Raw genomic sequence first — 43,779 nt, 5'->3', positions numbered from 1 at the left:
TGGCAGGCCGGGCACCATACCCGGCTCACCCCTCAGCGACCACCAACTCAGTACTGGTAGAAACCCGCCCCCGTCTTCTTACCGAGCAAACCAGCCTCCACCATGCGCATCAGCAGCGGCGGCGCCGAATACAGCGGCTCCTTGAACTCGGCGTACATCGAGTCCGCGATCGACTTCACCGTGTCGAGGCCGACGAGGTCGGTCAGCGCCAGCGGGCCCATCGGGTGCGCACAGCCGAGCACCATGGCCTTGTCCACGTCTTCCTTGGTGGCGAAACCCGACTCCACCATGCGAATGGCCGAGAGCAGGTACGGAACCAGCAGCGCGTTCACCACGAACCCGGAGCGGTCGGCCGACCGGACGACCTGCTTGCCCAGGATGTCGGCGGCGAACGCCTCGGCCCGCCGGGCCACCGGCTCGCTGGTCTTGAGCGTGGTGACCAGCTCGACCAACGGCAGCACCGGCACCGGGTTGAAGAAGTGCAGACCGACCACGCGCTCCGGATTGGCCGTGGCGACGGCGATCTTCATGATCGGGATGGAGGAGGTATTGGAGGCGAGCACGGCGTCGGGGTCGGTGACCACCTTGTCCAGCTCGCTGAAGATGGCCGTCTTGACCTCTTCGTTCTCGACAACGGCCTCGACGACCAGCTGACGGTCGGCGAAGTCACTGAGGTCGGAGGTGAAGCGCAGTCGCCAGGCGGCCTGTTCCCGCTCGCGCTCGGTGATCTTGCCGCTGCTGACGCCACGATCGAGCGAGCGCAGGATGCGCGCACGCCCGGCGGCGGCCAGTTCACGGGTGGTTTCGTAGACGAGGACGTCGACGTGCGCGCGTGCGCACACTTCCGCGATACCCGCGCCCATCTGTCCGGCGCCGATGATCCCGACGCGCTGAATCTTGTCGCTGCTCACGTCCCACTCCTGTGTCTAATTGCGGCTGGCGCCGCGGGTCTTGGCCCTAAACCCCGCCTCTTCCCTCCCTACGGGCACTCCTTCGTCGCACCCTTCGGTCAGTCCAGAGGCGGGGACGGGCCAAGACCGAACCGGTGGTCTCGGCCCCACAATATAGGGATGCCCTCCCCTGCCGGGGCTGATCGGCAGGGGAGGGCGTACACCCCTACTGGTGTAGAGGAAATCCGTTGCTACTCAAAGCAACTCAGTGGAACTGACCCTCTTCGGTCGAGCCCTTGAGGGCCGCGGTCGAGGTGTTGGGGTCAACGGTGGTGGCGATGGTGTCGAAGTAACCGGCACCGACCTCACGCTGGTGCTTGATGGCGGTGAAGCCACGCTCGGCGGCGGCCTTGAACTCGCGCTCCTGCAGGTCGACGAACGCGGTCATGCCCTCGCGGGCGTAGCCGTGCGCCAGGTCGAACATGCCGTAGTTGAGCGAGTGGAAGCCGGCCAGGGTGATGAACTGGAACTTGAAGCCCATCGCGCCGAGTTCACGCTGGAACTTCGCGATGGTCGCGTCGTCCAGGTGCGCCTTCCAGTTGAACGAAGGCGAGCAGTTGTAGGCCAGCAGCTGGTCCGGGAACTCGCCGCGGACGGCCTCGGCGAACTTGCGCGCGACCTCGAGGTCCGGCACACCGGTCTCCATCCAGATGAGGTCGGAGTACGGGGCGTAGGCCTTGGCACGCGCGATGCAGGGCTCGATGCCGTTCTTCACACCGAAGAAGCCCTCGGCGGTGCGGGTGCCGTCCAGGAACTCACGGTCGCGCTCGTCCACGTCGGTGGTGAGCAGGGTGGCGGCCTCGGCGTCGGTGCGGGCGATGATCACCGACGGCACACCGGCGACGTCGGCGGCCAGACGCGCGGAGGTCAGGGTGCGGATGTGCTGCTGGGTGGGGATCAGCACCTTGCCACCGAGGTGGCCACACTTCTTCTCCGAGGCGAGCTGGTCCTCCCAGTGGACACCGGCGGCACCAGCGGCGATCATCGCCTTCTGCAGCTCGTAGGCGTTCAGCGCGCCACCGAAGCCCGCCTCGGCGTCGGCCACGATCGGGGCCAGCCAGTTCTTGACCGAGGTGTCGCCCTCGACCTTGGAGATCTCGTCGGCGCGCAGCAGCGCGTTGTTGATGCGACGGACCACCGACGGGACCGAGTTCGCCGGGTACAGCGACTGGTCGGGGTAGGTGTGGCCGGACAGGTTCGCGTCACCGGCGACCTGCCAACCCGACAGGTAGATGGCCTTCAGGCCGGCGCGGACCTGCTGCACGGCCTGGTTACCGGTGAGGGCACCGAGGGAGTTGATGTAGTCCTCGTTGTTGACGAGGTCCCAGAGGATCTCGGCACCACGACGGGCGAGGGTGTGCTCCTCGACGACGTTGCCCTGCAGGGCGACGACCTGCTCGGCGGTGTAGTTGCGGGTGATGCCCTTCCAACGGGGGTTGGTGTCCCAGTCGTTCTGGATCTCCGCAGCGGTCTTCGGGGTGCCGACAGTCGACATCTCTGACTCCACTTCCTCGGTGTGGTCGGTGCTCCGCGCCGTCCGGCCACTGAAACAACCGGCGGCGGAAGGCTTTCGGTTGCACGGGTCGTACTGCTGAAGCAATTTGCAGGCTTGCTAGGACTAACTAGGGCCTGAGGGGTGTACTTCCAAACAATGGCACACCCGGAAATAGCCGTCTACCTGTTGGTTGTGTGAATCTCAGCTAGGTTTGTCGCCGCTGTTGCTAACTTTGCGAAATTTGCCCTGTGATTGCAAGCACTGCGGCTACCGATGGGTAGTGCTGACCAGGAGTTTTAGCATAACGCTCGTACTGTTAGCGATCCGCGGCCGGGTGGGCAACCGCGTCCCCGAGCTCGCCCGCCTGTGAGTCGTTTCACACTCCACGCCGGGTGTCGATCCTGTGCGTGTCGTCACTCGGCACTGCCCGGGCGGCGTGTCCGGCTCGACGGGCAGGGTGCAGAATCGGGCTGTCCGACGAAGGGAATGAGGGACTGTGCGCAAGTCGAGGATGCTGATGATCGCGGCGACGGCCGCGCTGACCGTGCTGCCCGCCGTCCCGGCGACCGCCGCGCCCACCGGCGGTGCGGTCGTCTCGGTGGAATCACTGTCCGCCGCCGCGACGCTGCCGGGTTCCGCGCGCGCCGAGCGGTTGATCTATCGCTCGACCACCGCGGGCGACCAGCCAACCACGACGAGCGCCGCTGTGTACTTCCCGGCGGGCGAAGCACCCGAGGGCGGCTGGCCCGTGATCGCCTGGGCCCACGGCACCGTCGGCCTCGGCGACGATTGCGCCTACAGCGTGGCGGGCCCGGCCGCCGTCGAGCGTGACTGGGCCTACCTCGGCACCTGGCTGAAGCAGGGCTACGCGGTCGTCGCGGCCGACTACGCCGGTCTCGGCGGGCCGGGTGAGCACCCGTATCTGAACGGTGTGGTCGAGGCACGCAATGTGGTCGACTCCGTGCGCGCGGCGACCGCGCAGTACCCGTCGCTGTCGAACAAGTGGGCCGTGGTCGGCCAGTCGCAGGGCGGCGGCGCGGCCGTGTTCACCGCCCGCTACGCCACCGAGTTCGGCGGTCCCGAACTCGACTATCGCGGCGCGGTCGGTACGGGTGTGCCCGCCTACATCGAGGATGTCATCGGTCTCGTCGGCCCGGGCGTGCCCCCGATCGCCCTGAGCTCACACCTCACCGCCTACGTCCTGTACATCCTCAGCGGCCTGCGAACCACCTACCCCGATCTCGGCATCGACGGCTTGCTCACCGACACCGGCCGCACCTGGCTCGAGCGCGCCCAGACGGCCTGCATCGGCCCGCTCGGCGACGAACTCGCCTCGGTCAAGCCGTCCGTCGGCAGCATGTTCGCCCGCCCGCTGTCCTCGATCCCGAACCTGCGTGGCCTGCTCGGCGGCTACATGGGCCTGCCCGAGTCCGGTTACGACCGCCCGCTGCTGCTGGCCCAGGGCCTGCGCGACACCGACGTGGTCACTCCCGCGACGCTGCGCTACTTCGCGGTGCTCGAGGCCAACGGCCAGCCGGTGACCGCCCGCACCTACCCCACCGACCACGACGGCACCGTCAACGCCTCCCTGGTCGACTCGCTCCCGTTCGTCCGGGACCTGTTCGCCTAGGCCTCGGTCACGGTGCTGGCGGGTGCGTGGCTCGCCAGTGCTCGGCGATGTCGATCCGACGGGTGATCCACACGTCTTCGTGGCATCGCACGTGGTCGAGAAAGCGTTCCAGGGCGGCGGTGCGGGCGGGGCGGCCCGCGATCCGGCAGTGCAGGCCGATCGAGAGCATCTTCGGGCTGCCCTCGGTCCCTTCGCGGTACAGCACGTCGAAGGCGTCGCGCAGGTGGGCGTAGAACTCCTCGCCGGTGGCGAAGCCCGCGGGCGAGCAGTAGCGCATGTCGTTGGTGTCGAGGGTGTACGGGACGACCAGGTGCTGTTGCCCGTGCACCGAGGTCCAGTAGGGCAGGTCGTCGGCGTAGGAGTCGGCGTCGTAGGCGAAACCACCGTGCTCGACCACCAGTTCGCGGGTGTTGGGTGAGTCGCGACCGGTGTACCAGCCGCGCGGCGGCGCACCGGTGAGTTCGGTGAGGATGCGCACCGCCTCGGCCATGTCGGCGCGTTCGGTTTCCACATCCACGAGCTGATACGACTGCCAGCGCAGACCGTGACAGGCGATTTCGTGGCCGAGTTCCCGAAAGGCCGCGACCGCTTCGGGATTGCGTTGCATCGCGCGCGCGACCGCGAAAATGGTGAGCGGGATATCGCGCCGTTCGAAAGCGCGCAGAATCCGCCACAGGCCCGCGCGCGAACCGTATTCGTAGAGCGATTCCATGCTCATGTGCCGATTGGGGAAGGCTTCGGCGGGTGTCATCTCGGACAGGAAGGTTTCCGAATGCGGTGATCCGTCGAGGACGTTGTTCTCCCCGCCCTCTTCGTAATTCAGGACGAATTGCACCGCGATCCGCGCGCCGCCGGGCCACCTCGGGTCCGGCGGCGTGCGGCCGTAGCCGAGGAAGTCACGTGGCCCGGTCATGCGGTGAGCTCGCCGTAGAGCCGCAGGCGGGCCAGGCCGCCGTCGGGATAGATGTCGAGGCGCACTTCCTGCACCGCGTCCGTCGGCGGTGTGAGCGCGAAGCGGTGGCGGGTGTCGGGCAGCAGATCGGTGCGCGCCAGCAGCTCGACTTCCGTTCCGTCGCGCGTGAATCCGGTGAGGGAGGCGGCGCCGGGACTGTTGCCGAGGAAGCAGGACGTGTCGATCTCGGCGAGGCGGATGGTGCCCGGTCCGGCGAGGGCGATGCGCACCCAGTCGTTCCCGTCGTCACGGCGGCGCGCGGTTTCCCAGCCCTCGCCCATCACTCGCGCCTGGCCGGGATAGAGCAGCTGGTTGGGGGAACTGTAGAAGCGGTTGGAACAGTCGAGGACAAGCGCGCCGTTCTCGAGGGCGGCCAGGTCGAGCGGGCCGAGGCCGAGCAGTGCCGGATCGGGTCGGCCCTCGCCGTGCACCCGCAACCGGGCGACACCACCGTCGGGGTGCATAGTGAGTTTCACATGGGTCCACCGGTTTTCGTCGTCCGCGGCGAACGGGGTGCGACAGTCACCGCCGACCTTCACCCGATCGAGCAGCGGCACCCAGTCGCCACGTGCGGCGATGTCCTCGGCGGGCGGATAGCCGTCGACGGCCAGCGCCGAGACCGACACCTCGGGCGGGTAGTTGCCCGTGAACCAGGCGGTGTCGATCACGATCCCCCGGATCACGCCGGGGATGCCGAGGCGAACGATCGCCGCGTCGTCGCCCGGTTTCCCGCGATGACGACGCGTTTCCCACCCGTCGTAGATCTGCCCCTTGTGCCCGAAGGTCGAGGGTCGGTACTCGGCCGGACCGGGATTGACGAGGTTCTCCTTTTCGGCGAAGAACTCGTCGTTCGCCCAGATCACGGATCCGCCGAGCGGCCGGACGGCCAGGTCGGGTAGGAAGGTGAAATCGTCCCGGTAGTCGGTCATCGTGTCTCCCGTAAGTCAGGGTGTCGCCGGAACGGCGCTGGTCTGCGGTGCCGCATTACGGAGCCGGGCGCCCGACCCCTCAGCCGCCCTCGGTCGGCAAGCGGCGCGACATCAGACCGGTGAGCGTCTGCTCGGTGAGTTCCGGTGCCAGGGTGCGCAATTCGTCCACTCTCACCGCGCCACACCGAAGGGCGCGGAGGACCGTGGTCGACAGGGCCTCGGCGGTGGCGGGCTCGTCGACCACCCCTTCGTCGCGGCGGCCGAGATAAGCCCGCAGACGCGGGACGGCGACGTCGGTGGCGGTGCGGAAGAAATTGTGGGTGGCCAGCCAGCGGGTGACGAGGTGGCCGGGGTGCATGTCCCAGCCCTGGTAGTAGCCACGGCGCAGGGCACGTTCGACCAGGCGGTAGTGGTTGGCGAAGGCGAATTCGGGATCGGCGCCCGGCACGATCTGGGTGGACCCGTCACAGATCCACACCCCGGTCTGGGCGGCAGCCACCTGCATCACCGCCTTGGCGTGGTCGGCGGCCGGGTGATCGAGTGCCTGATCAGTCGCGGCGATGCCGCAAGCGGCGGTGTAGTCGTAGGTGCCGAAATGCAGTGCACTACACCGGTTGTCGGCGAGCGCGAGCATGCGTGCGATGGGCGCGGTGCCGTCGGGGGCGATGATCGCCTGCGGGCTTTCGATCTGCAGTTCGAAGCGCAGCGTGTGGTCGGGCAGGCCGTGGGCACGTTCGATACCGGAGCAGATATCGACGACGGCCGAGACCTGTTCGGCTGCCCGGATTTTCGGGACGGTGAAGACGAACCCGGGCAGCACGTCGGCGACACCGTCGAGGACCAACTCCAGGGTCCGCAAGGCCCGCCTGCGTTCTTCTTTCGCGAGACCCTTGATCCGGACGCCGAACGACCTTGGCGCGTGCGGCTTTTCGGCCATGAGCGCGAGCGATTTGCCCGCCGCTGTCGCGGCGGCGTCTTCCACGTCGTCGGCGCGGAAACCGTAACCGTCCTCGAAATCTATCCGCAGATCCTGTACCGGCTGTTCGGCCAATACCGTGCGAACCGTCGGCAGCGCGGCGGTGGTGTCGAGTTCGGCGAGGAACTCGGCGTGCCGGTCGAGCAGTTCCAGCGCGACGGCACCCCATTCCGCAGGGGTGTCGGCGGTGGCGCGGTCGGCGGGGACATACACCGTGTGCACCGGTTGAATCCGTGCGCCCTGCCCCGGGTATCGCAGCCGCAGCTCCGCGTCGACGGAATCGAGCACGGCATCGACTCGGGCCCGGATATGTTCGGGCAGACGGGTGTTCACGCGGCCGCTCCTTTCTGGACCAGCCGCCAGATCCGGTCGGCGGTCATCGGCAATCGGTCGGGTCTGACGTCGACGGCGTCGCGGATCGCGTTCGCCAGGGCGGGAGCCACCGGGTTGTACGGCGACTCACTCATCGATTTGGCACCGAGCGGGCCCAGCGCGTCACGGGTTTCGGCGAAATACACCTCCGTGCGCGGCAGATCCGCGAACTGCGGGACGTGATAGTGCCGCAGCGTGCGGGTGGTCACCACACCACGCTCGGTCCGCATGTCCTCGTACAGCGCGGTGCCGATGGCCTGGGCGACGCCGCCCTCGACCTGTCCGCGCAGCTGCACCGGGTTCAGTACGGTGCCCGCGTCGGCAACCTGGATCGACTGCAGGATCCGCACCTCCCCCGTCGCCGGACGCACGGCCACCCGGAACGCGTGCACATTGAAGCTCACCGACCGTGGTGTCCCCGAATGGCTTCCGTGCGCGACGAGGTGCCCGTCGGCGAGCAGTCGTGCCGCGGTGACGAGTTCGGCGCCGCAGCGCACGCCGTCCGCCTCCAGCACGCAGTCGCGTTCGGGATGTCCGGTTACCTTGGCGGCCCTGGCCAGCAGCATGGCGTGCAGCTCCAGCGCCGCGGCGTAGGACGCCTTGCCCGCCACCATCGTTCCGGTGGAACCGAAGGCGCCGGTGTCGTGCCCGACGAGGTCGGTGTCGGACTGGCGGATCACGATGCGGTCGGCGGTCGTCGCCAGCGCGGTCGCCGCGAGTTGGGCGTGCACGGTGGTGGTGCCGTTGCCGAATTCGGCGGTGCCGACGCGAATTTCATAACGGCCGTCGGTCAGCAGCTCGGCCGTCGCGTCGGCATGGTGACCGCGCGGCGGGACCGTCGCGATCATCGCAACGGCCATCCCCTCCCCGACCCGCCAGTCCGGTCCGGGAGCGGGCACGCCGTTGCCACGCCGCAGCGCCCGCTGCGCGGTGTCGAGGCACTGATCGAGGCCGTAACTGCCGAAGGTGAGGTCGCTTTCGTCGACCTCGGCGCCGGTGAACCGGTCACCGGGGACCACGACATTGCGCCTGCGGAATTCGAACGGGTCGATGCCGAGGTCGCGAGCGAGTTCATCGATGGCCGACTCGACCCCGAAGATCACCTGGCCGAGTCCGTAGCCACGGAAGGCGCCGGAGGGAATGTTGTTGGTGTACACCGCTCGCGCGTCGACCCTCTTGTTCGGGCAGCGGTAGACGGCCACCGACTCACCCACGGAGTGGAACAGCACCCCCGCGCTGTGGTTGCCGTAGGCGCCCGCGTCGGCGAGCACGTCGACCGCCAGCGCGGTGAGCAGACCGTTCGCGTCGGCTGCGGCGGTGACTTCCACGCGCATCGGGTGACGACAGGTGGCGGAGGTGAATTCGTCTGTGCGGGTGAATTCGTACTGCACCGGGTGCCCGGTACGCAGCACCGCGAGAGCGATGAGGTCTTCGACCAGCATTTCCTGTTTGGCGCCGAATCCGCCGCCGACGCGGGCCGCGAACACGCGGACCCGGTCGCGGTCGAGGCCGAACAGGTGACAGAGCTCGTCGCGCACCAGGAACGGGACCTGGGTACTCGTGCGAAGGACGAGTCTGCCGTCGTCGTCGAGCCAGCCGATGCCGCCGTGGGTTTCCAGGTGCACGTGCTGCACGCGCGGCGAATGCCAGACTCCGGTGACAACGTGCGCGGCCTGTTCGATACCTCGATCGAAATCGCCTACACCGCCGTGTATCTCAGCGATGAGGTTGCGCTGCGCGTCCGCGATGCGTGACGTGTCCGGCTTGTCACCGTGCAATGTCGGCGCGCAGTCCGCGAGCGCTTGCGCCGGATCGAACACAGCCGGAAGGACCTCGTATTCCACGCGCAGCGCACGCACTCCCGCCCGCGCCGCATCCAGGGTCTCCCCCACCACCGCCGCCACCCGCTGCCCGACGAACCGCACGGTGCGATCCAGCACGAAGGTGTCGTCGGGATCGTCCTCCCGGAATTCGTGCCGGGCCGTGGAAAACGCCACCCCAGGCGCCTCCGCCGCTGTCAGCACCGCCCGCACCCCGGGCACGGCCTCCGCACCCGTGACATCGATCGAGGTCACCCGGGCATGCGCGTGCGGACTGCTCAACACCGCGATATGCCAGGGCGCCACCCCCGGCCCCCGTTCCTCCCCCGCCGCGACATCGAAGGTGAACGCTTCCCCACCCCGAACGACCCGCTCGCCCGCAGGCGCCCCCACACCCTTCCCGACCTGCCCCGGCCCGAATTCCTCTCCCCGAACCCTCTCCGCGACTGCTTCGACCATGCCGTCGGCCACTACCGGCCCCTCCCCCACCGACGCCGCCGTCACCCCTCCGCGAAGTTGCTCCCCATCCTCCGCCCTCCCACCGTGGGTGACCGAGTCTGTGCCGCTCTCTCCCGGGTCGCCTTCGTCCCCCGATGTCGCGCCGCCGACGTGGCGGTCCGAACTCGCCGCACCCCCCAGCCCATCGGCAGCCCCGGCACCCTCGGCAACTCCCAGCCCTCCCGCAACCCCCGACCCTTCGGGCACGTCCAGCCCATCGGCAACTTCCGTGCCCCCGGCTACGTCCACCGGCACAATCTCGCGCACGCCGAGTTCAGCATCGGGAGCCTGGTCGAGGTTGATATCGCGGGTTGTGCACAGCGGTGCACAGGCGGTGAGGGCGTCGGTGATGGCTCGGTACCCGGTGCAGCGGCACAGGTTTCCTTTCATGAGCTCGGCGCGCTCGGCGTCGGTGATCTCCGGGTCGTCGGCGGTACGGGCCTGACGGAGGCCGGTCGCGGTGACCACCATTCCCGCTGTGCAGAATCCGCATTGGAACGCGGCATGGTCGACGAAGCTGCGCTGCACCGTATTCGGCCCGGAGGCACCCGACAAACCGGCGGCAGTGGTGACGCTCCGGTCGGCGGCACGGTGGGCGGGAATCAGGCAGGAGTGCACGGGTGCACCGTCGAGCAGCACCGAACACGCACCGCAATCCCCGGAATCGCACCCCTTCTTCACCGCGAGAGTGCCCTGCTCTCGAAGCACGGTCCGCAAACACTGCCCCGGCCTGGGTGTCACCTCGACAATTCGTCCGTCAACTTCCAGCCGCACGGCTCACCTCCCTCGCCGCGAGTCGCCCGATCCACTCAGCCCGACCTGCCCCGCTCATCAGCGCGTTCACGGCTCGCTCGCCATCAAGTCGGCGACGACCTCGGTGGCCAGCAGATACGTCACGTGCCTGCGCCAATCCGGGGTGCCGTGTGGATCGTCGAACCACACATTCGGCGCGATCCCGGCGAGCGCGGAAGTGAGCTCGTCGTCGCCCGGTGCGCGGTCGAAATCGAGCACGATCGGTCGGGTCGTCGCCGCGGTGACGGTGAGTACACAGCCCTCGGCGGTGCGCCTTCCCATCACGACCGAGCCGGAGCGCCCCAGGGGTGTCAGCGCTGTCTTGCGAAAGCTGGTGCGCGCCCGCAGATTCGGCTTCGGGACGACGAAGGAGCGCACCACCGACCCGGGGCCGAGGACATTCGTTCCGGGACCGGTCACGAAGTCCCGCAACGCTGTTCGCCGCTCCCCACCACCCTGCGGCCACACCACCGCCACGGCGTCGAGCGCGACCAGCGCACCGAGCACGGCGCCCGCGGGCAGGGAGAGGCACACGTTCCCGCCGACCGTCGCCGTGCGCCAGATCTTGTGCGAGGCGAGCAGGGCCCGACACGCCTGCGCGAACAACGCGGTGGCGGGCCAGTCCGGTCGCAGGGTCGGCGAGCCGAGCTCACGGCCGGGACGCGCACCGGCGAATTCGGCGAGGGTGCAGGTCGCGGCGATTTCCAGGCCCTCGGCTGTCTCGACCAGTGCGGGCCAGCCGAGGGTGGTGATGTCGATCAGTCGGTCGAGGTGGTCGTGCGGCTCGGAGTAGAGGAAGGTCCCACCGGCCAGCACCGCGCTTCCCGCCCGGAGCTGCGCCAGATCGGCGCGTTCGCGAGCGAGCACCACCTCCCGCACGGTATCCAGATCCACATCCACCTCGCTTACCTCACCAGCCACACTAGGTCCGGCGAGTTGCCACGATGTTGCACGACACCCACTCGAGATTGCGCCACGGTAAACCCGATATCCACCCTCCAGTGTGCCCCTCCCCCAGCCACCCGCACCTGATCACCCGCTCACCACGCCCTGATGGCGGCATCGGCCGAGAACCAGAGTGAGAGCTTTCGGGTCGGTGGGTCAGGAGCTCGCGAGGAGGGTGGCCTGGGCCTGGGCGACATCGGCGCCGACCGACGCCTCGTCGACCGTGGTGACCACGCCGTCGCGTACCACCTCGCGGCCGTTCACGAGGAGGGCGGCGAGTGGGGGCGGGGAACCGAGGATCAGGGCGACGACAGGGTCTTCGATGCCCGCGTGGGCGGGGGTGTCGAGACGCCAGAGAGCGAGGTCCGCGAGTTTTCCCGGTTCGATCGAGCCGATGTCGTCGGCCCGGCCGAGCACGCGGGCGCCGCCCATGGTGGCGAGTTCGAGCGCGCCGCGCACGGTCATGGTCTGGGGGCCGCCGACCGCTCGGGCGTAGAGCAGGGCGTTGCGTGGCTCCTCGATCAGGGAACTCGACTCGTTGCTGGCCGCACCGTCGACGCCGAGACCGACCGGGATACCTGCCGCGACCAGGTCGGCGGTCCTGGCGATGCCGGCGCCGAGGCGTCCGTTGGAGGTCGGGCAGTGCGCGACGCCGGTGCCGGTGCGGGCCATCGCCGCGATCGCGTGGTCGTCGAGATGCACGCCGTGGGCGTACCAGACGTCGTCACCGAGCCAACCGAGTCGTTCCATGTACTCGGCGGGCGTGCAGTCGAAGTTCTCCCGGCAGAAGTCCAGCTCGTCGACGGTTTCGGCGAGATGGGTGTGCAACCGCACCCCGGCCGACCTGGCGAGCACGGCCGACTCGCGCAGCAGGTCGGCGGTCACCGAGAACGGCGAACAGGGGGCGAGCGCGATGCGCACCATCGCGTCGGGCGAGGGGTCGTGCCACAGCTCGATCGCGGCGGTACTCGCGGCGAGGATGTCGTCGATGGTCTCGACGACGTCGTCGGGCGGCAGCCCACCATCGCTCTGCCCGAGGTCCATCGACCCGCGCGCGGGATGAAATCGCAGCCCCACCTCCGCGGCGGCCGCGATCTCGGCACCCAGCAGGTCGCCGCCACCGTGCGGGAACAGGTAGTGGTGGTCGGACGAGGTGGTGCAGCCGGTGCGGGCCAGCGACACCAGCGCGCCGGTGGCGGCCACCCGCACCGACTTCTCATCGATCCGCGCCCACACCGGGTACAGGGTCTTCAGCCACTCGAACAGCGTGCTGTCGGCCGCGAGCCCCCGGGTGATCCACTGGTAGAGGTGATGGTGGGTGTTCACCAACCCCGGGGTGAGCAGGCAACCCTGCCCATCGATCCGCGCGGTCTCCGCCCCGAACGCTGGTGGCCTGCCTTCCCCGAGCGCTTCGATTCTGTTGCCACGCACCGACACCCACCCACGCCGGTACTCGGTTCCCGACGCATCGACAGTGACCACCGCACACCCGTCGATGACGAGATCCGGCGCGCTCACAGCGACCACCTCGTCCCGCTGCCCGACGCCGACCACACCCGACCCGCTCATGCCGACCACGCGGTCCCGGCATCGGGTGCGTCCGCGCGCTGCAGTGTCGCGTGGATCGATCCGTACGGACGGTCGGCGGCCCAGAACACCTCACCCTTGTTCTCGATCTCGAATCGGTCGAGGTCGTAGTCGAAGTGGTGTTTGTTCGGAGCCGACAGACGGATTTCGGCGAGCATCGGGAACCGTTCCAGCACAGCGGTTCCCATCGCGTAGAGGGTCTGTTGCAGCGCGCGGGAATAGGTGGTGGCGAACAGTTCGAGCAGGGTGGCGCGAATTCCGGCGTACACCTCGTCCCAGTCGACACCGTCGAGCTCGGCGAAGCGCCAGCGCACGTCGAGGGAAGTGGCAAGGACACGATCGTCGGTCGGCGCCAAGGTGGTGTACTCGTCGACGAGGAAGTCGGCGAATTCCGAACCGGTCGACTTGAGCAGCACCAGATCGGTGATCCCACCGATGAGCCAGGTGCCGGCACCGGTGGCCGTCACCGCGACCGTGCGCACCTCGGGTCCCTGCCGAACCCAGGTGTGGTCGTGTTCGGCGCCGTTGATCGAAACGCGTTGCCAGCCATACGATTCGACATCTACACGAGCACTGGCGACCGGCTCGACGGTATCGAGGAAATGCTTCGCCACCGCGATCGCGTAATCCTCGACGGTGTCGATTCCCACCTTCTTCGCGAAGGCGAACGCCGTGTTCTTCTGCGTATCGGTCGGCAGGACCTGCCGCTGGTCACCCTCGGTATAGGCCGCCTCGAAATCACCGCGCAGTGTGGTGGTGACGTTCACATCCCGGATCTCGTGGCGTGCGTTCTCCTTGTAGAAACGCACCACCCGGTTCTCGGCTTTGCCGTATCGGTTGTCGGTCAACATGATCGGGCCGGTCAGTGCCACAGCTCAACTCCCTCGGTAGGTCGAATAGGCGAACGGCGACAGCAGCAGCGGCACATGCAGATGCGCTTGGTCGCCGACGGTGAACGCGATACCGACCTCCGGGTAGAACGTCTCGACGCCCTGGGCCGCGAAGTAACTGCCGGTATCGAAAAACAACTGGTAGTCACCCGGATTGAGCCCGGCGGCAAGCTCTTTCACTCGCCCGTCGGCATCGGTCAGCGCCTCGGTGAGCCGTAGCTCGCCCCGCACCAACCACACGGCGACCCCCTCGGCGGGGACCCCGCGCACGGCATCGAGCACATGCGTGCTGAGGCCGGTCATGACGCCACCAGCTGTGTCAGGCGCAGACGATTGATCTTCGCCAATTCGTTTCGCATAACCTGCCTTTCGGTCGTCACATCGTTGTCCAGACGCGACTGCAACACCGCGAGTAATTCCTCGCCGTCGCGTCCGGCCGCGCACACCAGGTAGATGTGCCCGAATTTCTCCTCGTAGGTCCGATTGCCCTCGGCCAGCCGCGCGCGCACGTCGTCGCCGGTGACACCGGCCTGTTCGTGCGCGGCGGTGCCGGTGGCACGCTCACCGATGCGCGGATGCCCCGCGAGCGCGGCATCGATCTCGACCTCGTCGAGGGCATCGGCGGCCGCGTCGGCGGCATCGAGCAGGGACACCACGGTGACGTAGGGACGCGCGGCGGCAAGGGCCGCCGCCCAGCGCGGCGACGAGCAACAGGCAAGCAATAGCTGCTCAGCGGCGTCGTCGGGCAACGCGTTGAACTCCGCGAGGCCCATCGCTTCCCTAGTCATCGGTCCAGCATCTCCCCATTGCCGCCGGGCCGCCACTCGAGCCGACCGGCGACGTACCCGTGTCGTCGCCCGCGCGCTCCCCGGCCGTAATCGACCGGCAACATTGCGCAACTACTTTCACCTGCATGCCCCGGATCGAAGCGCTCACGCACGGCTCGTGCGCGGGTGTGGTGCTGGCGGCCGGTGCCGGAACCCGCTTCGGCAAACCCAAGGCACTCGCCGAGGACGGCGCCTGGCTCACCGCCGCGATCACCGCGCTGCGCGACGGCGGCTGCGACCCGGTGATCGTGCTGCTCGGTGCCACCGGCCCCGACCCGACAGCGCTGCACCTGCCGACCGGCACCCGCTGGCGTTGGGTCGCCGACTGGGCCACCGGGCTCTCGGCCACGGTGCGCGCCGGGCTGGCCGAGGCCGCCCGCGCGGGTTCTCGATATGTGGCGTTCCGTCCCGTCGATACACCCGATATCGGCGCCGAAGTCGTAGCTCGGGTACTCGCCGCGGCCCGTTCGAATGAGAGCGGTTTGGCTCGTAGTGTGTTCCACGACACTCCAGGTCATCCCGTTGTGATAGAGAACAAGCACTGGAAAGCCATTTACGCTGCGGCCGTTGGGGATGCCGGGGCGGGTTCCTATTTGGGCACCCGACAGGATATGGTGTGCGTCACGTGCGACGACTTGGCGACAGGGGCCGATCGCGATTTCCCGGAAGTCGGCGCACGGTGATCGGAGATTTGAGATATGCGCGATATCGTCGATGACCTTCTGCGAGTGTGGCATTCGGGTGCGACCGGTGGCCTGGCAACGGTAGTCCGCACCATCGGCACCAATGCCCTGCCGATCGGTTCGGCAATGCTCGTCACGCCCGGTGGCGGCGTCTTCGGATCGATCGCATCGGGCAGGCTGGAAGAAACCGTGTACGAGGCGGCGATGGAAGCCGCGCGCACCGGCATCCGGCAACTCCGCCGCTACAGCATGCTCACCGGGCTGGAATCGTCCTCCGACGACGGCACCCTCGTCGACATCTTCGTCGAACCGTTCTCCTGCCGCGATTTCCCCGAATTCCCCACCGTCGCCGCCGACATCCAGGCCCACCGCCGGGTCACCGTGTTCACCGTGGTGTGGAACCAGGATCCCGACGTCATCGGTCAGCACTTGATCACCGACCGCAAACACGCCACCGAGCTGGTCGCCCTGCCCGAATCGGACCTGTTCGTGGCCTCCTACTGCCCGCCGCCACGCCTGCTCATCTTCGGCGCCAACGCCTACGCGGCCACCCTCGCCGCGCAGGCGCGGATGATCGGCTACCGGGTGAGCATCTGCGATTCGCGCCCCGAGTTCGCCGACCCGGCCTCGTTCCCCGGCGCCGAGGTGGTCGTCGACTGGCCGCACCGCTACCTCAACACCCTCTCCGCCGCGGGCGAGATCGACAGCACCACCGGCATCGTCGTGCTGGCCAACGAACCGCGCTTCGAGATTCCGCTGCTCACGGTTGCCCTTCGCCTGCCGGAACTGGGCTACCTCGCCGCCCTCGGCACCCCCGCCGACCAGGCCCGTCGCCTCGACGACCTACGCGCGGGCGGCTTCGACGAGCCGACCCTGGCCCGGCTACACGTCCCCGCCGGACTGGAAGCGGGCCCACGCACCCCCGCCGAAACCGCCGTCTTCATCACCGCCGACTTCCTCGCCTCACGGGCGGGCCTGCGCCTGGCCGCCCACCGAGATTTCGGCACCTCCACCTCGGTGGGCATGGCCATATAGTTTGGCGGCTGGCGCCGCGGGTTTGCGGCCTCAGCGTTCTACTTGAGTGACGGGTTCTCTGCGTAGATCTCGCGCAGGATCGACAGGTCGAAGAGTTGGTCGGCCGTGATGTCGATCTTGGCGGTACGTAGGGCGGCGATGTTCTGTTCGATCAGGGCGTCGGACATGGTGAGCAGGCCGTCGGTACGAGTGGCGGCGGAGACGACCAGGTCGTTCTGGGCGGTGGCTTCCTTGATCTGCTCATCGAGGGAGAGTTTCAGGTCCTTGCCGTAGACCTCCACGGCCAGGCGCGCCGACTCGGCCGGGTCGGCGACGGCGTCCTTCCAACCCTTGATCTGGGCGGTGAGGAAGGCTTTGAGCTTGTCACGTTCGTTGTCGATGGTCGACTGGGCGACGGTCAGGGTCTCGGCGACCAGCGGCAGGCCGAAGTCGGCGAAGAGGAAATGGTCGTTGGCGAAACCCTTGGCGGCCAAGGTGATCGGTTCGTTGGTCACGTAACTCACCCAGCCGTCCACCTCGCCGTTGGCCAGCGGCGTCGGGTCGAACTGGGCGGGCACAACGGTCACCTCGCCGGGCGCGATGCCGTTGGCGGCCAGCAGCGCGCTGAAGATCAGCTGGTTGGTGTCCTGCACCCCGATCTTGCGGCCCTTCATCTCGGCCGGTGACTTGATCGGTCTACCCGCCGCGCTGACGATCGCGAAAGGATTCTTCTGATACGTGGCGCCGACGATCTTGGCGGGCAGCCCCTCCAACACGGCGGGGGCGGTTGTCTGCGGGGCGGACAGCCCGATCCACACCTTCCCGGTGTCGAGGCCCGCTTCCACCGACGTACTCGCCGCACCACCCGCGATGAGGTCTACCGTTCCGAATCCCGCTTCCTTGAAATAGCCGCGCGAATCGGCGAAATACTCACCGGCGAATTCGATGTTCTTGATCCACGACAACTGCACCGCGACTCTGCCGTATTTCGAACCGTCGTCGCTGGAACCGGAAGTCGCCGAACTACCCCCGCACGCGGCGAGCAACCCGGCACCACCCACCGCGGCGCCGGTGAGCGCGGAGAAACGAAGAAAACTGCGACGATCGATGCTGTTCATACGCAGACGCTAGATTCGCCGCGTTTCGTTTTCTTTGCCGCTACGTTCCGCGACTATTCTTTCCGTCCCACCCCGAATCGGGCGAGCACCAGGTTCTCGATCACCCCGACCAGTGCGTACAACACCACCGACACCAGGGTGACGACCACGATCGAAGCCCACAGCCGGTTGTACTGGAACATCGGAATCGCGCGAACCAGTGCGGCACCCAAACCTGTTCCGCTGCCGAGCCATTCACCCAGCAGAGCACCGATCAACGCCCCGGGCACGGAGACCCGGGCCGCGGCGAAGATCGACGGCAGGGCGGCGGGCACCGCGACCATCCGCAACCCGGTCCAGCGTGAGCCGCCGTACACCGCGACCACCTCCATGGCCTGCCTCGGCGCTTCCCGCAGACCGGTCATGATCATCACCAGCGCGGGGAAGAACACGACGATCGCGGCCAGCACCGTCACCCCGGTGGTGCCACGACCGAACACCAGCACCACGATCGGACTCAGGGCCACCAGCGGCACCGACCGCAGCAGCATCGCCACCGGCATAAAGGTCTGTCGCACCGCCGAATACAGCACGAACAGGGCCGCGACTCCCATCGCGCCGACCATGCCGACGGTGAACCCGACAGCGGCATCGGCCAGGGTGATCGCGAGGTCGTCGAAGATCGCTTGCCGGGCCGTCGGCGCGCCCGGCGAGGTGACCAGATAGGTCCAGATGTCGGCGGGCGTCTTGCCGACGCGCGGTCCGATCTGCGGAAACGCGCGAAGGAACAACGTCCAGATCACGAGCAGCAGAAGCAGCGAGGTGACCAGCGGGAACAGGAACCGGCCGAGGCCGCGCAGCAGGGTCATCGCTTCGCCTCCGCACTCGTCCACGGGGCGACCACCCGGGCCAGCATCGCGATCAGCAGATATCCGAGCCCGGCCAGCGCCGCCGCGGCCAAGGCCATTCCCCAGGTGCGCGGCACGTTGTAGGCGGTCTGCGCCGCGGTGAGCGCCACCCCGATTCCGCTGTCCACCCCGCCGAGGTACTCGCCGATGATCGCGCCGAGCACCGCCGACGGCGCCGCGATCTTCAACGCGGCGAACGTATTCGGCAGGGCCGCCACCGCGCGCACGCGATACAGCTGCTGCCAGCGACCGCCACCGTAGACGCGCACCAGATCCAGACTCGCCGGGTCGGCCGACCGCAGCCCGCTCACCGCGCCGACCATGGTGGTGAAGAAGCAGTACATCGCGGCAAGGAAGACCGTCGGCGTGCGCCCGCCGAACACCACGAGGATGATCGGTCCGAGCGCGACCAGCGGCGTGCAGTAACTCAGGATGGCGAGCTGGGTGGCCAGCGGCTCGATCCGCGGCACCAACATGATCGCCACCGCGATGCCGATCGCGAGCGCGTTGCCCCAGAGGAATCCGCGCAGCGCGCCACCGGCGGTGACCTGGAAGTTCGGCCCGTACAGCGCCCACCCGTCCGACCACATGGTCGCGAGCACTCGCCACGGCGTCGGCACCGTTCCCCCCGCGACTCCCGCGGCGGCGAGCACCCACCAGCACACGATCAACGCCCCAACACCCAGCGCCCCGGCGAACCGCGCGCCGACCCACAGGTGCCGACCCGGCGCCGGGCGCGCGGTGGTAGCCGCGGCCGTCATGCCACGCCCGCCCGCCCGAACAGCAGCTCCGAGAGGTGATCGTGCAGCTTGTGAAATTCCGGTGTGCGCATCATCTCCGGCGTGCGCGGTCGCGGCAGGTCGACCTCCACCACCTCGAGCACCCGCCCGGGTCGCGGGCTCATCACCGCGACCACGTCCGACAGGAACACCGCCTCGCTGATGCCGTGGGTCACCATCAGCGTCGTCGCGGGCTTCTCGGTCCAGATCCGCAGCAGTTCCAGGTTCAGCCGCTGCCGGGTCATGTCGTCCAGGGCGCCGAACGGTTCGTCGAGCAGCAGCACCGACGGCTCGACCACCAGCGCCCGCGCGATCGACACCCGCTGCCGCATCCCACCCGACAACTGCGCGGGCTTGGCCTGCTCGAACCCGTCGAGCCCGACCAGCGTCACCAGTTCGGCGATCCGTGCCCGATCGACGGGCAGCCCCGCCACCTGCAACGGCAATGCGATATTGGACACCACACTGCGCCACGGCAGCAGTGCCGAGTCCTGGAACGCGATCCCCAGCTCGTGTGAGGCACGCAACTGCGCGGGCGTGTGCCCGTTGATCCGCGCGGTGCCCGCGCTCGGTTCGTCGAGACCCGCCAGAATCCGCAGCACGGTGGACTTGCCGCAACCGGACGGGCCGAGCAACGACAGGAACGCGCCGTCGGCGGTGTGCAGGTCGACCGAATCCACGGCACGGACAGTGTCACGCCCCACCCGGAACGACTTGGATAATCCGCTGACCTCGATACCCATGGCGTCACCCTAGAAGCGCCCGGTTTCCCCGATATTTCCGATTCACCGGCGGTTATTGCGCGACCGTTAAGTCCACAGATTGGGACTCGTAACAGTTTCACTCTCGGGGAGGACATAGGATATCGGAGGATCTGACAGCCTCGTCGCCACCGGGGAGAAAACCCGGTGCGCGGGGACCGACTGCGATGACGGCGCCGACACGGCCCGTGGACTGGAACCGACTGTTCGATGAAACTTTCCGCACTACGAAATGTCGCCGCGCTGCGCACGACGGCCGTGGCCCTGACCGCCGCCATGTCGGTGGCGGCCCTCGCCGGTGGCGCCTCGGCCCAGCCGGAGAAGGCGTCCTCGGTGACCTCGGTGGTCAAGGAAGGGCGCACCTGGCATCTGAAGGTGTACTCGGCGGCGATGAAGAAAGACATCACCATCGACGTGCAACGCCCCGTCGACGAGTCGCAGCCCGCGCCCAACTTCTACATGCTCAACGGCCTCGACGCCGGTGAGGGCACCGCGAGCTGGGCCGCCCAGACCAACGCGCTCGGCTTCCTGGCCGACAAGCAGGTCAATGTCATCCAGCCCATCGGTGGTCGCGGCAGCTACTACACCGACTGGAAGCAGGAAGACCCCAAGCTGGGTCTGAACAAGTGGAAGACCTTCTTCACCGAGGAACTCCCGCCGCTGCTGGACAGCACCCTCAACTCCACCGGCCTGAACGCGCTGGCCGGCCTGTCCACCTCCGGCACCTCGGTGCTGCAGCTGGCCGAGGCCAAGCCGGGCCTGTTCAAGTCGGTGGCCGCCTACAGCGGTTGCGCGCAGATCGCCGACCCGCTGGGCAAGCAGGCCGTCAAGTTCTCGGTGGAGACGTGGGCGGGCGGCAAGACCGCCAACATGTACGGCGCCGACAACGACCCGGCCTGGGTGGAGAACGACCCGGTCATCAATGCCGAGAAGCTGCGCGGCACCAACCTCTACATCTCCAGCGGTAGCGGCATGCCGTCCAACGCCGATGTCGAGTACTACCTCAGCAACGCTCCCGGCCCGATGGGTGCGATCAACCTCGGCCTCGGTGTCGGCATCGAGGCGGCGACCAACGCCTGCAGCCAGAACCTGAAGGCCAAGCTGGACTCGCTCAACATCCCGGCGACCTACCAGTTCACCCCGATGGGCACCCACTACTGGCCCTACTGGGAGCAGGCGCTGCACGATTCGTGGCCGCTGCTCGCCCAGGGTATGGGTATCTGATTCGCGGTAAACGGTGACGGGAGGCGTCCTTCGGGCGCCTCCCGTTGTCGTTTCTCAGGCCGTACGCGCGGGCAGGCCGGAACGGATGAAGTAGGCGATCTGATCGCAGATCTCGTCGACCGAGATCGCATCACCCGGAACGGTGGCGTGCACCATTTCCTGAGCCAGCGAAGTCACCGCGCCGATCAAGGCGAGAGTGAACAGATGGAAACTGCGCGAGGGCGCCTCACCGCGTTCGGCCGCGCGCTGCGCCTCGCGGGTGAGCAGCGCCGAAATCGCCCGCCGCTGCGCCCGCCGCCATTCCTCCACCGCCGGACTCACCCCCACGATCTCCACATAGAACACCCGCGCGGCGCGCCGATCCCGGCAGGTCACCGAGAGGAACGCGCGGAAACTCTCCACCACCCGCACCACGAGCGGCTGTTCGCGGGTGCGGTCGAGGGCTTCGTCGAGGCGTTGCAGCGCGGCGGAATTGAGCCGGTCGACCAGGGCGATCAGCAGCGCTTCGCGGCTACCGATGTCTTCGTAGAAACTGCGCGTCGACACATTCGCAGTGGCACACAATCGTTCGATCGAGGTCGACGAATAACCGCGGGTTCCGAACAATTCCAGCGCCGCGTCGGTCAATCGGCTCCGGCGTAGGGCAATTCGCTGCTCGCGCGACAATCCACCATAACTTCGACCACTCTCGACTTCTGCCGCACGCCGTACCACCCGTGCATGCTAGCGCGACAACGGCACGAATCCGGTGGAATCGTCAGCCACCAATTCTATTGGCACACCGTGAATTACTCGGAGTCGTCGATCGGTTCGGCCAGCGGCCAGCCACCGGCCGCCAGATGCGAGGCCACCCGCGACACGTCCTCGGCGGCGGGCTGCTGTTTCGCGAAATCGGCGACGGCGGCCGCGATCTCGGCATGACTGATGGATTCCCGGTTCGGATTGGCCGCGATCAACTGTTCCCCGATGGCCACCACCTCGTAGTCGGTGAGGTTGCGATGCAACACCGCGAACAGCGCGACGTAATCCGATTGCGGAATGCCTTGCGGATATCCGGCGCGCAGCCAGCCGAGCACCCGCGACATCAGGCCGGGCCGTACCGGTGGGGTGGATGACGAGTCGGTCATTGGTCCTCGCTCAGGATTGTCCGAACAGATGGATGCCGAACTGGTGTGCGATGAATGCCTTGGCCGTGAACAGGATTCCGCAGATCACCAGCACGACGATGAGGACGACGCAGATGAGCGCGCCCGACAGGGCGAGGTAGTCGCGCCGCACGCGGCCGTCGGCGTCGACCGTTTCGGCGTTGGCCCACCAGCGCACCGCGAACGCGAAGACGGCGGGCACGCCCGCGCCGAGGACGAGGGCGGCGACCAGCACGTCCCACAGTTCCCGCAGATTCAGCCAGAGTGTGTGCATCCCGGTGTCCTCCTATTCCGGCCGAGGGTGTTCGGGTTCGGCCGAGGCCCATTCCTCGTTGACGTTGTGGTGGTCGACCGGGTCGCGGCGCGAGCGCACATAGATCGCCAGCGCTCCGAAGACCAGTATCGCGAACACCACGAGCACTCCGGCCAGCCCGCCGATCAGATGCGCCACCAGCCAGCAGATCGCGCCGACCACACCCGCCGCGGGCAGCGTGAGCATCCATGCGACAACCATGCGGCCCATCACGCCCCAGCGCACCTCGGCGCCCTTACCGATGCCGGTGCCGAGGATGGCGCCGGTCGCGGTCTGCGTGGTCGACAGCGGCAGCCCGAAGTGCGCGGAGGTGAGGATGATCGCCGCCGACGTGGATTCGGCCGCGAGACCCTGCGGCGACTCGATCTCGACCAGCCCCTTGCCGAGGGTCCGGATGATGCGCCACCCGCCGAGGTAGGTACCGAGGGCGATGGCGAAGGCACAGGAGGCCATCACCCACAGCGGCATGTGGTCGTCGGCGTCGATCGAGCCGTAGGCGACCAGCGCCAGGAAGATCACGCCCATCGTCTTCTGCGCGTCGTTGGTTCCGTGGGCGAGCGAGACCAGTGAGGCCGACCCGATCTGTCCCCAGCGGAAACCCTCGTCGGTCTTGTCCTGGCTCACGCCACGGGTGATGCGGTACACGAGGTAGGTGCCGATCGCGGCGACCAACGCGGCGACGACCGGCGCCAGCACCGCGGGCAGGACGATCTTCACCAGCACGCCCTCGGTGCCCGACACCCAGATCACACCGTTCCAGCCGAGTGCGGCGAGCGTGGCGCCGATCAGGCCGCCGAACAGGGCGTGCGAGGAACTCGACGGCAAGCCGAGCAACCAGGTGAACAAATTCCACAGAATGCCGCCGACGAGCCCCGCGAACACGATCACCAGCAGGTCCTGGCCGTGCACTTCGTCGAGTCGCACGATCCCCTTCGCGACGGTCGCGGCGACGGCCACCGAGAGGAAGGCACCGATCAGGTTCAGCGCGCCCGAGATCGCCACGGCCGTCTTCGGCTTCAACGCACCGGTGGCGATGGAGGTCGCCATGGCGTTGGCCGTGTCGTGGAAGCCGTTGGTGAAGTCGAAGACGAGAGCTGTGACGATGACGATCAACAGGACGACAAGTTCGGCGCTCACCCGAACAGTGTGTCGTATGGCGGTGTCATCGGCGGCTGGCGCCGCGGCGTTTCGGCCCTGAACCCTGACTCTTCCCTCCCTACGGGCACTCCTTCGTCGCACCCTCCGGTCAGTCCATCGCCAGGGACGGGCCGAAACCGCGGCGAGGCATTCCTACCCGAAAGGCGCTGCGCTCAGTGTCCGCCCAGCGCACGCACGGTATCGATGGTGTCGGCCTGGGTGGGCTCCTTGTCCGGGCGGTACCGCAGCACCCGGGCGAACCGCAGGGCGACGCCGCCGGGGTAGCGGGTGCTGGTCTGCACGCCGTCGAGCGCGATCTCGACCACCAGCTCCGGGCGCAGGTACACCGTCTGGGCGTCGCGATGGGTGGCGTGGCGGGGGAATTCCTCGGTCTGCCAGCGCAGCAGTTCGTCGGTGAGGCCCTTGAAGGTCTTGCCGACCATCACCGGTTCGCCGGTGTCGGGGTCGAGCGCGGCCAGGTGCAGGTTTGACAGGAAACCGGTGCGGCGGCCGTAACCCCATTCGGCGCCGATGACCAGCAGGTCGAGGGTGTGCGCGGGTTTGACCTTCTGCCAGGCCTTACCGCGCCTGCCCGCGGCGTACGGCGCCTCGAGCGATTTAACCATCACGCCCTCGTTGCCGACGGCGAGCGCGTCGTCGTAGCACTGCGCGGCCGCCTCGGCGTCGGGCGCGACCAGGGCCGGGATGACATGCGGTCCGGCTACCCGGTCGAGCGCGGTGCGGCGCACCCGCAGGGGTTCGTCGAGCAGGTCTTCGCCGTCCAGGTGCAGGCAGTCGAAGAAATACGGGTGCAGCAGCAGTTCGCGCGTGTCGCTCACGGTGGCGAAGCGACTCATCGTCTCCTGGAACGGGCGCGGGCGCCCGGCGTCGGTGAGCGCGAGGGTCTCCCCGTCGAGCACCACGCTCGTGCAGTCCAGACCACGGACCAGCTCGACCAGTTCGGGCACGCCCGCGGTGATGTCGCGCAAGGTGCGGGTGAACACCCACACCTGCTCGCCCGCGCGATGCACCTGGATACGGGCACCGTCGAGTTTGTGCTCGACACTCACCTGCGGGCCGAGTTCGGCCAGCGCCTCGTCCAGCGATCCCCCCGGAGCGGCGAGCATCGGCGCGACCGGACGGCCGACCTCGAGGCGGAACGACCGCAGCGCGTCCTCGCCGCCGGTGACGGCGACGACGGCGGTGGCGGGCAGGTTCCCCGAGAGCATGTGCGCGCGGCGGATCACGTCGACGCCGATCCCGGTGGACCTGGCCAGGCCCTCGACCACCTGCGCGGTGAGCGCGCCCTGGCGCAGTTCCCCGGTGAGCAGCCGGATCAGGAACGACTGCTCCTCCTCGGTCGCGGCGGTGAACAACTCGGTGAGGATCTCGCGGCGGCTGTTGGTCGAACTCAGACCTTTGAGCCGGGTGAAGCAGTCGTCCACCTCGGCGACCGTGAGTCGGGTTTCCTCGCTCGCGGCGGCACCGAGTCCGGTGACCGTGCGCCAGCCGACGCCGATCCGGCCCTGCGTGAGCTCGCCCGACAACCAGGCGACGACAGTGCCGATCTCCGTCGGCCGCGCGGCCGCGAGCAGCGCGGCGAGGGCGGCGGTCTTCTCCTTGCGCGACCTGGTTGCCCGCACCCGCTCCGAGGCCGCGACGACATCGCTGAACAGCACCGTCCGACCGTAGCGCGCGGGTGTGACACATCGCTCAGCACACGCTGCTAAGAACTGGTTGGCAAGGCTGCGAAAGCGCTCATAAACTGGACATATGGCCAAGACTTATGTCGGTGCGCGGCTGCGCCAGCTGCGCACCGAACGTGGGCTGAGCCAGGTGACGCTCGCCCAGAAACTGGAGATCTCGGCCAGCTATCTGAACCAGATCGAGCACGATGTGCGCCCGCTGACCGTGCCGGTCCTCACCCGCATCAACGAGGTCTTCGGCGTCGACCCCACCTTCTTCTCCGCGCAGGACGACACCCGGCTCATCGCCGAACTGCAGGAAGTGGTGATGGACGCCGAACTCGGCATCGAGGCCGACACCAAGGAGATCGCCGACATGGTCTCGGCGCACCCGTCGATGGCGCGAGCCCTGGTCGCCATGCACAATCGGTACCGCAACACCAGCGCCCAGCTGGCCGCCGCCACCGAGGACCGTTTCTCCGACGGCTCCGGCAGCGCCGCGATCAGCAAGCCGCACGAGGAAGTGCGCGACTACTTCTATCAGCGCCAGAACTACATCCACGAGTTGGACACCGCCGCCGAGGATCTCACCGCGCGCATCCGTTTCCACGGTGGCGAGGTGAGCACCGAGATCGCGCGGCTGCTGCGCTCGCACGGCGTGCGGATCAGCGAGCGCATCGACCTGGGCGAGGGCGTGCTGCACACCTACGACCCGCGGACCAAGCAGCTCGAGATCTCCCCGCATCTGTCCGGTGGTCAGCGCACCTTCAAACTGGCCGCGGAGCTGGCGTACCTGGAATGCGGCGACCTGCTCGAAAAGCTGGTCGACGAGGGCAATTTCGCCTCCGACGCGTCACGCAAGCTGGCCATGCTCGGCCTCGCCAACTACTTCGCCGCCGCGACGGTGTTGCCCTACACCCATTTTCACGAAGTAGCCGAGGACTTCCGGTACGACATCGAGCGACTCTCGGCATTCTTCTCGCAGAGCTACGAGACCATCTGCCACCGCCTGTCCACCCTGCAACGTCCGTCGCTGCGCGGTGTGCCGTTCTCCTTCGTCCGCGTCGACCGCGCGGGCAACATGTCGAAACGCCAGTCCGCCACGGGTTTCCACTTCTCCGCCAGCGGCGGCACCTGCCCGCTGTGGAACGTCTACGAGACCTTCGCCTACCCCGGCAAGATCATGACCCAGATCGCCCAGATGCCCGACGGCCGCAAATACCTCTGGGTCGCACGCACCGTGGAACGCCGCGCCACCCGCTACGGCCAGCCGAGCAAGACCTTCGCCATCGGCCTCGGCTGCGAACTACGCCACGCCTCCCGCGTCGTCTACGCCGACGGCATCGACCTCGGCGAAGCCACCGCCACCCCCATCGGCGCGGGCTGCCGAGTCTGCGTCCGCTCCAACTGCCCCCAACGCGCCTTCCCCCCACTCGGCAAGTCCCTCGACATCAGCGAACACCGCAGCTCAGTCTCCCCCTACCTCATCAAATGAGGTCGCTCTCCAGACCGCTGCTCCGATATCATTGGACCATGGAAACCGTCCGCGACCTGCGTATTGCCGCTGGCCTCACCCAGGCCGAGTTGGCGAACCGATCCGGTGTAGCTCGATCGGTGATCGCCGCCTACGAATCGGGAGAACGACGGCCTTCCTCTAGGATGCTGGCCCGACTTCAGACCGTCGCTCGGCCGCGCCCCTCCCGGGTCATCGCCGAACACCGTGACCAGATCATCGCTCTGGCCTCCCGTCACAAGGCACATCGAGTTCGCGTCTTCGGTTCCGCATCGAGAGGCGATGACATATCTGGAAGCGACATAGACCTTCTGGTTCGCTTCGACCCAGATGCCGACCTGTTCGATATGGCCGATCTAGTCTTCGAGCTAGAAGAACTGACAGGCCTCCACGTCGATGTCGTTTCCGAACGTGGACTTCCAGACGGTCCTCACCCCATCAGAGATGAGGCCAAGCCGCTGTGAGTCGCTGCGCTGTTAGCGGACGGACGATCAAGAGCCTGCGAGACTTCCTCACATTCAGCGACATGGCTGCGCATATCATCAACGGCGGCAAGGAAGCCTACGACGCCGATCAGAACCTCAGACTAGCCTCAGAGGCAGTTCTGCACCGACTGGGCGAGTCCGTTGCACGTATACCGGCTGACTTCATCGCGGCCTATCCAGAGGTGTCGTGGCGACGAATCAAGGCGACCCGAAATTTGGTTGCCCACAACTACGACGGTGTGGACTACGAAATCCTCTGGAATGTGCTTGCCAACAGAATGCCGCAGGAAGCTGACCAGGTCCGCGCGATCCTCGCAGACCTTACCGCTGATCAGCGTTAGAAGTGGTCCTCAGCCCTTCAGGCACGACCTCTCGTAGACATTTCAGAAATAAGCTCTTCGCATCGAGTTCTGTTCTTGAACACGTTTCCTGGGTAGGCGTTCTCCGGAAATTTCGAAACCAACCCGTCGAGCAATTCTAGAACGGCGCCGGGAACTTTTTCAAGTTCAGTCTTGAAATCCAAATATGGATCCCGCAACTTCTTCGTACCGATGCTTTTGAGAACGAGGTGAGCGATGATACGCCTCCCATGAACCGCGACGCCAGCACGTAGGCCGTCGGACGACACCGACTCTTCATCAAGAACGTAATCAACCAAGCTCACAGCCTCGACAACGTGGCCCAGGTACACGCCGTCCACCTGCGGATTGAACAAAGTCTTATACGGCCCAGAATCGCGATCGAATAGCTTCGAAACCTCACGTTTCGCCGTAACCGCATGTCCGATGTCTCCGGATGCACAGGCCAATGAGACAGCAGCGAGACGAACATCGATGACAGAAGACAGATCTGCATCACCTGATGATTCACCCGACCGCAGCAGATAAGTGAAGCCAAGGGAACGCAGTTCCTGAGCCAACCGATGCTGCTCAGGATCCAAGAATACAAAGTCTTGACCAAGGACGGCGTTCTGAGTATTGGCATAACGTGTTATTCTTCGGGCGAGATCGGGCGCCTCATCTCCTCCGATCTCGATGCACCGAACCAAGACATAAGCCTGTTTCAATTCATGTTCTCGACCGGCCCGCATTGCCCGGCCAAGAGAAGAGACCGTCTGAGCACCGTTCACAATCGACGCGTCTATCAATCGCAGGTTTACCGCATCTCGGGTAACGCTACCAGCGATGCTCTGATCTATCGTCTCCGCAAGAATGGTCAGACCGTTGTTGAAATACCAGAAAAGCTCGGGATCGGACACTGCGGTTCGGAAAATTCCATCATTGATCTCGGAGTTGTCCAGCGCCAGCCTGATGTTGTCCGAGAACAGAGACTCGCCGTGCGTTTCGAACCATCTGGCGATTTCCAGTGCGTTCACCCTGCCATAGTAGGCCGACTTCGGCTCCCGCAGGCGGCCCCATTCAAGAATTGACAGGTCAAGATTGATCGTCTCCCGAGGGATTTGCGCTATTGAAGAGAACAGATCTGACTGCTTTATATATTTGAACGTAGCGATAGGATCAGAGTCCGGATCATCGTTGAAGATGCCGAGAAGCTTATTCATTGGAGCGCGGACAACATCACTGAGAGGCTCGGAGGCGGTAGTCACCACAACCAGGAGGAGACGCCCCCCTGGTTTGCTCAAAGCCACGCTAACATATTTTTTCATCTCCGCAGAACAACTTACAATTCCAGTGGAATCAATTTCCGCCAGGTTCCTGATACCTTCTACAAATCGATTCATAGAATTCAGGTCGAACGACCCCTTGCCATCTTTACGCCATTTGCTCTGCACCAGCGTGACGAGATTCGTTCGAGGATCCACCGCAACCGCGTCGATTCCTCCGTCATCGCCATGATCGGTGACCTCCACCTGCAAGGCATCCGAGTTGGCCTGTACCGGTTGCGCCAAGTCCAGAGCATATCGCGCGAGAAGCCTCGACAGATTTGCGTCCTCGCTGAGATTCGCAACCCAGCCATCTGAATACGTCTCGCGCACATGGGTTTCGATCTGCCGGACATGCATGAGACTCATCAGACCACCTTCGACCACCCCGGATAGATGGGATCACACTACCAGCGGCACAAACCAACAACGCAGGCTATCCGGCAGGTCGTCGCTCGACACCCCAGATCGACGTCCGAGCACAATCGCTCACTACGACAACGCTTTTGAACATCCGCGCGCCGACCCCTTGGCATCAGCGAAGTCCGCGACTGGCTCCCCAGTCCATGAAGTAGGGCCGACGAGGGCCTCGGTTACGCACTGAGCGGATGCCGCGCCAGGTATTCGGCGACCACCCTCCGCAAGGTGTCGCTCAGGGGTGGTGTCCGCCTCATCGGCATATGTGGTCAGACGCGCGTCGCGCTCTACGGGCAACCTGACCGTTCGCAGCGGTCTGTTCCCGCCGCTGGCCTCCGACCGGAGGACCCGTCGCTAACTCCGGCTCCATTTCGATCGGCCCGAAAACCGCGTAGTCGCCGTTCTCGAAACCAGCTGATCCGTACCATATCTACCTCATCAAGTAGGTATCAAAAGGCTTCTTCCGGGATGGCCATGATGTCGGTGTCGAGGGCGGCGAGGATGGTGCGGGTGGCGGTGAGTTCGGGGAGGACGTTCTTGGCGAAGAAGGAGGCCACGGCTACTTTGCCCTGGTAGAAGGGGCGGTCTTTGGCGGCGGCCTCGCCGGTGAGGGCGGCGGCGGCGACTTCGGCCTGGGCCAGCAGGCGCCAGGCGATGAGCAGGTCGCCGACCGACATCAGGAAGCGGACCGAGCCGAGGCCGACCTTGTAGAGCTCGGCGGGGTCCTGCTGACCAGCCATGGCGTAGCCGGTGAGGGTGGTTGCCATGGCGGCGACGTCGGCCTGGGCGGTGCGCAGCAGGGCGCGTTCGGTGGCGAAGCGGCCGGAATCGTTGGCCAGGAACGCGGTGATCTGCGCGTTGAGGTGGCCCATCGCGGCACCGCCGTCGCGAATGATCTTGCGGAAGAAGAAGTCCTGGGCCTGGATGGCGGTAGTGCCCTCGTAGAGCGAATCGATCTTCGCGTCGCGGATGTACTGCTCGATCGGATAGTCCTGCAGATAGCCCGACCCGCCGAAGGTCTGCAGCGATTCGGTGAGCAACTGATAGGCCCGCTCGGAGCCCACACCCTTGACGATGGGCAACAGCAGATCATCGATGCGGTGTGCCATCTCCGGGTCGGCGCCCGAAACCAACTGGGCCACATCCACATTCTGGTGCGCGGCCGTGTACAGGTACACTGCCCGCAGCCCCTCCGCGTACGCCTTCTGCATGGCGAGCGACCGCCGCACGTCGGGGTGGTGGGTGATGGTCACGCGCGGCGCCGTCTTGTCGGTCATCTGCGTGAGGTCCGCACCCTGCACCCGCGTCTTGGCGTATTCGAGCGCGTTCAGATATCCCGTCGACAGCGTGCCGGACGACTTCACCCCGACGGTCATGCGCGCGTTCTCGATCACCTTGAACATCTGCGCGATCCCGTTGTGCACCTCACCGACCAGCCACCCCTTGGCGGGCACCCCGGTGGCACCGAAGGTGAGTTCGCAGGTCGGCGAGGATTTGATGCCCATCTTGTGCTCGAGCCCGGTGACGTACACCCCGTTGCGGTCACCGATGCGCATGGTGTCGGGGTCGAAGAGGAATTTCGGCACGTAGAACAGCGACAGACCTTTGGTCCCCGGCCCCGCGCCCTCGGGCCTGGCCAGCACCAGGTGGAAGATGTTCTCGGCCACCTCGCCCACATCGCCACCGGAGATGAACCGCTTCACCCCTTCGATGTGCCACGATCCGTCGGGCTGCGGGACGGCCTTGGTCCGCCCGGCGCCCACATCGGAACCCGCGTCCGGTTCGGTGAGCACCATCGTGCCCTGCCAGCCGCGCTCGAAACCCCCACGTGCCCAACGCTTCTGCTCCTCGGTGCCGATCTCGTAGAGCACCGAGCCCATCAGCGGGCCCATATTGAAGAAGCTGGCCGAGGGGTTCGCGCAGATGATGAGCTCGTTGATGGCCCACAGCAGCACGTTGGGCGCGGGCGTGCCGTCCATGCCCTCGGGCATGCCGAGCCGGTACCACTGCGCCTCGTGCACGGCGGCCACGGTCTTGCGCAGCGGCTCGGGCACGGTGACGTCGAAGGTGTCGGGGTTGTAGGTCACCGGATCGCGGTCGGCCTCGGCGAAGGTCTCCGCGATCGGGCCCTCGGCCAGCCTGCGCACCTCGTCGAGGATGTGGCGCACGGTGTCGGAGTCGAGGTCGCCGTAGGCGCCGGTATCGAAGAGCTTGTCGAGCCCGAGTACCTCGAAGAGATTGAATTCGATGTCACGCACGTTGGCCTTGTAGTGCCCCACTGGGCTCCTCCTCGACTGACCACCCCGCGGCCCGAGCGCCGCGAGATTCCGGCTGTTCGACGTCGTACGAATCGCCAGCGTGCCGCACGGGTGCGTGGCTACGCAACCGTAGCCACGCCGTAGCTCCCCGCCGAACAATTCACACGGACGAAACAGACGAAACGGGCACGTGATCGGGAGATATTCCGCTGCAACAAGTTCCATCTACTGTTCCGCTCACGAATACAGCCGCTGTATACAACCCGGTGTACAGCCAGGCAGCGGCGGTGTTCGTTGTGGCGCGCGTGCGCCGCCGTTACACCTGATGAGGAGAACGCCCCATGTCTGATTCCCGTGTGCTCAGGGCACTGGCCGTCCCCACGGCGGTGGCCCTCGCGGGCCTGTTGCTCACCGGCTGCGGCGCCCGCGACGACGCCTCCACCGGTTCCACCGCGGCGTCCTGCGTCGACACAACCAAAGACACCATCAAGGTCGGTTCGCTGCACTCGCTCTCGGGCACCATGGCGATTTCCGAAGTCACCGTCGCTAATTCGACCAAGCTGGCGGTCGACCAGATCAACGCGGCGGGTGGGGTGCTCGGCAAGAAGATCGAGATCGTTCCCGAGGACGGCGCGTCCGACCCGAAGACCTTCGCCGAGAAGGCCGAAAAGCTCATCAGCTCCGACTGTGTGGCCGCGGTGTTCGGCGGCTGGACCTCGTCGAGCCGCAAGGCCATGAAGCCCAAGTTCGAAAGCCTGAACTCGCTGCTCTACTACCCCGTGCAGTACGAGGGCCTGGAAGATTCCAAGAACATCTTCTACACCGGTGCCACCACCAATCAGCAGATCGTCCCGGCCCTGGACTACCTGAAGCAGAAGGGCATCACCTCCCTCTACCTGGTCGGCTCGGACTACGTCTTCCCGCAGACCGCCAACCGCGAGATCAGGGCCTACGCCGCCGCGAACGGCATCGAGATCAAGGGCGAGGACTACACCCCGCTCGGCTCCACCGACTTCTCCACCATCGTCAACAAGGTGCGCACCGCCAAGGCGGGCGCGGTGTTCAACACCCTCAACGGCGACTCCAACGTGGCGTTCTTCCGTGAGTACTCCAACGCGGGCCTCAAGGCCGCCGAGATGCCGGTGGTCTCGGTGTCGATCGCGGAGGAAGAGGTCGTCGGTATCGGTGCCGACCGGCTCGCGGGCCAGCTGACCGCCTGGAACTACTACCAGACCGTCGACTCCCCGGCGAACAAGAAGTTCGTCGCCGACTACAAGGCCGCCTTCGGCGCCGACAAGCCGACCTCCGACCCGATGGAAGCCGCGTACGCCTCGGTGTTCCTGTGGAAGAACACGGTGGAGAAGGCGAAGTCGTTCGCGGTGGCCGACATCCAGGCCGCGGCCGACGGCGTGAGCTTCGACGCGCCGGAGGGCACCGTCACCATCGACGGCTCCAACCACCACATCACGAAGACCGCCCGGATCGGTGAGATCCGCGCCGACGGCCTGATCTACACGGTGTGGGATTCCGGCAAGGCGATCACGCCCGACCCGTACCTGAAGTCCTACGAGTGGGCCAAGGGCCTCAAGTAAATTCCCTCGACAGGTGTGGGACGCGCCGCCGGTGCGTCCCACACCGCTTCCGCTAGGAGTCCACCACAATGGACGTGCTGATCGGCCAGCTCTTCACGGGGTTGAGCCTGGGATCCATACTTCTGCTCGCCGCGCTCGGCCTGTCGCTGACCTTCGGTCAGATGGGCGTCATCAACATGGCGCACGGCGAGTTCATCATGGCCGGTTGCTACACCACCTATGTCGTGCAGCAGGTCTTCTCCTCGGCCGGTGTCTCGCTGGCCGTCTCGCTGCTGGCCGGTTTCCTGATCGGTGGCCTGCTCGGCGCCGTCCTGGAGATGGGGCTCATCCGCTACATGTACGACCGCCCGCTCGACACGTTGCTCGTCACCTTCGGTGTCGGGTTGGTGCTGCAGCAGGCCGCCCGTGACATCTTCGGCGCACCGGCCAAGAACGTGCTCGTGCCCGAATGGCTCAGTGGCGGCATCACCATCGCCGGTGCGGTGGTGCCCAAGACGCGGATCTTCATTCTCGTGCTCGCGGTCGTCGCGGTGACCGCGTTGGCCGCCGTGCTCAAGACCACCCCGATGGGCCGCCGCATCCGCGCGGTCGTGCAGAACCGTGGGCTCGCCGAAACCAGCGGTATTTCCAGCAGATTCACCGATATCAGCACGTTCTTCATCGGCTCCGGCCTGGCGGGGGTGGCCGGTGTCGCACTCACGCTCATCGGTTCGACCAGTCCGACCATCGGGCAGAGCTACCTGATCGACGCGTTCCTGGTGGTGGTGATCGGTGGGCTCGGCCAGATCAAGGGCACGGTGATCGCGGCGTTCGCGCTCGGCCTGCTCAATTCCTTCATCGAATACTCCACCACCGCGTCCATCGCGAAGGTGATCGTGTTCGTGCTGATCGTCATCTTCCTGCAGGTCCGCCCGCAGGGTCTGTTCACCGTGCGGACGAGGAGTTTGGCATGAGAGGTCAGCGGCCGAAGGCGGCAGCGCAGTGTAACCACGCAGGCCGCCCGATCATGCCAGAAAGGACGCTGTCATGAGTGCATTGTCCGAGCGTCTTCGCGCGCACCCTCGGCTCACGCCCCTGGCCGGGTTCGCGGTGGCGGCGATCCTGCTGTTCGCTGTCGCTCCGGCGGTGCTGAGCGACTTCCGCCTGAACCTGCTCGCCAAATTCCTCTGCTTCGCGATCGTGGCCGCGGGCATCGGATTGGCTTGGGGCCGTGGCGGAATGCTCACTCTCGGCCAGGGCGTCTTCTTCGGCATCGGCGCCTACATCATGGCCATGCACATGCAACTCGCCGACGCCGCCCGCCTCGGCAACGAGGTACCCGAATTCATGGAGATCTCGGGTATCAGTGAGCTGCCCGGCTTCTGGCAGCCGTTCGCCTCGGCGCCGGTGGCGATTCTCGCGATCCTGGTACTGCCCGCGCTGGTCGCGGCGGTGCTCGGGTACGGCGTGTTCAAGCGGCGGGTGCGCGGCGCGTACTTCGCCATCCTGAGCCAGGCGCTCGCGGCGGCGCTGGCCATCCTGCTCACGGGCCAGCAGGCCATCGGCGGCTTCACCGGGTTGTCGGACTTCCGTGCCTTCTTCGGGTTCCGGCTCTCGGACCCGGCCAATCGGCAGATGCTGTTCTTCATCGCCGCTGGCACGCTGCTGGTGGTGGTCGCGCTGATCCGTCAGCTCAACCGCAGCCGCTACGGCGAACTGTTGATCGCGGTGCGCGATGCCGAGGAGCGGGTGCGTTTCCTCGGGTACGATCCGGCCAACATCAAGATCGTGGCGTATGTGGTCGCGGCGTTCCTCGCGGGCATCGCCGGTGCGCTGTTCACCCCCATCGTCGGCATCATCTCGCCCGCCGACATCGGTGTCGTCCCGTCGATCGCGTTCCTGATCGGTGTCGCGATCGGTGGCCGCACCACCCTGCTCGGCCCGGTGCTCGGCGCGATCGGGGTGGCCTGGGCGCAGACCTCGCTGTCGGAGTCGTTCCCCTCGGGCTGGACCTACCTGCAAGGTGTGCTGTTCATCGTGGTCGTCGGGTTCATCCCCGCCGGTCTGGCCGGGCTGTGGCCGATGGTGAAGGGGTGGCGCGAGAGCCGTAAGAACGAACCGGAAACACCCGCCGTGGTCACCGAGGAGAAGGTGCTTGCCCGATGACGTCACACGAACCCAAGCCCGGCGGCAACGCGGGCATGAACAGCGAATACCTCGAAATCCGTGGATTGTCGGTCAGTTTCGACGGCTTCAAGGCGGTCACCGACGTCGACCTGACAGTGCTGCAGGGTGACCTGCGGTTCCTGATCGGGCCCAACGGCGCGGGCAAGACCACCCTCATCGACGCCATCACCGGCCTGGTCCCGGCCACCGGGTCGGCGCAGAAGTCGGGCACCGAACTGCTCGGCAAGAAGGTGCACCAGATCGCTCGGCTCGGGATCGGGCGCACCTTCCAGACCGCGAGCGTGTTCGAGCAGCTCACGGTGCTGCAGAACCTCGACATCGCGGCGGGCGCGGGCCGCTCGGCGCTGTCGCTGCTGCGCGCCCGCAAGTCCGTGCTGCCCGCCATCGAAGAAGCCTTGGAGACAACGGGTCTCACCGCACTGCGCGACAAACCCGCCGGTGTGCTCGCGCACGGGCAGAAACAGTGGCTCGAGATCGGCATGCTGCTGGTGCAGAACGCCTCGGTGTTGCTGCTCGACGAACCCGTCGCGGGCATGAGCGCCGAGGAACGCGAGGAGACCGGAAACCTGTTGCGCCGCATCGGTGGTGACCGCGTGGTCCTCGTGGTGGAACACGACATGGATTTCATGCGGTCCTTCGCCACCTCGGTGACGGTGCTCGCGGGCGGCACGGTGCTCAGCGAGGGCAGCGTGGAACAGGTGCAGGCCGATCCGCGCGTGCAGGAGGTCTACCTCGGTACCGCGGCCATGGCAACCACAGACAAGGAGGCCGCCGATGCTTGAACTGCACGAGGTCCGCTCGGGATACGGACGCACCGAGGTGGTCCACGGCGTGAGCCTGACCGTCCCCGACGACAGCGTGGTCGCCATCATGGGCCACAACGGCGCGGGCAAGACCACCCTGCTGCGCACCGCCGTCGGGCTGCTGCCGACCAAGTCGGGCACCATCACCTTCGACGGCGAGAAGATCAGCAAGCTCTCGCCGTCGCAGCGGGTGAAGCGGGGCATCGCCTATGTTCCGCAGGGTCAGCAGAGTTTTCCCCAGCTGTCCACAGCGGAGAACCTGCAGGTGGTCGCCGACGGCCGCAAGCGCGGGAAGGCACTGATCGACGAATCGCTCGACCTGTTCCCCGCCCTACGTGAGCTGCTCACCCGCAAAGCCGGTCTGCTCTCGGGTGGTCAACGGCAGCAACTCGCCATCGCCCGCGCGCTCATCACCGAACCGAAACTGCTCATCCTCGACGAACCGACCGAGGGCATCCAGCCGTCGGTCGTCGCCGAAATCGAGCGGACCATCATCGAATTGACCCAGCGCGGCGGCTTGAGCGTGCTGCTGGTCGAGCAGCACATCGGTTTCGCGTTGCAGGCCGCCCAGCAGTACTACGTGCTGCACTCGGGCCACATCGGTTCCACCGGGCCGGGTGGGGCGGGCGCGGAGTCGGCTGTGCGCGCGGCGATGGCGATCTGAAGCTGCGCCGTGGCAGGCAGGGGTGGGCGGGTTTCGCTGGCCGACCGCGTGTACGAATCGCTGCGAGAGGACCTCGCGACGGGTCGGCTCGCACCGACCGAACGATTACGTGCCGAACCGCTGGCCCGGCGCTACGGCGTCTCGCGCACTCCGGTGCGCGAGGCGCTGGCCCGGCTACAGGCCGACGGTTTGGTGCGGCGTCATCCCGAGGGGCTGTACCTGTACCGGCCACGGCTGGCCGAACTCGACGAGTTGTTCGAGCTGCGAATGGTGTTGGAAGCACGCGGGTTCCAGCGGCTGACGCTGGGTTCGGCTACGCCGGGCGGACACGATTTGGCTGCCGTCCGCGCGGAATTGCTGCGCTGGCGGGAATTCCGGGACACACCACCCCGTCCCGGTCCCGAGCTGGTGGCCGCCGACGAACAGTTCCACACCGAACTCCTACGGGCAGCGGGCAATTCCGCACTGGCGGAGGAACTGAGCGGCGTCTACCGCCGCGTCCGCCCCGTGCGCACGATGGACGTGCCGACCACCGATCGGGTCGCGACAATGACCGCCGAACACATCACCATCGCCGAACACGTGCTCGCCGGACGCCGCGAATCCGCCCTGCGTGCCCTCGTCACCCACATCGCCTCCTCGTGCGTGCATGTGCGGGCACGGGCCGAGCAGGCTATCGCCTTCACCAAACTCGGTGGGACAGTGCTCGATTGATTTCCCCGGGTCAACAGTCGGACTGGAACGGCCAACAGTGCGCGGGGCGGTGGGTGACGGTGACGGGGGCGGGAGTGGTCGATTCGGTGATGTCGGAGACCGTTCGTGGCGATGGTGAATCGGTGAGCAACGCCAGGATCACCATCACCAGCACGACCAGCAGGCCGAGCACCGCCAACCCGAACACCACCAGGCCGGCCAGCTTCCCGTCGCGGGTCGATTCGGCGGGCGGGGCGGGCGGTTCGACACGGCGTGGGCGCGGGGCGGCGGGGGCGGGCGCGGGTGTGGGCCGTTTGGCCGGGAAACCGTCGTCGGTGAGCGCGGCACGGGTGGGGGCGAGGTCGGCCAGGTCGAGCGCGGCGCAGGTGTTGAGCACCCGATCCACGGTCCATTCGCGCGGGCCGACCGAGAAGTTCTCCAGGTAGACGCGCAGTTCGTGCGCGTCGACGGTGTTGGCGACCAGGACGTCGAGGCCCGGGCGTAACGCGGTGCGGGCCGGGCGCACGACCACACCCTTGTACGGCACGAGCACCACCGCACCGCACACATGCCTGCTCTCCTGAAGCGCGTGCTCCAGCGCCACCCGTACGGCGTGGACACCGTGTTCGAGCCGGTCGGTGAGCCCGCTCGACGACTCCGTCGCCAATTCCAGCGGACCGTCGCTGATCGTCCACTGCCCCGACGGCGACAGCGACAGCAGACCGCTCTGCCGTCGCCGGAAACCTTTCACCTCGAACACCGTGATCCCGCGCGGCGTCACCACCACCGCGCCGAGACGCCGGTCCCCCACCTGCGGGTCGATCAGGGCGAGCCCCGGACTCGGATAGGCGCTCAGGCATTCGACGAACTCCCGCTCGGCGCCGGTGAGTTCCGCGCCCGGCCTGATCCGAACCAGCATTGCGATGTTCCCCTACCACTGCTGCGACCTCACCGCCGCTGCGCGCTGCGGTACCTGAATCATGACGCGCAACTGTTCCGAAAACCACTGGAAACCAAAGAAAAAGCGACTCACCACCGCACGCGTGTACCGCCGAGTACGCTGTCGATTCCGGCGGAACCGAACGACAACACGAGGTGGACGACGATGGCCGCAACGCCCCTACCACGCATTTCCCCCGGCCGGTTCGGCGAACTGGGTCCGATCAACTGGGTTGTCTGGCAGGTACTCTCCCGCGCGGCAGGCACGGCGGACGCGCACCTGTTCAGCACCCTCGGCCGCACCCGCGGACTGTTCCGTGGCTGGCTGCATTTCTCCGGCAAGCTCATGCCGGGTGGTCGGTTGCCGCGCGCGGAGGCCGAATTGGTGATTCTGCGGGTGGCGCAGCTGCGCGACTGCGGTTACGAGGCCGATCATCATCGTCGGCTGGGGCGCAAGGCGGGGCTGACGGCGGTGGAGGTGGATCGAGCGGCGGCGGGCCCGGACGCGGAGGGGTGGACGCCGCGTCAGCGGGCGCTGTTGGCCGTGACCGACCAGCTGGTGACCACGCGCGATGTCGACGATGCGGTCTGGGCGGAGCTGGCCGCGCACTACGACGAGCGGTCGCTCATCGAGATCGTGCTGCTGATCAACCAGTACGAGGGGCTCGCGTCGACGATCACCACGCTGCGTATCGCGCGCGACACCTTCAAGGTGTGACCCAGGTCATAGAGCGGCGCGGCGGCATTCTTCGCAGACTAAAAGCGTACAAAGTACGGAGTAATGCCATCGAGGAGAGACCATGCAGATCACCGCTTCCGCCATCTCGCTCAACGTGGACGACCCGACGGCGTCGGCCCAGTTCCTGATCGATCACCTCGGTTTCACCGAGAACATGGCCGCCGACGGGTTCGTCAGCGTGGGACGGCCCGACGCGGGCATGGACGTGATCTACCTGCGCACCGGCCTGAAGTCCTTCAAGCCGACGCGGATCGCGGGCAGTGCGGGCGAGGGTGTGCTCGTCGTCTTCGTGGTCACCGACATCGACAGCGAATACGAGCGCCTGCGCGGGGCCGGGGTGCGGATCGAGACGCCGATCGAAACCGAGGAGTGGGGCGAGCGCTACTTCCAGATGACCGACCCCAACGGGGTGGTCATCCAGCTCGTGCAGTGGGTGTGATCAGCGGCGCGCGACCCGCAACGCGGCCACGATCAGCGGAATCTGCAGCGGCAACCGGGCGATCACCCCGGCCTTGAACGCCGACGAGGACTTGGGATTGCCCAGCACGTCGACGGTCATCTGCACATTGGCCGGGAAGACGGCGACGAACAGGCCAGCGGCGAGCCAGCCGCCGAACCGCCTGGTCTTCGGCACCGCGAGTGCCGCCGCCACACCCAGCTCGGCGACCCCGGAGCCGTAGGTATAGGCCCGGGGTTCGCCGGGCAACTGCTTGGGAACGATGCCGTCGAACAGCTTCGGCGCGACGAAATGCAGGACACCGACCACGAACAGCAGACCGCTCAGGTACGTGTGCGTGCGTCGACGGGGAGTTTCATGAGCCACGCTCCGCACTGTAGCGGTGCGAACCGGGGTCGTCACCGGGCACTCGGGCCACCCCGGGACACCGCCACCTCAGAACGGTCCCCGTCGGCACCGGGATTCGCCGGGCGGGGACCGGTTGAAGCCGACGGAAACCTCGGAGATCCGAGGCTCAGACGGGCGCGAAGACCGAGGTCGCCGAGGTGGCCGGGCGGCCGAGGAGCTTGGTGAGGTCGCCGGTGCACACCTCGAGATAGCCCTCGGCGATGCCCGCGTCGGAGTCGGCGAGCACGGCGGCGAACTGCTCGTCCACGCCCGCGGCGTGAAGGGTGTCCGCGTAGTCGCTGGTCGACAGGTTTTCGTAGCGAACTGTCGCCCCGGTGGCCGCGCCGATCGCGGCGGCCAGGTCGGGGCCGGAGAGGGCGTCGTCGCCGCCGAGTTCGTAGACCCGACCCGCATGGCCCTCGCCGGTGAGGACGCGGGCGGCGGCCTCGGCGTAGTCGGCCCGCGCCGCTCCAGACACCCGACCCTCACCCATCGCGCCCGCCAGCACCCCCGCCTGTGCGGCGACGGCCGCCGCCTGGCTGTAGTTCTCCCAGTACCAGCTGTTGCGCAGCAGCACCGTCGGCACCGAGGCATTGGCGAGCACCTCTTCGGTGCCGCGATGTTCGGCGGCCAGGATCATCGGGTTGACGTCGGCTCGCGGGATGCTGGTGTAGGCGAGCAGTTCGACGCCCGCGCGTTCGGCCGCGCGAATCACGGTGGTGTGCTGGGCAACTCGCGCACCGAACTCGTTGCCCGAGATGAGCAGCAAGCGGTCGACACCCACGAGTGCGGCATCGAGCGCGGCCGCGTCGTCGTAGGCGGCCCGGCGCACGTCGACATCGAGGTCGGCGACCTTCGACGGGTCGCGCACGATCGCCACCGGCGTCTCACCGGCCGCCACCAACGCCTCGACGACGAGCCTGCCCAGCTGTCCACTCGCTCCGGCTACCGCAATGGTCACAACATCCTCCGAACTTTTCGACATGCACTAACTATTAGTAAGCACTATGCATTCAGTAGGCGCTGTAGTCAAGGCGGGTAGGATCAAGGGCATGAGTGCGCAAGGCCCCGACGATGATCAGACGCTGGAGGCCGATGTCTTCGCGCGTGACTGCGCGTCCAGGTCGGTGCTGCAGAACGTGGCGAGCAGATGGGGCGTGCTCGCCCTGGTAGCGCTGCGGGAGGGCCCGGTCCGGTTCAGCGCGTTGCGTCGGCGGGTCGAGGGGGTCAGCGAGCGGATGTTGTCGCAGACCCTGCAGGCCCTCGAGCGCGACGGCATGGTGCATCGGGAAGTTCTCGAGGCCATTCCGCCGCGAGTGGAGTACACGCTCACCGAGTTGGGCGCCCAGGTGGCCGACCGGCTGCACGCGTTGATCGAGGTACTCGAGACCAATATCGATGCCGTGCAGGCGGCACGATCCGGCTATCGCGCCACCGGCTAGTTCCGCGCGAGCAACTCCGAGACCGTGGCGAAGTGGTAGCCCTGTTCCCGCAGCCCGGTGACGATGCCCCGCAGGGCGGCCGCGGATTCGGCGCCGTGCATGACGTGCAGCAGCACGATGGAACCGGGCCGGGTCTGGGCCAGGGTCGTGTCGCGCACCGTGTCCCGGTCGACGCCACCGGCGGAATCGGGTTCCACATCCCAGGTCACCGTGGTGCGGTCGTGGTCGGCGAGGTACTTCGGCAGGCCGTAGAGCTTCTTGCCGTAGGGCGGGCGGAAGGTGATCGGCCCCTGATAGCCGGTGCGGCGGATCTCGACGTCGGTGCGTTCGATCTCGTCACGCACAGCGTCGTCCGAGACGAGCACCATGCGGCGGTGTGTATAGGTGTGGTTGCCGATCTCGTGCCCCGCCGCCGCGATGGCCTTCCCGAAGTCGGGATGCGCGGCGAGATCCGCACCGACGAGGTAGAACGTCGCGGGCACCCCTAATTCATCGAGTACGCGCAGGATTTCCGGAGTGCGTTCGGTCGGTCCGTCGTCGAAGGTGAGTGCGACGACCTTGTCCTGGGTTTCCACGCGGTTCACCAGTTCTCCGGTGAGCTGGTAGGTGCGCGAATTCGTCAGCACATAAAGCCCCGCAACCACCGCGACAGCCACGACGAGCACCGCCGCCCCACCGGTCAACCATTTGCGCATAGTGGTGTATACCGCAGATACCTCGCGCCGACGACCCAAGACATGGGTAACTCACAGGGACGCGACAAACATCCGATAGGTTGCCGCGTCCCGGTCCCACGTAAGCGAGTCCGGCCAGAAGTCACCTGGAGGCGATCACGGAATCACCTGGGTGATGTCGCCTGGGTTGAGGTAGTCGAAGAAACGGTGTGCGCCGTCTTCGGTCATGCGCACGCAGCCGTGCGACTTCGAGGTGACCGGGCCGACATGGAAAGCCATATCGCCGTTGAAGAATGTCGCCCAGCGCATCGGTGCGTCGTGCATGGTGCTCCAGTGGAATTCGCGTTTGAACGAAATCCGGGTCACCGCGGGCGGAGTTTCGAAGCCCGCCATTCCGTGCGAGATCGGTGTCGGCCCGAAAACCACCCGCCCATTGTCGACCAGCCACGCCTCGTTCGTCGACAATCGCATACACGCCCGTGCCTCGACCACCGGGCAGGGCGACGCCGTCGGAACGACCGAGGGGACACCCGGAATATCGGGCCCACCAGGGAAAAGAGGTTCCGCCGCCGCAGGCGCGACGGCAACCGATCCAGCCGCCGCGACCAGGGCCGCCACACGTGCCATCCATCCGAGAATGCGCTTGCTCATGGGTTCTCAGTTGCCTCTCAACCGTGCCCGCCACCCGCGAGTCGACCGGGGCGAGGGACCATCTCATGGAACACGAACAGTTCGAACACGAGCCAGGAACAACCACCAGAAGGTGCTAACGCATCATCGGCCATAGAAAGAGATTCACCAAATCAACCCCCACAATTTGGCCGAAAAGAAATACAAACCCCGTCCCGAGGCACCACCCGAATCCACCATGCCAGCACCCCCAACCACACGGCACCACCCCGAACCCGCCATGCCCACACTCCAGCCACCCGCCACCACTCGAGCCCGCTGACTACCGCGCTCCCGGCCCCGCGTGGCACCACCCAAGTTCGCCACCCGACCGGACTCCGCACCGCACGGCACACCCGAGTCCGCCACCTACCGCACTCCCAGCCCACGCGGCACCACCTGAGTCCGCCGCCTACCGCGCTCCCAGCCCCGCGTGGCACCACTCGAGTCCGAGGACGACGGCGCCACCGAGTACCGGAGAAACTGGCCGGGCGAGTCCGCGCCACCGTCTCGGCGGTCTTCGCACTGCCCCCACCGGGAATGGTGACCGACAAGATCGCGCGAGCGGATCATCGGCGGATTGCCGCCTACCGCGCTCCCAGCCCACGTGGCACCACCCGAGTCCGCCACCTTCCGCACTCCGCACCCCACGGCACCACCGATTCCGTCACCTTCCGCACCCCCAGCCCACGTGGCACCACCCGAGTCCGCCACCTTCCGCACCCCCAGCCCACGTGGCACCACTCAAGTCCGCCACCTACCGCACCCCCAGCCCACGTGGCACCACCCGAGTCCGCCACCTTCCGCAC

General features: G+C 66.9%; 43 protein-coding genes. 16 read left to right on the top strand and 27 right to left on the bottom strand.

Features of this window, described 5'->3' with window-relative positions:
* Positions 1–47: 47 nt before the first annotated feature.
* Together NC7_RS04690 and aceA are read right to left on the bottom strand one after the other, a co-directional pair.
* Positions 48–911 carry a 3-hydroxybutyryl-CoA dehydrogenase gene (locus NC7_RS04690; RefSeq protein WP_067979326.1) on the bottom strand — a complete coding sequence of 288 codons (864 nt, stop codon included), beginning with the start codon at positions 909–911 and terminating at the stop codon, positions 48–50.
* A 244-nt stretch (positions 912–1,155) separates the two neighbouring features.
* Positions 1,156–2,445 carry an isocitrate lyase gene (gene aceA, locus NC7_RS04685; protein ID WP_067979323.1) on the bottom strand — a complete coding sequence of 430 codons (1,290 nt, stop codon included), beginning with the start codon at positions 2,443–2,445 and terminating at the stop codon, positions 1,156–1,158.
* 511 nt (positions 2,446–2,956) lie between these two features.
* On the opposite strand from aceA, the gene NC7_RS04680 reads away from it, so the two are divergent.
* Positions 2,957–4,075, top strand: coding sequence for a lipase family protein (locus NC7_RS04680; RefSeq protein ID WP_067979320.1), 1,119 nt, complete (start codon positions 2,957–2,959; stop codon positions 4,073–4,075).
* Between the two features lie 7 nt (positions 4,076–4,082).
* Here NC7_RS04680 and puuE read toward each other — a convergent pair whose 3' ends face one another.
* The 9 genes from puuE to uraD all read right to left on the bottom strand — a co-directional run bounded on the left by puuE (position 4,083) and on the right by uraD (position 14,624).
* Positions 4,083–4,988, bottom strand: coding sequence for an allantoinase PuuE (gene puuE / locus NC7_RS04675; RefSeq protein WP_067979317.1), 906 nt, complete (start codon positions 4,986–4,988; stop codon positions 4,083–4,085).
* Positions 4,985–5,956 carry an allantoicase gene (gene alc, locus NC7_RS04670; protein WP_067979315.1) on the bottom strand — a complete coding sequence of 324 codons (972 nt, stop codon included), beginning with the start codon at positions 5,954–5,956 and terminating at the stop codon, positions 4,985–4,987. Before alc ends, puuE begins: the two co-directional genes overlap by 4 nt.
* Before the next feature lie 79 nt (positions 5,957–6,035).
* A complete protein-coding gene (locus NC7_RS04665) occupies positions 6,036–7,265 on the bottom strand; it encodes a DUF6986 family protein (protein WP_084457952.1) in 1,230 nt (409 codons plus the stop codon).
* Positions 7,262–10,396, bottom strand: a complete 3,135-nt coding sequence (locus tag NC7_RS04660) for a molybdopterin-dependent oxidoreductase (protein ID WP_067979310.1) — start codon at positions 10,394–10,396, stop codon at positions 7,262–7,264. The genes NC7_RS04665 and NC7_RS04660 overlap by 4 nt, the downstream gene beginning before the upstream one ends.
* Before the next feature lie 66 nt (positions 10,397–10,462).
* A complete protein-coding gene (locus NC7_RS04655) occupies positions 10,463–11,308 on the bottom strand; it encodes an FAD binding domain-containing protein (RefSeq protein ID WP_067979340.1) in 846 nt (281 codons plus the stop codon).
* Positions 11,309–11,515: 207 nt separating this feature from the next.
* Positions 11,516–12,928: an 8-oxoguanine deaminase gene (locus NC7_RS04650; protein WP_084457959.1), complete on the bottom strand. Its 1,413-nt coding sequence runs from the start codon at positions 12,926–12,928 to the stop codon at positions 11,516–11,518.
* Positions 12,925–13,797, bottom strand: a complete 873-nt coding sequence (gene pucL / locus NC7_RS04645) for a factor-independent urate hydroxylase (RefSeq protein ID WP_067979333.1) — start codon at positions 13,795–13,797, stop codon at positions 12,925–12,927. The genes NC7_RS04650 and pucL overlap by 4 nt, the downstream gene beginning before the upstream one ends.
* 24 nt (positions 13,798–13,821) lie before the next feature.
* A complete protein-coding gene (uraH, locus tag NC7_RS04640; protein ID WP_067979307.1) occupies positions 13,822–14,139 on the bottom strand; it encodes a hydroxyisourate hydrolase in 318 nt (105 codons plus the stop codon).
* The gene (gene uraD / locus NC7_RS04635) at positions 14,136–14,624 is read right to left on the bottom strand and encodes a 2-oxo-4-hydroxy-4-carboxy-5-ureidoimidazoline decarboxylase (protein ID WP_067979305.1); all 489 of its coding nucleotides are present in this window, start codon (positions 14,622–14,624) and stop codon (positions 14,136–14,138) included. The genes uraH and uraD overlap by 4 nt, the downstream gene beginning before the upstream one ends.
* Positions 14,625–14,749: 125 nt before the next feature.
* Here uraD and NC7_RS04630 point away from each other — a divergent pair, with 125 nt between their 5' ends.
* Positions 14,750–15,346, top strand: a complete 597-nt coding sequence (locus NC7_RS04630; RefSeq protein ID WP_067979302.1) for a nucleotidyltransferase family protein — start codon at positions 14,750–14,752, stop codon at positions 15,344–15,346.
* Positions 15,347–15,361: 15 nt separating this feature from the next.
* On the top strand, positions 15,362–16,381 hold the full coding sequence (locus NC7_RS04625; protein WP_067979299.1) for an XdhC family protein: 1,020 nt from the start codon (positions 15,362–15,364) through the stop codon (positions 16,379–16,381).
* 38 nt (positions 16,382–16,419) lie between these two features.
* On the opposite strand, the gene NC7_RS04620 is transcribed toward NC7_RS04625, so the two are convergent.
* The 4 genes from NC7_RS04620 to NC7_RS04605 are packed head-to-tail and all read right to left on the bottom strand — an operon-like array spanning position 16,420 to position 19,887.
* Positions 16,420–17,478, bottom strand: coding sequence for an ABC transporter substrate-binding protein (locus tag NC7_RS04620; RefSeq protein WP_067979296.1), 1,059 nt, complete (start codon positions 17,476–17,478; stop codon positions 16,420–16,422).
* Positions 17,479–17,531: 53 nt separating this feature from the next.
* The gene (locus tag NC7_RS04615; RefSeq protein ID WP_067979293.1) at positions 17,532–18,326 is read right to left on the bottom strand and encodes an ABC transporter permease; all 795 of its coding nucleotides are present in this window, start codon (positions 18,324–18,326) and stop codon (positions 17,532–17,534) included.
* Positions 18,323–19,126, bottom strand: coding sequence for an ABC transporter permease (locus NC7_RS04610; RefSeq protein WP_067979291.1), 804 nt, complete (start codon positions 19,124–19,126; stop codon positions 18,323–18,325). Before NC7_RS04610 ends, NC7_RS04615 begins: the two co-directional genes overlap by 4 nt.
* Positions 19,123–19,887, bottom strand: a complete 765-nt coding sequence (locus NC7_RS04605) for an ABC transporter ATP-binding protein (RefSeq protein WP_067979289.1) — start codon at positions 19,885–19,887, stop codon at positions 19,123–19,125. The genes NC7_RS04610 and NC7_RS04605 overlap by 4 nt, the downstream gene beginning before the upstream one ends.
* 228 nt (positions 19,888–20,115) lie before the next feature.
* Between NC7_RS04605 and NC7_RS04600 the strand changes: the two genes are divergently transcribed.
* A complete protein-coding gene (locus tag NC7_RS04600) occupies positions 20,116–21,129 on the top strand; it encodes an alpha/beta hydrolase (RefSeq protein ID WP_067979286.1) in 1,014 nt (337 codons plus the stop codon).
* Between the two features lie 54 nt (positions 21,130–21,183).
* Here the strand turns inward: NC7_RS04600 and NC7_RS04595 are convergent, their stop codons facing one another.
* The 5 genes from NC7_RS04595 to NC7_RS04575 all read right to left on the bottom strand — a co-directional run bounded on the left by NC7_RS04595 (position 21,184) and on the right by NC7_RS04575 (position 25,403).
* Positions 21,184–21,843, bottom strand: coding sequence for a TetR/AcrR family transcriptional regulator (locus tag NC7_RS04595; protein ID WP_067979284.1), 660 nt, complete (start codon positions 21,841–21,843; stop codon positions 21,184–21,186).
* A gap of 74 nt (positions 21,844–21,917) precedes the next feature.
* Positions 21,918–22,256, bottom strand: coding sequence for a DUF3349 domain-containing protein (locus NC7_RS04590; protein ID WP_067979280.1), 339 nt, complete (start codon positions 22,254–22,256; stop codon positions 21,918–21,920).
* A 10-nt stretch (positions 22,257–22,266) separates the two neighbouring features.
* Complete coding sequence (locus tag NC7_RS04585) at positions 22,267–22,548, bottom strand: hypothetical protein (RefSeq protein WP_067979276.1); 282 nt, start codon at positions 22,546–22,548, stop codon at positions 22,267–22,269.
* Positions 22,549–22,560: 12 nt separating this feature from the next.
* A complete protein-coding gene (locus tag NC7_RS04580) occupies positions 22,561–23,724 on the bottom strand; it encodes an inorganic phosphate transporter (RefSeq protein WP_067979272.1) in 1,164 nt (387 codons plus the stop codon).
* Between the two features lie 173 nt (positions 23,725–23,897).
* Positions 23,898–25,403, bottom strand: coding sequence for an ATP-dependent DNA ligase (locus NC7_RS04575; RefSeq protein ID WP_067979268.1), 1,506 nt, complete (start codon positions 25,401–25,403; stop codon positions 23,898–23,900).
* Between the two features lie 94 nt (positions 25,404–25,497).
* Between NC7_RS04575 and ramB the strand changes: the two genes are divergently transcribed.
* The 3 genes from ramB to NC7_RS04565 all read left to right on the top strand — a co-directional run bounded on the left by ramB (position 25,498) and on the right by NC7_RS04565 (position 27,748).
* Positions 25,498–26,904 carry an acetate metabolism transcriptional regulator RamB gene (gene ramB / locus NC7_RS04570; protein ID WP_067979265.1) on the top strand — a complete coding sequence of 469 codons (1,407 nt, stop codon included), beginning with the start codon at positions 25,498–25,500 and terminating at the stop codon, positions 26,902–26,904.
* A gap of 38 nt (positions 26,905–26,942) precedes the next feature.
* Entirely contained in the window at positions 26,943–27,386 is a 444-nt protein-coding gene (locus NC7_RS28330; protein WP_084457950.1) for a helix-turn-helix domain-containing protein, read from the top strand.
* Positions 27,387–27,448: 62 nt separating this feature from the next.
* Positions 27,449–27,748, top strand: a complete 300-nt coding sequence (locus tag NC7_RS04565; protein WP_067979263.1) for a HepT-like ribonuclease domain-containing protein — start codon at positions 27,449–27,451, stop codon at positions 27,746–27,748.
* Between the two features lie 17 nt (positions 27,749–27,765).
* On the opposite strand, the gene NC7_RS28325 is transcribed toward NC7_RS04565, so the two are convergent.
* Both NC7_RS28325 and NC7_RS04560 read right to left on the bottom strand, forming a co-directional pair.
* Positions 27,766–29,439 carry an AIPR family protein gene (locus NC7_RS28325; RefSeq protein WP_084457946.1) on the bottom strand — a complete coding sequence of 558 codons (1,674 nt, stop codon included), beginning with the start codon at positions 29,437–29,439 and terminating at the stop codon, positions 27,766–27,768.
* A gap of 497 nt (positions 29,440–29,936) precedes the next feature.
* Positions 29,937–31,766, bottom strand: coding sequence for an acyl-CoA dehydrogenase (locus NC7_RS04560; protein ID WP_067979260.1), 1,830 nt, complete (start codon positions 31,764–31,766; stop codon positions 29,937–29,939).
* A gap of 320 nt (positions 31,767–32,086) precedes the next feature.
* Here NC7_RS04560 and urtA point away from each other — a divergent pair, with 320 nt between their 5' ends.
* The 6 genes from urtA (at position 32,087) to NC7_RS04530 (ending at position 37,684) form a co-directional block, all read left to right on the top strand.
* Positions 32,087–33,337, top strand: a complete 1,251-nt coding sequence (gene urtA, locus NC7_RS04555) for an urea ABC transporter substrate-binding protein (RefSeq protein WP_067979257.1) — start codon at positions 32,087–32,089, stop codon at positions 33,335–33,337.
* A 68-nt stretch (positions 33,338–33,405) separates the two neighbouring features.
* On the top strand, positions 33,406–34,290 hold the full coding sequence (gene urtB, locus NC7_RS04550) for an urea ABC transporter permease subunit UrtB (RefSeq protein ID WP_067979254.1): 885 nt from the start codon (positions 33,406–33,408) through the stop codon (positions 34,288–34,290).
* Positions 34,291–34,363: 73 nt separating this feature from the next.
* The gene (urtC, locus tag NC7_RS04545) at positions 34,364–35,482 is read left to right on the top strand and encodes an urea ABC transporter permease subunit UrtC (protein WP_067979251.1); all 1,119 of its coding nucleotides are present in this window, start codon (positions 34,364–34,366) and stop codon (positions 35,480–35,482) included.
* Positions 35,479–36,285: an urea ABC transporter ATP-binding protein UrtD gene (gene urtD, locus NC7_RS04540; RefSeq protein WP_067979248.1), complete on the top strand. Its 807-nt coding sequence runs from the start codon at positions 35,479–35,481 to the stop codon at positions 36,283–36,285. The genes urtC and urtD overlap by 4 nt, the downstream gene beginning before the upstream one ends.
* Positions 36,278–36,970, top strand: a complete 693-nt coding sequence (gene urtE / locus NC7_RS04535) for an urea ABC transporter ATP-binding subunit UrtE (RefSeq protein WP_067979246.1) — start codon at positions 36,278–36,280, stop codon at positions 36,968–36,970. Before urtD ends, urtE begins: the two co-directional genes overlap by 8 nt.
* A 9-nt stretch (positions 36,971–36,979) precedes the next feature.
* Positions 36,980–37,684, top strand: coding sequence for a GntR family transcriptional regulator (locus NC7_RS04530; protein WP_067979243.1), 705 nt, complete (start codon positions 36,980–36,982; stop codon positions 37,682–37,684).
* Positions 37,685–37,694: 10 nt separating this feature from the next.
* Here the strand turns inward: NC7_RS04530 and NC7_RS04525 are convergent, their stop codons facing one another.
* On the bottom strand, positions 37,695–38,582 hold the full coding sequence (locus NC7_RS04525; RefSeq protein WP_067979239.1) for a nuclease-related domain-containing protein: 888 nt from the start codon (positions 38,580–38,582) through the stop codon (positions 37,695–37,697).
* A 186-nt stretch (positions 38,583–38,768) separates the two neighbouring features.
* Here NC7_RS04525 and NC7_RS04520 point away from each other — a divergent pair, with 186 nt between their 5' ends.
* Together NC7_RS04520 and NC7_RS04515 are read left to right on the top strand one after the other, a co-directional pair.
* Positions 38,769–39,320, top strand: coding sequence for a carboxymuconolactone decarboxylase family protein (locus NC7_RS04520; RefSeq protein WP_067979236.1), 552 nt, complete (start codon positions 38,769–38,771; stop codon positions 39,318–39,320).
* Between the two features lie 82 nt (positions 39,321–39,402).
* Positions 39,403–39,780 carry a VOC family protein gene (locus NC7_RS04515; RefSeq protein ID WP_067979233.1) on the top strand — a complete coding sequence of 126 codons (378 nt, stop codon included), beginning with the start codon at positions 39,403–39,405 and terminating at the stop codon, positions 39,778–39,780.
* Here the strand turns inward: NC7_RS04515 and NC7_RS04510 are convergent, their stop codons facing one another.
* Positions 39,781–40,164 carry a DoxX family protein gene (locus NC7_RS04510; RefSeq protein ID WP_236573124.1) on the bottom strand — a complete coding sequence of 128 codons (384 nt, stop codon included), beginning with the start codon at positions 40,162–40,164 and terminating at the stop codon, positions 39,781–39,783. It abuts the gene before it with no gap.
* 148 nt (positions 40,165–40,312) lie between these two features.
* Positions 40,313–41,146: an NmrA family NAD(P)-binding protein gene (locus NC7_RS04505; protein WP_067979225.1), complete on the bottom strand. Its 834-nt coding sequence runs from the start codon at positions 41,144–41,146 to the stop codon at positions 40,313–40,315.
* A 91-nt stretch (positions 41,147–41,237) separates the two neighbouring features.
* Between NC7_RS04505 and NC7_RS04500 the strand changes: the two genes are divergently transcribed.
* On the top strand, positions 41,238–41,627 hold the full coding sequence (locus NC7_RS04500) for a winged helix-turn-helix transcriptional regulator (protein WP_067979330.1): 390 nt from the start codon (positions 41,238–41,240) through the stop codon (positions 41,625–41,627).
* On the opposite strand, the gene NC7_RS04495 is transcribed toward NC7_RS04500, so the two are convergent.
* Positions 41,624–42,322: a polysaccharide deacetylase family protein gene (locus NC7_RS04495; RefSeq protein ID WP_067979223.1), complete on the bottom strand. Its 699-nt coding sequence runs from the start codon at positions 42,320–42,322 to the stop codon at positions 41,624–41,626. The two genes, NC7_RS04500 and NC7_RS04495, sit on opposite strands and share 4 nt — an antisense overlap.
* A 135-nt stretch (positions 42,323–42,457) precedes the next feature.
* Entirely contained in the window at positions 42,458–42,928 is a 471-nt protein-coding gene (locus tag NC7_RS04490) for a L,D-transpeptidase (RefSeq protein ID WP_084457954.1), read from the bottom strand.
* Positions 42,929–43,779 lie beyond the last annotated feature (851 nt).

Origin of the sequence: Nocardia caishijiensis NBRC 108228 (genome assembly GCF_001612825.1) — a bacterium.
In the GTDB taxonomy this organism is placed as follows: Bacteria; Actinomycetota; Actinomycetes; order Mycobacteriales; family Mycobacteriaceae; genus Nocardia; species Nocardia caishijiensis.
The sequence above is the reverse complement of the archived record's forward strand: the minus strand, read 5'-3'. Positions and strand labels throughout refer to the sequence as shown.

Coding starts and splice junctions, on each gene's coding strand:
- uraH (WP_067979307.1), bottom strand. CDS start 14,139: ATGACCGGCCTCAGCACGCATGTGCTCGATGCCGTGCGCGGGGTCCCC.
- NC7_RS04615 (WP_067979293.1), bottom strand. CDS start 18,326: ATGACCCTGCTGCGCGGCCTCGGCCGGTTCCTGTTCCCGCTGGTCACC.
- NC7_RS28325 (WP_084457946.1), bottom strand. CDS start 29,439: ATGAGTCTCATGCATGTCCGGCAGATCGAAACCCATGTGCGCGAGACG.
- NC7_RS04625 (WP_067979299.1), top strand. CDS start 15,362: ATGCGCGATATCGTCGATGACCTTCTGCGAGTGTGGCATTCGGGTGCG.
- urtA (WP_067979257.1), top strand. CDS start 32,087: ATGTCTGATTCCCGTGTGCTCAGGGCACTGGCCGTCCCCACGGCGGTG.
- ramB (WP_067979265.1), top strand. CDS start 25,498: ATGGCCAAGACTTATGTCGGTGCGCGGCTGCGCCAGCTGCGCACCGAA.
- puuE (WP_067979317.1), bottom strand. CDS start 4,988: ATGACCGGGCCACGTGACTTCCTCGGCTACGGCCGCACGCCGCCGGAC.
- NC7_RS04600 (WP_067979286.1), top strand. CDS start 20,116: ATGAAACTTTCCGCACTACGAAATGTCGCCGCGCTGCGCACGACGGCC.
- NC7_RS04605 (WP_067979289.1), bottom strand. CDS start 19,887: ATGGGTATCGAGGTCAGCGGATTATCCAAGTCGTTCCGGGTGGGGCGT.
- NC7_RS04565 (WP_067979263.1), top strand. CDS start 27,449: ATGGCTGCGCATATCATCAACGGCGGCAAGGAAGCCTACGACGCCGAT.
- NC7_RS04525 (WP_067979239.1), bottom strand. CDS start 38,582: ATGCTGGTTCGGATCAGGCCGGGCGCGGAACTCACCGGCGCCGAGCGG.
- NC7_RS04495 (WP_067979223.1), bottom strand. CDS start 42,322: ATGCGCAAATGGTTGACCGGTGGGGCGGCGGTGCTCGTCGTGGCTGTC.
- NC7_RS04590 (WP_067979280.1), bottom strand. CDS start 22,256: ATGACCGACTCGTCATCCACCCCACCGGTACGGCCCGGCCTGATGTCG.
- NC7_RS04680 (WP_067979320.1), top strand. CDS start 2,957: ATGCTGATGATCGCGGCGACGGCCGCGCTGACCGTGCTGCCCGCCGTC.
- urtC (WP_067979251.1), top strand. CDS start 34,364: ATGAGTGCATTGTCCGAGCGTCTTCGCGCGCACCCTCGGCTCACGCCC.
- NC7_RS04620 (WP_067979296.1), bottom strand. CDS start 17,478: ATGAACAGCATCGATCGTCGCAGTTTTCTTCGTTTCTCCGCGCTCACC.
- alc (WP_067979315.1), bottom strand. CDS start 5,956: ATGACCGACTACCGGGACGATTTCACCTTCCTACCCGACCTGGCCGTC.
- uraD (WP_067979305.1), bottom strand. CDS start 14,624: ATGACTAGGGAAGCGATGGGCCTCGCGGAGTTCAACGCGTTGCCCGAC.
- urtE (WP_067979246.1), top strand. CDS start 36,278: ATGCTTGAACTGCACGAGGTCCGCTCGGGATACGGACGCACCGAGGTG.
- urtB (WP_067979254.1), top strand. CDS start 33,406: ATGGACGTGCTGATCGGCCAGCTCTTCACGGGGTTGAGCCTGGGATCC.
- NC7_RS04585 (WP_067979276.1), bottom strand. CDS start 22,548: ATGCACACACTCTGGCTGAATCTGCGGGAACTGTGGGACGTGCTGGTC.
- NC7_RS04515 (WP_067979233.1), top strand. CDS start 39,403: ATGCAGATCACCGCTTCCGCCATCTCGCTCAACGTGGACGACCCGACG.
- NC7_RS04500 (WP_067979330.1), top strand. CDS start 41,238: ATGAGTGCGCAAGGCCCCGACGATGATCAGACGCTGGAGGCCGATGTC.
- urtD (WP_067979248.1), top strand. CDS start 35,479: ATGACGTCACACGAACCCAAGCCCGGCGGCAACGCGGGCATGAACAGC.
- aceA (WP_067979323.1), bottom strand. CDS start 2,445: ATGTCGACTGTCGGCACCCCGAAGACCGCTGCGGAGATCCAGAACGAC.
- NC7_RS04610 (WP_067979291.1), bottom strand. CDS start 19,126: ATGACGGCCGCGGCTACCACCGCGCGCCCGGCGCCGGGTCGGCACCTG.
- NC7_RS04520 (WP_067979236.1), top strand. CDS start 38,769: ATGGCCGCAACGCCCCTACCACGCATTTCCCCCGGCCGGTTCGGCGAA.
- NC7_RS04490 (WP_084457954.1), bottom strand. CDS start 42,928: ATGGCACGTGTGGCGGCCCTGGTCGCGGCGGCTGGATCGGTTGCCGTC.
- NC7_RS04650 (WP_084457959.1), bottom strand. CDS start 12,928: ATGAGCGGGTCGGGTGTGGTCGGCGTCGGGCAGCGGGACGAGGTGGTC.
- NC7_RS28330 (WP_084457950.1), top strand. CDS start 26,943: ATGGAAACCGTCCGCGACCTGCGTATTGCCGCTGGCCTCACCCAGGCC.
- NC7_RS04630 (WP_067979302.1), top strand. CDS start 14,750: ATGCCCCGGATCGAAGCGCTCACGCACGGCTCGTGCGCGGGTGTGGTG.
- pucL (WP_067979333.1), bottom strand. CDS start 13,797: ATGTTGACCGACAACCGATACGGCAAAGCCGAGAACCGGGTGGTGCGT.